This window comes from Mesorhizobium sp. LSJC280B00 (assembly GCF_000502835.1).
Lineage (GTDB): Bacteria > Pseudomonadota > Alphaproteobacteria > Rhizobiales > Rhizobiaceae > Mesorhizobium.
On the sequence record NZ_AYVL01000008.1, the window covers coordinates 339,821 to 397,491 of the forward strand.

General features: G+C 63.8%; 50 protein-coding genes (2 of these 50 running past the window's edge). 9 read left to right on the forward strand and 41 right to left on the reverse strand.

The genetic code is table 11. From position 1 onward, the window contains the following. Nucleotides 1–1,883: the 5' portion of a glucose/quinate/shikimate family membrane-bound PQQ-dependent dehydrogenase gene (locus X773_RS54000; protein WP_023676721.1), read on the reverse strand. The gene continues 430 nt to the left of window position 1, outside the view; the window shows 1,883 of its 2,313 coding nt (coding positions 1–1,883); the start codon lies at nt 1,881–1,883; the stop codon falls past the left edge of the window. Between the two features lie 251 nt (nt 1,884–2,134). On the opposite strand from X773_RS54000, the gene X773_RS54005 reads away from it, so the two are divergent. Beyond that, nucleotides 2,135–4,858, forward strand: a complete 2,724-nt coding sequence (locus X773_RS54005) for a UvrD-helicase domain-containing protein (protein ID WP_023676722.1) — start codon at nt 2,135–2,137, stop codon at nt 4,856–4,858. 9 nt (nt 4,859–4,867) lie between these two features. Here X773_RS54005 and X773_RS54010 read toward each other — a convergent pair whose 3' ends face one another. From X773_RS54010 to X773_RS54030, 5 genes are all read right to left on the reverse strand, one after another. Continuing rightward, the gene (locus X773_RS54010) at nt 4,868–5,917 is read right to left on the reverse strand and encodes an ABC transporter permease (RefSeq protein WP_023676723.1); all 1,050 of its coding nucleotides are present in this window, start codon (nt 5,915–5,917) and stop codon (nt 4,868–4,870) included. Further along, the gene (locus tag X773_RS54015) at nt 5,914–6,711 is read right to left on the reverse strand and encodes an ATP-binding cassette domain-containing protein (protein WP_023676724.1); all 798 of its coding nucleotides are present in this window, start codon (nt 6,709–6,711) and stop codon (nt 5,914–5,916) included. Before X773_RS54015 ends, X773_RS54010 begins: the two co-directional genes overlap by 4 nt. A gap of 86 nt (nt 6,712–6,797) precedes the next feature. Next, the gene (locus tag X773_RS54020; RefSeq protein WP_023676725.1) at nt 6,798–7,811 is read right to left on the reverse strand and encodes a substrate-binding domain-containing protein; all 1,014 of its coding nucleotides are present in this window, start codon (nt 7,809–7,811) and stop codon (nt 6,798–6,800) included. Nucleotides 7,812–7,976: 165 nt separating this feature from the next. Next, a complete protein-coding gene (locus tag X773_RS54025) occupies nt 7,977–8,885 on the reverse strand; it encodes a sugar phosphate isomerase/epimerase (RefSeq protein ID WP_036238445.1) in 909 nt (302 codons plus the stop codon). After that, nucleotides 8,882–9,916 (reverse strand): Gfo/Idh/MocA family oxidoreductase, encoded by a 1,035-nt coding sequence (locus X773_RS54030; protein WP_023676727.1) that lies wholly within the window; start codon nt 9,914–9,916, stop codon nt 8,882–8,884. The genes X773_RS54025 and X773_RS54030 overlap by 4 nt, the downstream gene beginning before the upstream one ends. Before the next feature lie 196 nt (nt 9,917–10,112). Here X773_RS54030 and X773_RS54035 point away from each other — a divergent pair, with 196 nt between their 5' ends. Beyond that, on the forward strand, nt 10,113–11,138 hold the full coding sequence (locus X773_RS54035; protein WP_023676728.1) for a LacI family DNA-binding transcriptional regulator: 1,026 nt from the start codon (nt 10,113–10,115) through the stop codon (nt 11,136–11,138). 10 nt (nt 11,139–11,148) lie between these two features. Here X773_RS54035 and X773_RS54040 read toward each other — a convergent pair whose 3' ends face one another. Genes X773_RS54040 through X773_RS54065 form a run of 6 tightly spaced genes read right to left on the reverse strand, consistent with a single transcriptional unit; the run spans nt 11,149 to nt 17,598 of the window. Further along, nucleotides 11,149–12,066, reverse strand: a complete 918-nt coding sequence (locus tag X773_RS54040; RefSeq protein WP_023676729.1) for a ribokinase — start codon at nt 12,064–12,066, stop codon at nt 11,149–11,151. Beyond that, complete coding sequence (locus X773_RS54045) at nt 12,063–12,938, reverse strand: MurR/RpiR family transcriptional regulator (RefSeq protein ID WP_023676730.1); 876 nt, start codon at nt 12,936–12,938, stop codon at nt 12,063–12,065. The genes X773_RS54040 and X773_RS54045 overlap by 4 nt, the downstream gene beginning before the upstream one ends. Then, nucleotides 12,935–13,912, reverse strand: coding sequence for an ABC transporter permease (locus X773_RS54050; protein ID WP_023676731.1), 978 nt, complete (start codon nt 13,910–13,912; stop codon nt 12,935–12,937). The genes X773_RS54045 and X773_RS54050 overlap by 4 nt, the downstream gene beginning before the upstream one ends. A gap of 16 nt (nt 13,913–13,928) precedes the next feature. Then, nucleotides 13,929–15,455 (reverse strand): sugar ABC transporter ATP-binding protein, encoded by a 1,527-nt coding sequence (locus tag X773_RS54055; protein WP_023676732.1) that lies wholly within the window; start codon nt 15,453–15,455, stop codon nt 13,929–13,931. 54 nt (nt 15,456–15,509) lie between these two features. Further along, the gene (locus X773_RS54060) at nt 15,510–16,568 is read right to left on the reverse strand and encodes a substrate-binding domain-containing protein (RefSeq protein WP_023676733.1); all 1,059 of its coding nucleotides are present in this window, start codon (nt 16,566–16,568) and stop codon (nt 15,510–15,512) included. A 40-nt stretch (nt 16,569–16,608) separates the two neighbouring features. Further along, a complete protein-coding gene (locus X773_RS54065; RefSeq protein WP_023676734.1) occupies nt 16,609–17,598 on the reverse strand; it encodes a sugar phosphate isomerase/epimerase family protein in 990 nt (329 codons plus the stop codon). 247 nt (nt 17,599–17,845) lie between these two features. On the opposite strand from X773_RS54065, the gene X773_RS54070 reads away from it, so the two are divergent. Continuing rightward, nucleotides 17,846–19,324 (forward strand): esterase-like activity of phytase family protein, encoded by a 1,479-nt coding sequence (locus tag X773_RS54070; RefSeq protein WP_023676736.1) that lies wholly within the window; start codon nt 17,846–17,848, stop codon nt 19,322–19,324. A gap of 146 nt (nt 19,325–19,470) precedes the next feature. Here the strand turns inward: X773_RS54070 and X773_RS54075 are convergent, their stop codons facing one another. Next, on the reverse strand, nt 19,471–20,259 hold the full coding sequence (locus X773_RS54075) for a L,D-transpeptidase (protein WP_023676737.1): 789 nt from the start codon (nt 20,257–20,259) through the stop codon (nt 19,471–19,473). Nucleotides 20,260–20,451: 192 nt separating this feature from the next. On the opposite strand from X773_RS54075, the gene X773_RS54080 reads away from it, so the two are divergent. Next, nucleotides 20,452–21,999 carry an MATE family efflux transporter gene (locus X773_RS54080; protein WP_023676738.1) on the forward strand — a complete coding sequence of 516 codons (1,548 nt, stop codon included), beginning with the start codon at nt 20,452–20,454 and terminating at the stop codon, nt 21,997–21,999. A 9-nt stretch (nt 22,000–22,008) separates the two neighbouring features. Here the strand turns inward: X773_RS54080 and X773_RS54085 are convergent, their stop codons facing one another. Beyond that, nucleotides 22,009–23,217, reverse strand: coding sequence for an MFS transporter (locus X773_RS54085; RefSeq protein ID WP_023676739.1), 1,209 nt, complete (start codon nt 23,215–23,217; stop codon nt 22,009–22,011). Between the two features lie 156 nt (nt 23,218–23,373). Between X773_RS54085 and X773_RS54090 the strand changes: the two genes are divergently transcribed. Continuing rightward, nucleotides 23,374–23,949, forward strand: a complete 576-nt coding sequence (locus X773_RS54090; protein ID WP_023676740.1) for a TMEM175 family protein — start codon at nt 23,374–23,376, stop codon at nt 23,947–23,949. A gap of 7 nt (nt 23,950–23,956) precedes the next feature. Here the strand turns inward: X773_RS54090 and X773_RS54095 are convergent, their stop codons facing one another. After that, nucleotides 23,957–24,238 (reverse strand): hypothetical protein, encoded by a 282-nt coding sequence (locus X773_RS54095; RefSeq protein ID WP_023676741.1) that lies wholly within the window; start codon nt 24,236–24,238, stop codon nt 23,957–23,959. A gap of 130 nt (nt 24,239–24,368) precedes the next feature. Here X773_RS54095 and X773_RS54100 point away from each other — a divergent pair, with 130 nt between their 5' ends. Next, nucleotides 24,369–25,241 carry an SDR family NAD(P)-dependent oxidoreductase gene (locus X773_RS54100; protein WP_023676742.1) on the forward strand — a complete coding sequence of 291 codons (873 nt, stop codon included), beginning with the start codon at nt 24,369–24,371 and terminating at the stop codon, nt 25,239–25,241. Nucleotides 25,242–25,310: 69 nt separating this feature from the next. On the opposite strand, the gene X773_RS54105 is transcribed toward X773_RS54100, so the two are convergent. From X773_RS54105 to X773_RS54115, 3 genes are all read right to left on the reverse strand, one after another. After that, nucleotides 25,311–25,742, reverse strand: coding sequence for a low affinity iron permease family protein (locus tag X773_RS54105; RefSeq protein ID WP_031211766.1), 432 nt, complete (start codon nt 25,740–25,742; stop codon nt 25,311–25,313). Between the two features lie 168 nt (nt 25,743–25,910). Then, nucleotides 25,911–26,552, reverse strand: coding sequence for a DapH/DapD/GlmU-related protein (locus X773_RS54110; RefSeq protein WP_023676744.1), 642 nt, complete (start codon nt 26,550–26,552; stop codon nt 25,911–25,913). A gap of 96 nt (nt 26,553–26,648) precedes the next feature. Continuing rightward, the gene (locus X773_RS54115) at nt 26,649–27,137 is read right to left on the reverse strand and encodes a CreA family protein (RefSeq protein WP_023676745.1); all 489 of its coding nucleotides are present in this window, start codon (nt 27,135–27,137) and stop codon (nt 26,649–26,651) included. Nucleotides 27,138–27,342: 205 nt separating this feature from the next. Between X773_RS54115 and X773_RS54120 the strand changes: the two genes are divergently transcribed. Both X773_RS54120 and X773_RS54125 read left to right on the forward strand, forming a co-directional pair. Further along, complete coding sequence (locus tag X773_RS54120; protein WP_023676746.1) at nt 27,343–27,921, forward strand: SCO family protein; 579 nt, start codon at nt 27,343–27,345, stop codon at nt 27,919–27,921. An 11-nt stretch (nt 27,922–27,932) separates the two neighbouring features. After that, complete coding sequence (locus tag X773_RS54125; RefSeq protein ID WP_023676747.1) at nt 27,933–28,805, forward strand: 50S ribosomal protein L11 methyltransferase; 873 nt, start codon at nt 27,933–27,935, stop codon at nt 28,803–28,805. Between the two features lie 39 nt (nt 28,806–28,844). Here the strand turns inward: X773_RS54125 and X773_RS0137915 are convergent, their stop codons facing one another. Further along, a complete protein-coding gene (locus X773_RS0137915) occupies nt 28,845–29,024 on the reverse strand; it encodes a hypothetical protein (protein WP_031211768.1) in 180 nt (59 codons plus the stop codon). Between the two features lie 200 nt (nt 29,025–29,224). On the opposite strand from X773_RS0137915, the gene X773_RS54130 reads away from it, so the two are divergent. Beyond that, entirely contained in the window at nt 29,225–31,069 is a 1,845-nt protein-coding gene (locus tag X773_RS54130; RefSeq protein WP_023676749.1) for an aminopeptidase P family protein, read from the forward strand. On the opposite strand, the gene X773_RS54135 is transcribed toward X773_RS54130, so the two are convergent. The 22 genes from X773_RS54135 to X773_RS54240 form a co-directional block, all read right to left on the reverse strand. Beyond that, nucleotides 31,059–31,949, reverse strand: a complete 891-nt coding sequence (locus tag X773_RS54135) for a LysR family transcriptional regulator (RefSeq protein WP_023676750.1) — start codon at nt 31,947–31,949, stop codon at nt 31,059–31,061. The genes X773_RS54130 and X773_RS54135 overlap by 11 nt on opposite strands. Nucleotides 31,950–32,265: 316 nt before the next feature. Continuing rightward, on the reverse strand, nt 32,266–32,562 hold the full coding sequence (locus X773_RS54140; RefSeq protein ID WP_023676751.1) for an AzlD family protein: 297 nt from the start codon (nt 32,560–32,562) through the stop codon (nt 32,266–32,268). After that, complete coding sequence (locus X773_RS54145) at nt 32,559–33,287, reverse strand: AzlC family ABC transporter permease (RefSeq protein ID WP_023676752.1); 729 nt, start codon at nt 33,285–33,287, stop codon at nt 32,559–32,561. Before X773_RS54145 ends, X773_RS54140 begins: the two co-directional genes overlap by 4 nt. A gap of 122 nt (nt 33,288–33,409) precedes the next feature. Further along, entirely contained in the window at nt 33,410–34,102 is a 693-nt protein-coding gene (locus tag X773_RS54150; RefSeq protein ID WP_023676753.1) for a TIGR02453 family protein, read from the reverse strand. After that, the gene (gene ligA / locus X773_RS54155; protein WP_023676754.1) at nt 34,102–36,309 is read right to left on the reverse strand and encodes an NAD-dependent DNA ligase LigA; all 2,208 of its coding nucleotides are present in this window, start codon (nt 36,307–36,309) and stop codon (nt 34,102–34,104) included. Before ligA ends, X773_RS54150 begins: the two co-directional genes overlap by 1 nt. Before the next feature lie 240 nt (nt 36,310–36,549). Further along, nucleotides 36,550–38,223: a DNA repair protein RecN gene (gene recN, locus X773_RS54160; protein ID WP_023676755.1), complete on the reverse strand. Its 1,674-nt coding sequence runs from the start codon at nt 38,221–38,223 to the stop codon at nt 36,550–36,552. A 13-nt stretch (nt 38,224–38,236) separates the two neighbouring features. Next, nucleotides 38,237–39,106, reverse strand: coding sequence for an outer membrane protein assembly factor BamD (locus X773_RS54165; RefSeq protein ID WP_023676756.1), 870 nt, complete (start codon nt 39,104–39,106; stop codon nt 38,237–38,239). Between the two features lie 204 nt (nt 39,107–39,310). After that, the gene (gene lpxC, locus X773_RS54170; RefSeq protein WP_023676757.1) at nt 39,311–40,258 is read right to left on the reverse strand and encodes a UDP-3-O-acyl-N-acetylglucosamine deacetylase; all 948 of its coding nucleotides are present in this window, start codon (nt 40,256–40,258) and stop codon (nt 39,311–39,313) included. A gap of 279 nt (nt 40,259–40,537) precedes the next feature. Then, entirely contained in the window at nt 40,538–42,208 is a 1,671-nt protein-coding gene (gene ftsZ, locus X773_RS54175; RefSeq protein ID WP_023676758.1) for a cell division protein FtsZ, read from the reverse strand. Between the two features lie 67 nt (nt 42,209–42,275). After that, nucleotides 42,276–43,583 (reverse strand): cell division protein FtsA, encoded by a 1,308-nt coding sequence (gene ftsA, locus X773_RS54180; RefSeq protein WP_023676759.1) that lies wholly within the window; start codon nt 43,581–43,583, stop codon nt 42,276–42,278. After that, nucleotides 43,580–44,521 (reverse strand): cell division protein FtsQ/DivIB, encoded by a 942-nt coding sequence (locus X773_RS54185; protein ID WP_023676760.1) that lies wholly within the window; start codon nt 44,519–44,521, stop codon nt 43,580–43,582. The genes ftsA and X773_RS54185 overlap by 4 nt, the downstream gene beginning before the upstream one ends. Beyond that, complete coding sequence (locus X773_RS54190; RefSeq protein WP_023676761.1) at nt 44,509–45,435, reverse strand: D-alanine--D-alanine ligase; 927 nt, start codon at nt 45,433–45,435, stop codon at nt 44,509–44,511. Before X773_RS54190 ends, X773_RS54185 begins: the two co-directional genes overlap by 13 nt. A gap of 317 nt (nt 45,436–45,752) precedes the next feature. After that, nucleotides 45,753–46,718 (reverse strand): UDP-N-acetylmuramate dehydrogenase, encoded by a 966-nt coding sequence (murB, locus tag X773_RS54195; RefSeq protein ID WP_031211769.1) that lies wholly within the window; start codon nt 46,716–46,718, stop codon nt 45,753–45,755. After that, the gene (murC, locus tag X773_RS54200) at nt 46,715–48,121 is read right to left on the reverse strand and encodes a UDP-N-acetylmuramate--L-alanine ligase (protein WP_023676763.1); all 1,407 of its coding nucleotides are present in this window, start codon (nt 48,119–48,121) and stop codon (nt 46,715–46,717) included. The genes murB and murC overlap by 4 nt, the downstream gene beginning before the upstream one ends. After that, on the reverse strand, nt 48,118–49,245 hold the full coding sequence (gene murG / locus X773_RS54205) for an undecaprenyldiphospho-muramoylpentapeptide beta-N-acetylglucosaminyltransferase (RefSeq protein WP_023676764.1): 1,128 nt from the start codon (nt 49,243–49,245) through the stop codon (nt 48,118–48,120). Before murG ends, murC begins: the two co-directional genes overlap by 4 nt. Nucleotide 49,246: 1 nt before the next feature. Further along, nucleotides 49,247–50,398 (reverse strand): putative lipid II flippase FtsW, encoded by a 1,152-nt coding sequence (ftsW, locus tag X773_RS54210; protein ID WP_023676765.1) that lies wholly within the window; start codon nt 50,396–50,398, stop codon nt 49,247–49,249. Then, on the reverse strand, nt 50,398–51,798 hold the full coding sequence (murD, locus tag X773_RS54215; RefSeq protein WP_023676766.1) for a UDP-N-acetylmuramoyl-L-alanine--D-glutamate ligase: 1,401 nt from the start codon (nt 51,796–51,798) through the stop codon (nt 50,398–50,400). The genes ftsW and murD overlap by 1 nt, the downstream gene beginning before the upstream one ends. 8 nt (nt 51,799–51,806) lie before the next feature. Continuing rightward, a complete protein-coding gene (gene mraY, locus X773_RS54220; RefSeq protein WP_023676767.1) occupies nt 51,807–52,889 on the reverse strand; it encodes a phospho-N-acetylmuramoyl-pentapeptide-transferase in 1,083 nt (360 codons plus the stop codon). A gap of 24 nt (nt 52,890–52,913) precedes the next feature. Next, a complete protein-coding gene (locus X773_RS54225; protein WP_023676768.1) occupies nt 52,914–54,347 on the reverse strand; it encodes a UDP-N-acetylmuramoylalanyl-D-glutamyl-2,6-diaminopimelate--D-alanyl-D-alanine ligase in 1,434 nt (477 codons plus the stop codon). Next, entirely contained in the window at nt 54,344–55,798 is a 1,455-nt protein-coding gene (locus tag X773_RS54230; protein ID WP_023676769.1) for a UDP-N-acetylmuramoyl-L-alanyl-D-glutamate--2,6-diaminopimelate ligase, read from the reverse strand. The genes X773_RS54225 and X773_RS54230 overlap by 4 nt, the downstream gene beginning before the upstream one ends. Nucleotides 55,799–55,852: 54 nt before the next feature. Then, the gene (locus X773_RS54235; protein ID WP_023676770.1) at nt 55,853–57,598 is read right to left on the reverse strand and encodes a penicillin-binding protein 2; all 1,746 of its coding nucleotides are present in this window, start codon (nt 57,596–57,598) and stop codon (nt 55,853–55,855) included. Continuing rightward, nucleotides 57,595–57,671, reverse strand: partial view of a hypothetical protein gene (locus tag X773_RS54240; RefSeq protein ID WP_023676771.1) — the end only. The gene runs 301 nt beyond the window's last position; the window shows 77 of its 378 coding nt (coding positions 302–378); its start codon lies off the right edge, out of view; its stop codon occupies nt 57,595–57,597. Before X773_RS54240 ends, X773_RS54235 begins: the two co-directional genes overlap by 4 nt.

The following is a 57,671-nucleotide window of genomic DNA, read 5'->3' on the forward strand; positions in this document are numbered from 1 at the left end:
GGCGCACCGTCATTGCGGTTCAGGCCCTGTTCGCTGCCCTTGGTGTCGCCGGGCGGCGGCACGTCGGCACGCGGCACCAGCTTGGAGACGAACGCCAGGTATGTCGGCATGCCGAACATCACCTGCCGGACCGGATCGACTGCCACGCCGCCCCAGTTGAAGGTGCCGAAATTGCCGGGGTAGATCAGCGAGCCCTGTAGCGACGGCGGCGTATAGCGGCCCTCATAGCGCAACTTCCGGAGCTCGATCCGGCAGGCCAGCTGGTCGAACATGGTAATGCCCCACATGTCGGCGCCGGTCAGCGGTTTCGGACTGAAGCTGAGATCCGAGACCGGCTGCGTCGGCGAGGTATGGTCGCCTTCGATCGCGCCGCCCGGCGCCGGCACTTCCTTGACCGGAACGATCGGCTCGCCGCTGCGCCGGTCGAGCACATAGAGGTCGCCCTGCTTGGTCGGCCCGACCAGCGCCGGCACCACGCCACTTTCCGTGGTGATGTCGACCAGCGTCGGCTGCGCCGGCACGTCCATGTCCCAGAGATCGTGGTGCACGGTCTGCCGCACCCAGCGCAATTGTCCGCTGTTGAGATCGAGCGCGGTGATCGAAGAGGAGAATTTCTCGTCATTGGCGCTGCGCCCGGCGCCGAGCTGGTCCGGCGTCTTGTTGCCGAGCGGCACATAAAGCAGCCCGAGCTTCTCGTCGACGCTCGCCGTCGACCACATGTTGGGTGAGTTGTTGGTGTAGGTCTGGTCCGGCGGCAGCGGCGTCGTCTGGTCCGGATTGCCGGAATCCCAATTCCACAACAGCGCGCCGGTGTCGGCATCGTAGGCACGGATGACCCCGGACGGCTCCTGCGTCGAATAATTGTCGTTGACCGCGCCGCCGACGATGATCTTGTTGGCGACGATCAGCGGCGCCGAGGTCGAATAATAATAGCCCGGCTTCGGATATGGCATGTTGGCGAGCAGGTTCAGCGTGCCGCCTTCGGCGAAAGTCGGGCAGACCTGGCCATTCGCCGCATCGAGCGCGATCAGCCGGGCGTCGGATGTCGGCAGGTAGATGCGTGTGGCGCAGGGCTGGCCAGCGGCGACCTTGGCATCGGCATAATAGGACACGCCGCGGCAGGTCTGGTGCTGGCGGTCCTTGTTGAGCTTGACCTGCGGATCGAAGCGCCATTTCTCCTTACCGCTCGCGGCATCGATGGCGATGGCGAAATTATGCGGCGTGCAGATGTAGAGCGTGTCGGCGATTTTTAGCGGCGTCACCTGATAGGTCGTCTCGCCGATGTCGTCGGGCCCTTTCACGTCGCCGGTGCGATAGGTCCAGGCCGGCTGCAGATTGGCAACGTTTTCGGCGGTGATCTGGTCGAGCGGCGAATAGCGCTGGCCATATTGCGTGCGACCGTAATAGTGCCATTCGCCAGCCGGCACGTTGCCGCCGAGATCGGCCGTCGGCGTCACCTTGTCGGTGTTGAGTTCACCCGCAATATCCTTTGGATCGGTCGTCATCGAATAGCCGGCGACCGCAAGCGAGGCCAGCACGGCGAGGATCAGCGGCGCGCGTCCGTCGGGACCGGCAAGCCCGCGCCGCGCCCATGGCGTCAACAGCCATAGCGCGACAAGCACGATGATGCCGCCGCGCGGGCCGAGCTCCCACCAGTCGAAGCCGGTTTCCCAGACCGCCCAGGCGAGCGTGCCGAGCACGATCGCCGCGTAGAGCCACAGCGCCGTGGATCTGCGCCTGTAGAGCAGCCAGGCCGCGACAAGGAAAGCTAGACCGACGATGACGTAGTACCAGCTGCCCCCCAGCGTCACGAGCCAGATGCCGCCGCCGCCAACCGCCAGGCCGATGAGGAAAAGGATCAGGGAGGTGATGACCACAGCCAAGACGGTGCTCCTTCGACTGGTGCGCTCCGCGACGCGTCCATGGGCAACCCCGCATTGCGTTCCTGCCCCCACGCAACTTTCTCCGGCCCGCTTCCCCTGTCAAGCAAGCTCGGCGTTTTACGGTGCCGGCCCATCGCAAGCCCGGCGTTTTGGTTAGCGGACCCATCCAGATTGTGAGTCTACCGACTGGACAGAGAACAAAACGGAGACACTTCTGGCCTTTCGCTGCCGAATCACTACATTCGGGGGAGATGTCCGGCTTTTCGGAAGACATGCCCTTTTTTGACGAACCGAACGCGCGGCCCGTGGCCCCGTCGGGCATTGCCGCGCGCGCCATGGCTGCCCGCAGCAACCAGAACAACGCGCCCGATTATCTCAACGGCCTCAACCCCGAGCAGCGGCTGGCGGTGGAAACCACCGAAGGCCCGGTGCTGGTGCTGGCCGGCGCCGGCACCGGCAAAACGCGCGTCCTGACCACCCGCATCGCCCACATCCTTGCCACCGGCAAGGCTTTCCCCTCGCAGATCCTCGCCGTCACCTTCACCAACAAGGCGGCGCGCGAGATGAAGCAGCGCATCGGCCTGTTGATCGGTGAAGGCAATGTCGAGGGCATGCCGTGGCTCGGCACCTTCCACTCGATCGGCGTCAAGCTGCTGCGCCGGCACGCCGAGCTGGCCGGGATCAAATCCGATTTCACCATCCTCGACACCGACGATGTGGTGCGCCTGATCAAGCAGCTCATCCAGGCCGAGGGCCTCGACGACAAGCGCTGGCCGGCCAAGCAGTTCGCCCAGATGATCGACGGCTGGAAGAACAAGGGGCTAGGCCCCACCGACATCCCCGAGGGCGATGCCCGTGCCTTCGCCAACGGCAAGGGCCGCGAGCTCTACAAGGCCTACCAGGAGCGGCTGAAAACGCTGAACGCTTGCGACTTCGGCGATCTCCTGTGCCACCCGATCCGCATCTTCCGCGCCAATCCGGACGTGCTGAAGGAATACCACAAGCGCTTCCGCTACATCCTCGTCGACGAATATCAGGACACCAACACCGCCCAGTACATGTGGCTGCGCCTGCTGGCCCAGCGGCCTCAATCCTCCCCCCTTGAGGGGGAGGTGCCCGCGAAGCGGGCGGAGGGGGTTGCCGCAGAAGGCACCGCTAGAGCGTCGAGCACTGCCGCCGGTAGGTCGAGCACTGCCGCACGGACCCCACCCGACCGGGCGTCGCCCGGCAACCCTCCCCTCAAGGGGGAGGGAAGCCCGCGCCTGTCCACCGTAAATATCTGCTGCGTCGGCGACGACGACCAGTCGATCTATGGCTGGCGCGGCGCCGAGGTCGACAACATCCTGCGCTTCGACAAGGATTTTCCCGGCGCCACCATCATCAGGCTGGAGCGCAACTACCGCTCGACCGCGCACATCCTCGGCACCGCCTCCCACCTCATCGCGCACAATCAGGGCCGTTTCGGCAAGACGCTGTTCACCGAAAAGATCGCCGAGGACGACGAGAAGGTGCATGTCCACGCCGCCTGGGATTCCGAGGAGGAGGCCCGCGCCGTCGGCGAGACCATCGAGGCCTATCAGCGCCAGAAGCACAATCTCAACGACATGGCGATCCTCGTCCGCGCGTCCTTCCAGATGCGCGAATTCGAGGACCGCTTCGTCACGCTCGGCCTCAATTACCGCGTCATCGGCGGCCCGCGCTTTTATGAGCGGCTCGAGATTCGCGATGCGCTGGCTTTCTTCCGCGTCGTCGCGCAAGGCGCCGACGACCTCGCCTTCGAGCGCATCGTCAACGTGCCGAAGCGCGGCCTTGGCGAGGCCACCATCCGCCAGATCCACGACACCGCACGGGCGCTGCGCATCCCGATGCTGGAGGCGGCGGCAAAACTTGCCGAAAGCGACGAGCTGAAGCCGAAGCCGCGCGCCGCGCTGCGCGAGGTCGCGGCCAATTTCGAGCGCTGGCAGAAGGCGCTGGAAACCACCCCGCACACCGAGCTCGCCGAGACCATTCTCGAGGAGAGCGGCTACACCGACATGTGGAAGAACGACCGCTCGGTCGAAGCACCCGGCCGGCTGGAGAACCTCAAGGAGTTGATCCGCTCCATGGAGGAGTACGAATCGCTGCGCTCCTTCCTCGAACACGTCGCACTCGTCATGGACGCCGAGCAGAATGCCGAGCTCGACGCGGTCAACATCATGACGCTGCATTCGGCCAAGGGCCTCGAATTCGAGACGGTTTTTCTCCCTGGCTGGGAGGAAGGGCTGTTCCCGCATCAGCGCGCGCTGGACGAGGGCGGCCGCTCAGGGCTGGAGGAGGAACGCCGCCTCGCCTATGTCGGCCTGACCCGCGCCAAGAAGAACCTGCACATCTGGTTCGTCTCCAACCGCCGCATCCACGGCCTCTGGCAATCGACCATCCCGTCGCGCTTCCTCGACGAACTGCCGGAAGCTCATGTCGAAGTTTCCGAGAGCGGCAACTCCTATGGCGGCTACGGCAATGCCTATGGCGGCGGCTCGTTCGCCTCCGGTCGCGGTGGCCAAGGGGCGGGCAGGCAGAACCCCTATGGAGCGTCGCGCTTCGACAACATTGGCGGCAACAACGGCGCCGAGAAATCCGGCGCTTTCTCCAGCACCTATGCGACGCCGGGCTGGCAGCGTGCTCAGGCCAACCGCACCGAAGCGACCGACCGCAATTGGGGCACGCGCTCCGGCCACCAGGTCGAGCGCATCGGCTATGGCGAAACCGACTCCGGCTACGGCGCCGGCCGCACCTCGGTCAAGGGCCGCACAATCGACGGCGAGCTGGTCGCCAAATCCGTCGCCGACACGCCGTCCCCCTTCAATATCGGCGACCGCGTCTTCCACCAGAAATTCGGCAACGGCAACATTTCCGCCATCGAAGGCAACAAGCTGACCATCGACTTCGACAAAGCCGGCCAAAAACGCGTACTGGACGGGTTTGTTACTGGGGTTTGAGGTCGCCCTTCACCGATACCGCGCCTGGTTCCACTTATGGCCGAGCAGCGACAGGATGATGATCAGGCCGTTGAAGAACTGGACGTAGAAGCCGCTCAGGCCTGCCGCGACGACGCCTGTCTGGATGAAGGAGACCGTGACCGCGCCGATCGCACCGCCGACGACGGTGCCGATGCCGCCCCAGGTCGGAGTGCCGCCGACGAACACCGATGCCAGCACCGGCAGCAGGTATCCGTCGCCCGCCGTCGGCCACCAGGTGAAGTTGATCATCACCGAAAACGTGCCGGCGATCGCAGCCCCGATGCCGACGAAGACGAACACTTTTACCCGCACGCGCTTGACGTCGATACCCATCTGCTGGGCGCTGTCGGGATTGTCGCCGACCACCTTGACCTGCGCGCCGAAGCGATGGCGGTTGTAGAGCAGCGCCGACAGCACGACGAAGCCGATGGCCCAGAAGATCTGCACCGGAATGCCGTAAAGCTGGCTGGAGAAGATCTTGTAGGCCCAGCTGTCGGCAAGGCCGGTCAGCGCCGTCGACCTGCCCTCGTTGATGATCTGGATCAGGCCGCGCAGCAGGAAATTCATGCCGAGCGTGGCGATCAGCGACGACAGCCCGCCATAGACGACCAGTGAGCCGACCAGGAAGCCGAGCAGCATGCCGGTTATCATTGCGGCGGCGATGCCGAGGAACGGGTCGTAGCCGGCCTGCACGACCAGCGCAAACACCCAGGAGGCAAAGCCCATCGTCGCCGGAAACGACAGGTCGATCTCGCCGCAAGTGACGACGAAGACCAGCGGCACCACCACGAACAGCGCCACCGGCAGCGTGGTCAGCACGGAACTGTAGAGATACCAGGTGGTGAACACGATCGGGTTGGCGATCATGAACACCGCCATCATGACGATGAACACGGCAAGCGTGCCGAGCGCGGCGCGGTTGTCGAGGATGAACCCGCGCAGCCAGTTGTCGGACGGGTGTCTCCACTCTTTCCCGGCGGTTTCGCCATGCGTGCCGCCGAGGGGGCTCTGCAGATCGGGTTCCATGGTCTTGCTCATCGTGCCGCCCTCCCCGCATCGCCCGCGTCGTGCAACCCCGGCAATCCGCTGGGGTGGGCGACGTCTTCCATGAAATTGATCAGATCCTCGGCCGATTTGACCTCGCTGCGGTCGGCGGTGAGCGCGACCTTGCCACGGTCCAGCACCACGAAGCGATCGGCGATATCGTAGACATGGTGGATGTTGTGGCCGATGAACAGGATCGAGCGCCCGCTCGCCCGCACCTGGCGCACGAAGTGGAAGACCTTGGCGGTCTCGGTCAGCGATAGCGCGGTCGTCGGTTCGTCGAGGACTATCAGCTCCGCCTTCTTATAGATGGCCCGCGCGATCGCCACGCCCTGGCGTTCGCCGCCCGAGAGCTGGCCGACGATCGACTGTGGCGTGAACACTTTCGAGGTGAAGCCGATCTCGCGCATCAGCCGGCTCGCCTCCGCGATCTCCTTGTTGACCTTCAGCCAGCCAAGCCAGCCGGTGAGCTCGCGGCCCATGAAGATATTGCGCACGATCGTCTGCTGCACGGCGAGCGCCCGGTCCTGGAACACGGTCTCGATGCCGGCGTCGCGCGAGCGCGCAGGGCTCCATCCGGTCACCGGCTTGCCGCGGACGAGAATCTCGCCGCTAGTCGGTTTGACCACGCCGGACAGGATCTTGATCAGCGTCGACTTGCCGGCGCCATTGTCGCCGATCAGGCCGACCACCTCGCCGCGATCGACGCTGAGATTGACCCCGCCCAGCGCATAGACCTGGCCATAGGACTTGCTGATGTCGCGCAGTTCGATGATGCGTTCGGCCATGGCGATCCTCGCTTGATTGTCGCGTGCCGGCCTTTTCGCCGGCGGTCCCGCCGGCCGGGCTCGATCCCGGCCGACGGCTTGGGAGGTCAGCGCAACGCCTGCTTGGCGAGCTCGGCGACGATCTCGTAATTCTGCGGCGTGACGAAGCCGGCGCCGGTGTCGACGTTCATCGGCGCAAGGCCGAGCACCACCTGCTGGCAGAGGCTGAGGATCGGCAGATAGCCTTGCAGGAACGGCTGCTGGTCGGCCGTCAGCTGCACCCAGCCGCCCTTGAAGCCCTCGACGATCTGCGGGCTGGTGTCGAAGCCGAAGTTGAAGATATCGCCCGGCTTCCTGCCCGCCGCCTGCATGTAAGTCGGGACGTTGCCCAGCATCTGCCCGCCGGGATAGCCAACCGCCTTGACGTCGGGATTGTTGAGCAGTGCCGCGGTGATCACCGGAAGGGCCAGATTTGGGTCGGAAGCCCATTCGCCGCTTGGCGGCGAGGAGAGCTGTATGACCTCGACGCCCGCTTCCTTGAGGGCAGCGACAGTGCCGCGCTCGCGCGCCCCGCGGCTCTCGTTCTCGAACGGGCCGATCATGATTGCCTTATCGCCGGCCTTGAGCCCGGCCAGCTTGACCGCCTCGGCGCCAAGCGCGCGGCCCTGCTGCTCCTGCTGGGCACCGACATAGCCGCCGCCGAACGCCGCCGTGACCGTCGGCACCGGCACGTTCTGGTACATCATCTTGATGCCGTCCTTGTGCGCCTGTTCGGCCAGCGGCATGATCGCGGCGTCGCCGGGGTGGCCCATCATGGCGATGCCTTGGGGCTTGACCGCGACAGCCTCGCGCAATTGCTGCACCATCTTCTCGACATCCCACTGGGAAAAGATGTAGTCGACCTTCGGCCCGAGATCGGCCGCCGCCTGCTTCGCGCCATTATAGACGATCGTGCCGAAGGCATCGCCCTCGGCACCGCCGACGAAGAAACGGATATGGACATCCTTGCACCACTGGGCATCGAGCGCCTGCGCCGGCAAGGTCGAGAGTGCGGCGGCGAGCGCCATCGCGGCCGCCGCGACGGTCGAGCGCAGAACTGTCCTTCTCATCGTAATGCTCATGCACTTATCCTCCCTTTGTTCCCTCGCTAGCCGAGGGGTTTTGACGATCGCTTCGGCATTGCGCCGCAATCTTTCGCTGGCCGGCACCTCCCGCCGGCTTGTCCTGTTTTTATGCATGTCGTTATCGCAAAACCGCTGGGCACTTTTGCGCGACATGCATTAGCCTCACACCGGGTTCGGCAGGTAGCTCGCGCCTCCCCGGCATTGTTGGAGATAATCCAGTGCCCGCGCCTGGCCGGTGATCTCGAGATCGCCGCGATAGACCGGGTCGTGCCAGCCCTCAATGTCGATGGCGCCCTTGTAGCCGGCCAGCCGCAGCTCGCTGATCACCCGCGTCCAGTCGCTATCGCCGAAGCCAGGGGTGCGCATCTGAACGAACGGCAGGCGGCCGAACACGCCATGTTCGCGGATCACGTCCCAGCGCACCGTCGCGTCCTTGCCGTGGACGTGGAAGATACGCGGCGCCCATTTGCGGATCTGCGGGATCGGATCGATCAGATAGACCAGCTGGTGGCAGGGCTCCCACTCCAGGCCGAGATTGTCGTCCGGCAATTCGTTGAACATCAGCTCCCAGGCGTCCGGATTGTGGGCGATGTTCCAGTCGCCGCTGGCCCAGTTGCCGTCCATGGCGCAGTTCTCGAAGGCGATGCGCACGCCCTTGTCGGCGGCCCGCTTTGCCAGCTTCCCCCAGACCTCGCGGAAGCGCGGCAGGCTGTCGGGCAGCGGCTTGCCGCGGATGCGGCCGGTAAAGCCGCTGACCACATTGGTGCCGAACAGACGCGCGTTGTCGATGATCGTTTCCCACGCCTCGAGCACGCCGCGATCGATCTCGCCGCTCTCCAGCGGATTGCCGAACACGCCGATCGACGAGACGATGACATCGGCATCGCCGATCGCCTCGCGGATCTCGCCCGCCAGCCGCGGAATGTCCTTGCCGCCCAGCGTCTGCCAGAAGAACGGCTGGATGCTCTCGAAGCCGAGCGGCAGAATCTGCCTGACATAGGCGGCCGGGTCGTCCAGATTGGCCCGCACCATTGTGCCGATCCTGATGTCGAGCAGCGGGTTTGGCATCATGATCCTTCCTGTGCAGCGATGGCGACCCGGCGCCCGGTTTCGGCGCTCTCGATCGCAGCGAAAACCATGGCCAGGCTTTTGATGTTGTCGGCGCCGCGCGTCTCCGGCGCGGTGCCGGTCTCGACGGCGCGGACGAAATCCTGGATGATGCCGAGATGGCCGCCGACGCGATCTGCCGGGTCGAGCGGCGGCACGGCTATCGATTCGGTGCGGTCGAACAGGCCTTCACGGACCGGCCGCACGACTTCCGCCTTCAACCCGTCCGCGCCGTCCCAGACAATGCTGCCGCGCTCGGCGACGATCCGCCATGTACTGTCCCAGCTGGTACGGAAGCCGGCCGCGCACCAGCTGCCGGCATAGGTGAACAGCTTGCCGCCGCCGAGGTCGAAGCTTGCGGCTGCCGACGACCCTTGCCGATACCAGGAATTGGCCGGCTCCCACTCGTGGCAATAGACGCCGGCCGGTTCGCCGGCCACCATGTAGCGGGCCGCATCGAATGTGTGGATCGCCATATCGAGCAGCAGCACATGGCGCATCTCTTCGCGAAAACCGCCGAAATGCGGCGCAACGAAGAAATCGGCGTGGATGCTGGTTGGCGCACCAATGGCGCCGGAATCGAGAAAGCGCCGGATGCGCCTGACATTGGCGACATAGCGGCGGTTCTGCACGACGGCATGGATGCGGCCGGCGCTGCGGGCCGCCTCGACAATGGCACGCGCATTGTCCGGGCTGTCGGCCAGCGGCTTTTCGGTCAAGAGATGGCAATGGTGGGCAAAGGCGGAAAGCGCGACCTCGCGGCGGGCGGCGGGAACCACGACGTCGAATACCGCGTCGGGCCTGGTCTGGTCGAGCACGGCGTCGAGGTCGGTTCCGATGACGGCGCCGGAAAGCTCGTATTCGCGCGCCCTCGCCCGCGCCCTTTCGGCGTCGATATCGACCAGGCCGACAATGGCGAGCCCGTCGATCTGCTTGGCTGCATCGAGCCAGGCCTTGCTCATCGCGCCGCAGCCGACCAGGACCACATTGATCATCCAGTACTCCTCCCTCTCGGCCCCTCCAGACCGATCGTCACGGCGTTCACGGCAGGGCCGTGAATGTTTTTCCGTAAACGTTTACGAGAACACACCCGATGGCGTAGAATGTCAATCGGCCGGCTGTGAAAAATCGTGGCGTCGGCTTGGCCCGGAGAGCAGCCGGTGCTAGCCAAGCAAGGGGGAGAACTGTCCTTTGGCGTCCAGTATTCACGACCTTGCACGTCACCTGAATATTTCGATCGGCACGGTGTCGCGCGCGCTCAACGGCCGCGCCGACGTCAATGCCGATACACGCCAGCGCGTGCTCGATGCGGCCAAGAAGCTGAATTATTCACCGAACCAGTCCGGCCGCAGCCTGCGGCGCGGCGCCACCCATTCGATCGCCTTCATGCTGCAGCCTCATCCGGGCGACCAGGAATATGGCGAGCCGTTCTTCATTCCGTTCCTGACCGGGTTGCAGGCCAAGCTCGCCGAAAGCGGCCTCGACCTGATCGTAGTGATGGGCGCGCCGGGCGACTATCAGCAGGAGCGCCTGCGCCGTGTCGTCGAGACGCGGCGGGCCGATGCGGTGGTGCTGGCCTGGACGCGGCGCGAGGACGAGCGCATCGACTATCTGACCCAGGCCGGTTTCCCGTTCGCAACGCTCGGCCGCAGCCGCTCCGGCGGCGATTCCTATCCCTCGCTCGACCTCGATTTCGAAAAAGCCGGGGCTGACGCGGTCGATCGTCTCGTCGCGCGCGGTCACCGCCGCATCGCCGCCATCCGCCCGTCGCTCGACCTCAATTTCGGCTATCTGTTCCTCGCCGGCTATCGCAAGGCGTTGCGGCGGCACGGCATCGAGTTCGACCCCGAACTGATCGCCGACGGCTTCATCAACGAGGCCGGCGGCTACGCCGTGACGCCGAAGGTCATGCGCTCCAAGGACCCGCCGACGGCCATCATCTTCAACAATGACGCGATGGCGCTTGGCGGCTGCAAGGCTTTGGCCGAGGCGGGCATCAGGCCCGGCCACGACGTCGCGGTGATCGTCATCGTCGACACGCCGCTTTGCCGCTATTTTTCGCCGGCGCTGACCGGCTTCCGACCGGCGCTGGAGCCGATGGGCGAGCGGTTGGCCGAAATGCTGCTGGCATCGATCCCGGCTTACGCCGGCGCCGAAGGCGCACGCATCATCCGTGAAGTCTGGCCGCTGGAACTGATCGCGCGCGACAGCGATTGAATCGCGGCGGTCACTGAGCAGGCTCAGATTGAACAAGACCCCCGCGCTCGCGCTCCGGCGTTGCGACCAGCGAGGCAGCGGCGGCATTGGCGGCGGCAAGTGCCGCCTCGACGGGCTCTCCACGCGCAAGCCACGCCGCAAAGGCGCCGACGAATTCATCACCGGCACCGTGGGTGCTGACCACCTCCACCGGCATCGCCAGCAAGGCGAATGCCTGGCCGTCGCGGTCGCAATAGGCAACGCCCTCGCCGCCGGCCGTGACGATTGCAGCCGGATAGAAACCGACGAGCATGCCGGCCGCCTTCGCAGCACCCTCGAGCGTGTCGACGACCGAAACGCCGGCCAGGAACTCCGCCTCGATGGCGTTGACGATGACGATGTCGGTCAGCGCGATCAGTTCGGCTGTCAGCTTTCGCGCCGGCGCCGCATTGAGAACGACGCGGCCGCCATGCGCCTTCACCGCTCGCGCCGCGGCAATGTTGGCAGCTTCCGGCACCTCGTTCTGCAGCAGCAGCACCGCCGTTTGCGCGATCAGCTCGGCCGCCTCAGTAATGTCCTTTTCGCCGAGAGTGAGATTGCTCCCCGAGACGATCACCGCGCCATAGTCTCCGCTGTCGTCGAAAATCGCTACGCTCATCCCCGAGCCGGCGCCCGAAGCCACTCCCACGAAGCGCTGGTCGACGCCGTTGCGATCGAGATTGTCGAGAAGCGCGCGGCCGAAATCATCGTCGCCGACAGCTCCGATCATCGCCGCACGCACGCCGGCCCGCGCTGCCGACACCGCCTGGTTGCCGCCCTTGCCGCCGCATTTCGGATGCCAGGCATGGCCGGTGACGGTTTCGCCCTTGCGTGGGCGATCGGGGGCTTCGACCATGATATCGTAATGCAGGCTGCCGAATACGGTCACCAGCGGCGGGGAAGCCGTCATGTGCCCTTGTCTTTCCGTTTCGACGTCACCGCGGACATGGTGCGGCCGAGATTGCGCTCCGCCGCCTGGTAGTCGCGTTGCGCGACCGCGACGAACAGCGCGTCGAGAATGTTGAGCTGGGCAATGCGCGCCGCTGCGTTCTCACCCATCAACGGCGAGCCTTGGGCGGTCGAGCAAAGCACGATGTCGGCGACGGCTGCCAATGGCGAGTTGTCATAGTTGGTGATGGCCAGCGTGCGCGCGCCGCTTTTGCGCGCAAGTTGGATGGCGTCGATGACGGCGCTGGTATTGCCGGAATGCGAAAAGCCGACGGCGATGTCGTCGGCGCCGAGCAGCGAGGCCGACATCAACATCATGTGCGAATCGTCGTAGACAGAGGTGCGGATGCCGATGCGCAGGAATTTATGCGAGACGTCGCGTGCGATCTGCGCCGAGCCGCCGACGCCGTAGAAATCGCGATTCCTGGCGCGGTAAAGCAGATCGGCGGCACGGTCGAAATCGTCCATGTCGAGGATGGCGAGCGTCTCCTCCAGCGCCTGGATGGAGGTGCGGAACACCTTCTGCACGATCTCGGCCGAACTGTCGTCCACCGACAGCTCCTGATGCATCTCGGCGGTCGGCAGGCGGCTGTATTCATAGACCGCCGTGCGAAAGTCGCGATAGCCGGAAAAACCCAGCTTCTTGGCGATCTTGACCACCATCGCCTCCGAGACACCGGCCTCCTCGGCGATCTGCTTGAGCGGTATGGTCTCGTCGAAGCCGCGCCGTCCGAAGACCGTTTCAACCACCTTCGCCTCGAGCGGCGTCAGATGCGGCATCATCATGCGAATGCGCGGTCCTACTGCTTTCAGGTCCAGCCCGGTCAAGGTCATCCACGTCCCCTCGTCACGCGATCGATAAGCATCGCGGCGAGGATTATAAGGCCAGTTGCCAGGAGCTGATAGAAGGACTGCACGTTCATCAGCGTCAGGCCGTTGCGCATGCTGCCAAGGATGACGGCACCCAGAATGGTGCCGACGACGCTGCCCTTGCCGCCCATCAGCGAGGCGCCGCCGATCGCCGCCGCTGCTATGGCGTCGAGCTCCCAGAGATTGCCCAGAATGGGTTCGGCCGCACCCAGCCGGCCGATCAGGATCTGCGCTGCAAGAGCTGCCAGCAGGCCCGAGATCATATAGGCGGCGATCTTGGTGCGGGCGATCGGCACGCCGGCTATGTAGGCCGCCTCCTCATTGCCGCCGACGGCGAGCAGATATTCGCCGAACGGCGTCTTCTTGAGGATGATCCAGGCAATCAGCGCGACCACCGCCACGATGATGACCGCCAACGGCAATCCGAACAGCGAGCCGTTGAAGATGGCACGAAAGCCGGCAGGCAGGCCGAGCACCGGATTGCCGCCGGTATAGATCAGCGCCAGCGCCCGGTAGGTGCTGAGCGTTCCCAGCGTCACGATGAAGGGCTGCAGCCCGACATAGGCAACCAGCACGCCGTTGAGCAGGCCGCAGACGAGGCCGACGGCGAAGCCAGCGGCGATGGCCAGCGGGAACGGCACGCCGGCAACCAGCATAGAGGCCGAGATGACCGCCGAAAGGGCTGCCGTCGGTCCGACGGACAGGTCGATGCCGCCCGAGATGATTACCAGCGTCATGCCCAACGCCAGGCAGGCGTTGATGCTCGACTGCTGCAGGATGTTGATCAGGTTGCGCTCGGCAAAGAAGCCGGGGACCAGCGCCCCGAAGACGACCAGGATCACCACCAGGCCGATCAGCGTGCCGGCGTCGCGCACGGAAAACCGGTGCAGGAAATCTGCCCTTGGGCGCGCTGCTGTGTGTTGGGTTATATCGGTCATCCGCTGGTCCTGTCCGTTATGCACCGGCCCGATGGCCTTGCGCCTTGCCGGTCTCAATCTCCGTTTGGGGTATGGCGTGCGCGGCGATCGCGTGTTCGCTGAGACTTGCGCGGCCCAGTTCGGCGGCGACCGTGCCGTCGCGCATGACCAGCACGCGGTCGGCGAGCCGGATCACCTCGGGGAGTTCTGACGACACGACGATTACCGAATGGCCTTCGGCGGCGAGTTCCTCGATCAGGTGGTAGATCTCCGCCTTGGCGCCGACATCGATGCCGCGCGTCGGCTCGTCGAACAGAAGGATCCGTGTTCCCGCCGCCAGCCAGCGGCCGATGATCGCTTTCTGCTGGTTGCCGCCGCTGAACAGGCGGATCGGCCGGTCGAGCAGGAACGGCCTGAGATTGACCCGCTTCATCTTCTCGGCCGCGACCCGTTTCAGCCTTTTGTGATCGATGACGCCGCGCGGCGCGAACACGCCCATCGAGGCCAGCGCCATGTTGCTGGAGATCGACCGCAACGGCACGATGCCTTCGCGCTTGCGCTCCTCCGGCACCAGGGCGATGCCGGCCGCGATCGCGTCGCGCGGACTGGAAAGCTTTACCGCCTTGCCGTCGATCTCCATCGTGCCTGATGAGGTCCGGTCGGCGCCGGCCAGCAGCCGCAGCAGCTCGGTGCGGCCCGAGCCGACCAGGCCGGCAACGCCCAGCACCTCGCCGCGATGCAGGTCGAACGAAACGTCACGGACCTTGGTTGCCGAGGCGAGGCCACGCACGCTCAGCCTGATCTCGGGGGAAGCATGCGAGCGGTGTTGTTCCTGGGCAAGCTCGCGGCCGACCATCATCGAAACGACGGCCTTTTCCGACACCTGCGCGAGATCGACGGTTTCGACCACAACGCCGTCGCGCATGACAGTGGCGCGCTCGCAGATGCCGAACACCTCGTCCAGCTTGTGCGAGACATAAACGACGGCGACACCGTCGCGTGCCAGACCGGCAATGACTTCCGCCAGCCGTTCGAACTCGCTCGGCGTGAGGCTCGACGTCGGCTCGTCCATCGCCACGATCCTGGCGCGGTCGAGCAGCGCCCGGGCGATCTCGACGATCTGCCGCTGCGCCACCTTCAGCGAGCCAAGCGGGGCTGCCGGATCGATGGTCGGGTCGATGGCGGCGAGGGCTTCCGCAGCGCGGCGTTCCTGCTCGCGCCGTGCGACGAAGACGCCGCCGCGCGTCAACGGATGGCCGAGAAACATGTTCTGGGCGACGCTGAGGCGTGGCACCTGCTGTAATTCCTGATGGATCATCGCCACGCCGGCGGCGCGGGCCGCGACCGGGGTGTTCAGCGTCACCGGTTTGCCGTCAATAAGCACGCTTCCCGCCGTCGGCCGGTAGACGCCTGACAGGATGCGCAGCAGCGTCGACTTGCCGGCGCCGTTTTCACCGAGCAGCCCATGGATTTCGCCGGCGCCGACCGAAAAGGACACATCGCTCAGCGCCCGCACGGCCGGAAACTCTTTGGAAATGCCTTCGAATTGCAGCCGCGCTGACATTGCTTCAGTTCTCCCGGCAAGAGTGCCGAAAGGCCGGCACCCGCCGCCCCAGCTCTATTGGCCCGCTGCCGCGTCCTCGAGCAGCGCCTTGCGCACGGCATCGCCGGCGCCGGAGTAACGGTCGGCATTGTCCTTGGTGATCAGCGCCTGCGGCGTGGCAACGACGCGCGGCAGCTTCTGCCCGGCCACCAGCCGCAGCGCCGATTCCAGCGCCACCTCGCCGGTCAGCACCGGGAACGAATCGACGGTGCCGGTCAGCTCGCCGGCGCGGATCGAGGCGTAGGCGTCGGAAATCCCGTCGGTGCCGAACACGGCGACCTTGTCCTTTAGGCCGGCGGCCTTGACCGCTTCGACGATGCCCAGCGCCATGCCGTCATTGTTGGCATAGAAGCCGATCAGATCGGGGTGCTGCTGCAGGATGTTGGTGGCCGCGTCGTAGGAGGTCTGACGATCCCAGTTGCCGGGGACGCTGGCCACGACCTCGAACTTGCCGGCTTCGGTGATGGTGGTCTTGAAACCGTCGGTGCGCTGGACGGCGGCGTAGACGCCGGCCTGGCCTTCGACGATGGCGACCTTGCCGCCGTCCGGCCGGTTCTTGATGAACCATTTGGCGACGCGCACGCCGTTGTCGCGCTGGACATTGCCGACATAGTGCTCGGCCTGCGGGATGACCGCGTCGTTGACGTTGACCACCGGCACATTGGCTGCCTTGGCCTGTTCCACGATCGGCTGCAGGTTGGAGTCGGTCTGCGGCGAAACGAGCAGCACGTTGTAGCCTTGCGTGACCAGGCCTTCGGCGATGGTGAGCTGGCCGAGCTGGTCGCCCTCGCTCTGCGCCGCCTGGTAGACCACGGGCACGCCGGTGCGGTCGCCGAACGACTTGTAGCCCTCTCCCAGCGAGCGCCAGTATTCATTGGTCAGCGTCTTGGAGACCGCACCCGCCTTGGTACCCTCGGGCAGCTTGGGGAAGGCCCCGAACTTGGCCTCGAGCTGCGACCAGTCGATGCGATCCTTCTCGGTGTCGGAATTGAGCGGCGCGAGGTCTGCGGAAAACACCGAGCCGATGGACAGCGCCATCAGGCCAGCGGTAGCGGTGGCAAGCAGAAATTTCATGGTCCTTCCTCCCTTGTTGAACGGAATATGCGGCCGGGCCTCAGCTGTCCGGGCCGAGCATGGCTTCCTGGATAATGGCTTGCGACGCGATCGCGTCCTGACGGTCGACGGCGGCTAACATGCGGTTGTCCCCGTCCAGCCGATCGACGACGCGCAGCATGCGCTTGACAGTCGCGATGTTGACTTCGCATTCGTGGACCGGGTCGAGCCCGGTCATATCGGGAAACGTGTCGAAGTAGATGGCGCCGGCGTAGCCGTTGCGGCGGATCTGGCGCAGCAGCTCGATCGTCTGCAGCGTATGCACGGCCCCGACCATCAAGCCGTCGTCGCGCTTGGCATAGCCATCGTTGAGGTGCACGCCGAGCAGCTTGCTGTGCCGTGCCACGAGCGCAGCGGCGAAAGCCGGCTGCTCGTCGGCGTAGAGCACATGGGCGAAATCGAGCGTCACGCCGAGATTGGGCAGGCCGATCTCGCGGATTGCCAGCAACGTCGTCGCCGCATCGGGCATCAGGCTGTAGGAGCGCGGCTCGTTGGGTTTGTATTCAAGGCTGATCTGGCAATCGGGGTCATGCGCCGCAACTTCACGAATTCCATCTATTTCGTGTTGCCAGAGCGTCGCATAATCGGCCTGGAAAGCATAATCGAAGCCATCCTGCCCGAGCCACAGCGTCATCAGGCTGGCGCCAGCCTCGCGCGCGGCGTCGATCCCGGCCTTGGTCATGTCGATGGCCTCGCGGCGAACGGCCGGATCCGGATTGGTGAAGGCGCCGAGCTTGAAGGCCGGGTTGGAGTAGTAGCGCATGGCGAAACCATTGATGGAAAGCCCGAGATCGCGGAGTTTGCGCGCCATTTCCGCAGGCTTTTCATCGACATGGTCGGGAAAGTTGAGGTCGAGATCGGTCAACTCCGCAACCTTCGCCGCACGTGCCGCCATTTGCAGCATGGACGGTTTGCCGACAAGATCGGGCCACTCGGCCTGTGGCCGCGAGGCAAAGGAATTGAGGCGGGTGGCGAAACGACAGACTGTCATCGGTGGCCTTTCATCGTCATAACTTCACATAAGAACGATAATTTGTAAAGTTGTTAATTGCACTCTCGGCGGCGACGGATTCGCATGTCCAGGCCAGTTGCGACCACAAGGGTCAAAGCAAGCGCGGCACTGTCACGCAAGTATCATGTTCGCGTCCTAGATCGCTTCTCCGAAGGCTTTCGCGGCATCCTCGATGCGACGCGGCGCTTTTTCGGGCCCCGGCAGCTTTGTCTCAAAGAGGATATCCATGAAAAACCTGCACCGAACCGCGTCCCTCGCTGTCGCGCTGGCGATGTTCACCGCCTTGACTCCGGCCCTGGCAGAAAACTCCGCGACCGTCGGCGGCGTCAGCTTCGTCAACAAGGGCCTGGTCGGCGTCGGCCGCATCCCGGCCAGCCAGAAGGACAAGTTCGGCGAGACGTTTGGCTCCGGCTCAGGCATGTCGATCGATGCTGCCGGCTGGACGCATGGCGCCGACGGCTACAAGGGCTCGTTGTGGCTGTTGCCGGATCGCGGCTACAATGTCGTCGGTACTACCGACTACCGGCCGCGCCTCAATACGATTGCCATCGAGTTCGCTCCGATCACGCCGGGTGCAGTGCCAGCCGCCGGCCAGGAACAGTCGGGCCTCAGGGCGACGCTTGCCGACACCATGCTTTTGACCGACGACAAGGGCGCCGACGCAACCGGGCTCGATCCGCTCAACGGCGTGCGTGCCGCGACCGACGACATGCCGATCCTGCCCGAAGCCAACGGCAAGCTCGCGCTCGATAACGAAGCGATCGCACGGCTGCCCGACGGCACGATGTTCATCTCGGACGAATACGGTCCGAACATCTACCGCTTCTCCGCCGATGGGCGTCTGATGTCGGCAACGCAGCCGCCGGCGGCGCTTGTCCCGATGCGTCACGGGACGCCAAACTTTGCTTCCAACAATCCGGGACCTGGCGCGGCAGACCCAGATCCGAAGGATCCCGAAACCGGCCGTCAGAACAACCAGGGCCTCGAAGGCATGGCGCTGACGCCGGACGGGAAGTTCCTGATTGCCGTGCTGCAGTCGGCCCCAAGGCAGGATGGCGGCGATTCCGCCTCGACGCGCCAGAACACGCGCGTGCTGGTCTACGATGCCTCGGATCCCGGCCAGCTCAAGCTCGCGCATGAATATGTCGTGCCGCTGCCGGTGTTCACCGATGCCAAGGGCAAAACCAAGATCGCCGCGCAGAGTGAAATCGTGGCGCTGTCGGACAAGACCTTCCTGATGCTGGCGCGCGACAGCGGCAACGGCCAGGGGCTGAAGGGCGACACCTCGCTCCATCGCGAGATCAGCGTCGTCGATGTGTCGGCGGCAACCGACATCGCCGGCACAGAGTTCGACAAGGACAAGCCGCTGGCGCCCAAGGGTGAGCTCGATCCATCGGTGACGCCGGCCAAGCTGACGCCGTTCATCGACATCAACGACAAGAGCGAGCTCGGCCGCTTCGGGTTGCACAATGGCGCGCCCAACGACCGCAACAACCTTTCGGAGAAATGGGAGGCGATGTCGGTGGTGAGCGTCCTCGATCCAAAGCTGCCCGACGACTATTTCCTGTTCGTCGCCAATGACAATGACTTCCTCACGCAGGACGGCTTCCAGGTCGGCGCGGCCTACAAGGCCGAGGATGGCGCCGATGTCGACACCATGTTCCTGGTCTATCAGGTCACGCTCCCAGGCCTCACCGGGAAGTAGCGGCAGCCATACAGGCGGAGGCGCCGAACGCGTCCGCCTGAGCTGGCGCGATTGAACGGTCGTGCCCCTTCAGTTGCGGCTCGCCCGCGAAAAGACGGTGTCCTAAGCATCGCAAAACCTGCGACTGACGATCCAGTCGAAGGCACTTACCTCAACATCTCCGCGTCCCTTGGCACGCCTGCATCGATCGGCTCGGCCGTCCTGTTTGACACGGCGGCGATCTTCCCGGCGGCCGACAGGTTCGGGCGCACGAAGACCGGCACGACGCCATCGACGCGGCTGTAGAGGTCGATAATGTCCTGATTCATGAAGCGCACACAGCCGGAGGAAGCGTTCTTCCCGATGGAATCCCACTCCGGCGTGCCGTGCAGCCTGTACATCGTGTCCTTGCCGTCACGGAAGAGATACAGCGCGCGGGCACCAAGCGGGCTCTGCGGGCCGGGCGGCATGCCGTCCTTGTATTTCGCCAGTTCCGGCCGGCGTTGGATCATTTCCGGCGGCGGCGTCCAGACCGGCCACTTCTTTCTCGCCTGAACCACGGCGCTGCCGGTCCATCCGAAACCGGCCTTGCCGAGGCTGACGCCATAGCGAATTGCCTTGCCGCCGTCGCGCACCAGATAGAGGAAGTGCTCGGAAGTATCGACGACGATCGTGCCGGGTTTTTCTCCAGTCGGGTCGGCCACGATTTGACGCACGAATTTCGGATCGACCTTGGCTACCGGAATTGCCGGCAGTTGATAGCCCTCGTCGATGCGCGCGGCATACATGCTTGCGGCATCGCCGAGAGCCGGATCGCTTGGTGCCGCGGGCACCGGCGGCGCCGCCACGTCCGTCGTGGTGCACGACGAAAGAGCCACGGAGGCCGCGCCCAGAGCGGATGCACCAAGAAAGGCGCGCCGGTTCAGGCGCTCAAAAAACAACGGAATATCGGACATGAGCCCCCCGGCTTACCGATGAGATCCAGGAAAATGCGGCCCCACGCGTGCGGGATCAATATACGATTCCGAAAGGTTTGAGAAATGCTTAGATCAAGGCACGCCAGGCGGAATTTACAGCGCCGCATCGACCTCTCCCGTTAAATCGGCAATCATTGCGGACTCAGACAAGCCTTCGCCGAGTTGCCTGCCATGGACGACAACATGCCCCCGCGCCGGCAGACCGGCGACCTCACCAGTGGGCCTATCCCGCGCACCCTTTTGCTGTTTGCCCTGCCGGTGCTCGGCTCCAATGTGCTGCAGTCGCTCAACGGCTCGATAAATGCCGTGTGGGTCGGCCGTTTCCTCGGTGAAGCGGCGCTGACCGCCACGTCCAATGCCAACCTCGTGCTGTTTCTCATCCTCGGCACCGTCTTCGGCATCGGCATGGCGGCGACCATCCTGGTCGCACAATCCGTCGGCGCTCGTGACCTGCCCGAAGCCCGGCGCANCGGCATCGGCATGGCGGCGACCATCCTGGTCGCACAATCCGTCGGCGCTCGTGACCTGCCCGAAGCCCGGCGCATCGTCGGAACCAGCGCCACCTTCTTCTTCCTCGTCTCGGTGGTGTTCGCGGTCTGCGGCTGGATCTGGGTCGATGCGATCCTCGATGCGCTCGGCACGCCGGCCGATGCGTTGCCGCTGGCGCGCTCCTATCTGCGCATCATCTTCCTCGCCGTGCCGATGATGAACCTGCTGTCCTTCGTCATGACGGTGCTACGCGGCGCCGGCGATTCGCGCACGCCTTTCCTGTTCATGGCGCTGGCCGTCGTGCTCGACGTCGTTTTGAACCCGTTGCTCATCCTCGGCATCGGCCCGTTCCCCGAACTCGGCATCGCCGGCTCGGCCGCGTCGACGCTGATCGGCCAGACGGTAAGCGTGGTTGCCATCCTGATCGTGCTTTATGCGCGCAAGCACCCGCTGCGGCTGGCCGGCGCCAATCTCGTTCTGCTGCGGCCGGACCCGGCGCTGCTGCGCATTGTCGTCTTCAAGGGCGTGCCGATGGGCCTGCAGATGATCGTCGTTTCGGCCGCGGCGCTGACGGTGATGGGCATGGTCAACTCGTACGGCTCGCAGGTCGCGGCTGCCTACGGCATAGCCGCACAGCTCTGGACCTATATCCAGATGCCGGCGCTCGCCATCGGCGCCGCGGTGTCGTCCATGGCGGCGCAAAATGTCGGCGCCGGGCGCTGGGACCGGATTGGACGCATCGCCGCCTCCGGCGTCGGCTTCAACCTTGTGCTCACCGGCATGCTCGTCGCGCTGCTGTTCGTATTCGATCGCGCGGTGCTCAGCCTCTTCCTTGGCAGCGACAGTGCAGCAATCGAGATCGCCACTCACATCAACAAGATCGCGTCGTGGTCCTTCATCCTGTTCGGCATCACCATCGTGCTCTTCGCCACCGTGCGTGCCACCGGCGCGGTGATGCCGCCGCTGATCATCCTGGTGATCTCGGTGCTGCTGGTGCGCACCAGCTTCGCCTATTTCTTCCGAAGCGTGATCGGCGAGGAAGCTCTGTGGTGGAGCTTTCCGGCTGGCTCTATAACCTCGCTCGTGCTGGCCGCGGCCTATTATCGCTTCGGCCGCTGGCGCAGCCTGCACATGATCGAGAGCCGGCCGGCTGCCGGCGAACCGCCGGATACCGGCCTCGGCGTACCGCGCCAGCGCGCGCATCTTTCGCCCGAGACACCGAACGGCTGAAAGGTCGGCTCAGCGCGCGTATTTCGCGCCAAACCCGAGAGCGACCAGGGAAAAGACGACAATCATGCCGGCAAAGGCCAGGCTTGCCACGGTCGCACCTGCCACCGTCGACAGAACGCCGATGCCGATGACCGGCAGCGCGTTGCCGCAAAAACAGCAGATGAAGAAGGCCGAGACGACTTCGGCGCGCCGGTCCGCCGGCGCGATCTCGTTCACCACTTGCAAGCCGCCGCGATAGCCGAGCGCTGCCGCCCCGCCGCACAAGGCGGTCCCGGCAATCATTATGGCCATCGAGGCGAAGACCTGCGCCGCAACGACCAGTGCGACGGTTGGGATCATCAGCGCAAGTGCCGCGAACATCGCGGCTCGGCTCGAAAGACGTGCCGTCGCTACAATGGTGGCGGCCGTCACGATTGCCAATTCAAAGAACAGAGCGCCGGCTTCGGCATGGTTGGTTACCTGCAGTTGCTGCGCCAAAATGCTCGGTGCGAGTGCTGCATAAAAGCCGACCAGCGCCATTGCGCCAAAGCCGGTCACCGCCGGCGCAACGAAACTTGCGCGGATGTCATCGGGCACGGAAAGCCGCGGTCGCATCGAAACGTCAGCCAGTTTCCCCGGCCGCGAAACGGTTTCCCGCGTGCGCCAGACCAGCAGGGTTACAGTCGCGAGCATCGCCAGGTAGACGACGAATGTCAGCCTGAGCGGCCAGGGCGCGTATTCGGCGAGCAACCCGGCCCCCAGCGCACCGAGGCCGAGGCCGAGAAAATTGGTGCTGGTGGCAATCGTCGCCGCCTGTGACTTGTCGTCGGTCGGGAGCAATTCGGCGAGCCAGGCGGTGCCGGTGCCCGCGCCAACGCCGATTCCCAGTCCGCTCAGAATTCGGGCGATATCGAGCCAGGCGACATTTTCGGCGAAGAGGAAAACCACCGCGCTGACGACGGCCACCGCCATCCCGGCCAATGCCATTGGACGGCGCCCGATGACATCGGACACACGCCCTAACATCAGAAGCGCTGCCAGATTGCCGATGACATAGACGGCGTAGACCAGCGTCAAAGTGATCTGCGAGAAGCCGAAGAGCTGCTTGTAGATGATGTAAAGCGGCGTCAGCGCCGTGCTGCCGGCGAAAAGAGCCGCAATCATGGCGGCCACGGCGGCCGCTGCAGCGCGGCCGCCGAGTTCGTGATCGCGCGTCATGACTTGAGCGTGAGCTGTCATTTTTTCGACCTTTTGCTGTTCGGGATCTGACATCCTAACGCCTTTTTCGCGTCAGCCGTTCCCCCTCCCCGGCTTGCTCCTGACAAGTTTGGCAGCTTTGCCGATGGCGCTGAGCGAGATCCTCTTTTAACTTCAGCGGATTGTCAGGGGAGATTCATGGGCAAGGGACGAGTCGAGGCATTCACCGATGGCGTGGTCGCCATCATCATCACCATCATGGTGCTGGAATTGAAGGTGCCGCATGGCGAGGATTTTTCCGCGCTGGCACCACTCTGGCCGATCTTCCTCAGCTATGTGCTGTCCTTCATCAATGTCGGCATCTACTGGAACAATTTGCACAACATGTTCCATACCGTGCAGCGGGTCGACGGCCGCGTGCTGTGGGCGAACCTCAACCTGCTGTTCTGGCTATCGCTGATGCCGGCGACGACAGCCTTCATGGGTGAGAACCATTTCGCGCCGGTGCCGGTTGCCGTCTATGGCGTCGACCTGGCGCTCTGCGCCATCGGCTTTAACATCCTCACCATGGCCCTGCATCGACTGCACGGCAATGAGACTCTCTTCGCCAGGGCGTTGGGCAATGACCTCAAGGGAAAGATCTCGCTGGTCCTCTATCTTTCCGCCATCGCGCTGACCTTCGTCAATCACTGGATCGGTGTCTCGATCTATGTCCTGGTGGCGATGATCTGGTTCGTGCCGGACAGGCGCTTCGAGCGGCTGATCGAGAAATAGGCCCCTTCTAGCCTCGCATTGCTTTCAGCTTTTCCGCTACCGAAGCGGCAAGGTCGGCGTAGCGCTCCTCCAGCCGCTCGGCCGCCTTGATCACTGAAAAATCATGGCCGAATTTTTCCAGCGCCATGCGCAGCTTTTCGACGAATTCGGCCTGTTTTTCGAGCGCCGAAAACAGCGTCATAACTTGCGCTTCGCTGATGTCGGGATTGGCGAGCATTTGTGGCACCTCGCGGCTCATCTGGTCGCCGGTGGCGGTCTGTTCTTTCAGGATCTCGATCCAGTCGGTCAATCGTCAGGTCTCCTTTTTCGATATCAGCATGCGCAGCGCCCGCCGATGCGGTCAACCCGAAGATGCCGGTACCGGCTTGCGCGAGCCTCTTTCCGCGCTAAGTTCGCCGCGGCCAGAACAGGAGAAAATCATGACCACCGACGCCGAGATCCAGACCGCCCTGCCCGCACTTGCCTCCGGCAATGTCGCCGTCATCACCGGCGCGGCCAGCGGCATCGGCCTTGCCGCGGCCAAACGGCTGGCGGCGATGGGCATGAACATCGTGTTGGTCGATATTGGCGGCGCACGCCTCGATGAGGCCCGACGCGCCGTCGCCGCCATCGCCGGCGACAGCGCCGTACTTGCCGTCGCCACCGATGTCTCGAAGGCCGACGAACTCGACCGGCTGGCCGAAAGGACATTCGGCGCCTTCGGCGACGTATCGCTGCTGATGAACAATGCCGGCGTCGGCAACAATCCCGGCAAGCCGTGGGAGAACCGCGACGCCTGGAAACGGCTGCTGGATATCAATTTCTGGGGCGTCGTCCATGGCGTCGAGGCCTTTGCGCCGCGCATGCTGGCGGCGGGAAAGCCGGGCCTGATCGTCAACACCGGCTCCAAGCAAGGCATCACCACGCCGCCCGGCAACCTCGCCTACAACGTTTCCAAGGCGGGCGTGAAGACCTATACCGAAGGCCTGGCGCACGCGCTGCGCAACGAGCCGGGCGCCAGTGTCGCGGCGCATCTGCTTATCCCCGGGTTCACTTTTACCGGCCTGACCGAAGGTGCGACCGAAAAGCCGGCCGGCGCCTGGACCGGCGAGCAGGTCATCGACTTCATGCTGGCCTCGCTACTGCGTGGCGATTTCTACATCCTGTGTCCCGATAACGAGGCGACCCGGTCCATGGACGAAAAGCGCATGGGCTGGGCGATTGGCGACCTCATCGAGAACCGCCCTGCCCTGTCGCGCTGGCACCCGGACTACAAAGATGCTTTCGCGGCATTCATGACACGCACCGCATGATCCCGAACCGAAGATCACCGTAGCAAAGAATCGGATCCGATCTTCGCAGGTATGCGCCGGACCTTTATATCACGCCGCTGCGTGCTTCTTCGTGTTCCGCTTCTTCGCCATGGCTTTCTCGGCTGCCAACTCGGCAAGCTTCTGATCATGCCGCTTCGCTGCCTGTTCGCATTTCTTGCGGATCTCTTCGACCTCGGTCTCAGTCAGGTGTTCGATACCGATGAAGGTGTTCTGGGCTGTGCTGACCCGGATCAATTCGTCGAGCTTCGCCTGGATCGCAGCGCCATCGCGGTTCTGGGTGTTCTGGATGAGAAACACCATCAGGAAGGTGACGACCGTCGTGCCGGTGTTGATGACGAGCTGCCAGGTGTCCGAAAAGCCGAACATCGGCCCGCTTGCCGCCCAGACGACGATGATCAGGAAACAGACGGCAAACGTCGGCGGCAGGCCGGCAAAATGGGCGACGTTGTTGGCGATCCTGGTGAAAAGCTTCTCAATCATTCAAACTCCCTCAACAGCCGGGCGACGAACCCGGACGGAAGCCGAGTTCATTGTGTCTGCAGAAACAGTTGGCAGCCGCTCCTGGTTCCCTCGCGGCGGAAGGTCGCGGGTACATTGTTGGAGGAGCAGATCGCGCAGGCCGTCGGACCGCTTGCAGATAGCCCGAACTCAGGCGGCGTCGTTTTCCCAGCGGTCGAGGAAAGCCTCGATGGGCAAGGCCTGCATGTCGGGGACTGCCCTGGCCAGTTTCTCGAGCGGCCAGTCCCACCAGGCAAGCCGTTCGATCCGGGCCGCAGTTTCCGCGCTGAAGCGCTGCCGCACTGGCCTGGCCGGAACGCCGGCGACGATTGCATAGGCCGGCACGTGGCACGTCACCACCGCGTTGGCACCGACGATCGCGCCGTTGCCGATCACTACGCCAGGCATGATCACGGCGCCATGGCCGATCCAGACATCATGGCCGATGCTGACGGCTTTCGCCCGCCGCCGGTCGCGGAACGCCTGATCTACACCCAGCCAGCGGAAATACTCGTTGGGCCGATAGCTGATCTTGTGCTGCGTCAGCCGCTCGACCGGATGCTCCAGCGCATTGATGCGGCTGTTGGCGGCGATCGAGCAGAATTTGCCGATCGTCGTATAGATCGCCTCGGCGTGGCGCTCGAAGTAGGAAAAGTCGCCGACCGTCACCTCGCGGAGGATGACCCGCTCGCCGATCGACGCGTAGCGTCCAAGCTTGCACGCCTTCAGCTCCGCCGTCGGATGGATGCGCGGCTCGGGATCTTTCAGGACAAGGTGTTCGGGACGGTCCATGCGCGCGCTTTACGCCCGCGCGCATAGTCTCGCAAGCCGAGTGCAGCGCCGCGCATCCGTTTGGACGCGCCAAGGACCCTGTAGCACCTTAAGTCTCTATTTCGGCTTGCCGCTGGTCCACACCACGTTCTGGCCGTAGAGCGGCACGGTGGTGACCGACATTTTTGCCGAGCCATCCTGCACCTGGCGTGAATGCGACAGGTAGATCAGGGTCTCGTTGGCCTTGTCGTAGATGCGGTTCACCACCTGCTTTTTCCAGATCAGGCTGATGCCTTGCTTGAACACCTCCTCGCCGGCCTCGCTCATGTCGATGTCGCCAATGGTGATCGGCCCGGTCTGGCGGCAGGAGATCGAGGAATCGGACGGGTCCTCGAACCAGTTGCCTTTCTGCAGGCGGTCGATCACGCCACGGTCGAAATAGGAGACGTGGCAGGTCACGCCCTCGACCTTCGGATCCTTGATCGCCTCGACGATGATATCGTTGCCGAGCCAATCGACGCCGACCTTGCCGACTTCCTCGGCGGCGGCCGCGCCGGCGCCAATGACAAGGCATGCGGCTAACGCGCCGCCAATCAGTTTTCGCAAAGAGGCCTCCTGCGGTTCGAATTTTGCCGACCTCAGGTGGGACGAACGGCAGCGCTTTGCAAGCAGATCGCCTCCCAGAGGATTGCCGGTTGCGGCAACGCGACATCTTTGCGTCGGCACGACCGAACCGCTAAGAGTGTTCGCCAAGCCAGGGCCTTCACGGCGCCAACCCGGCGCCCGATGGAATAACGACGGACTTTCACTGATGATGCGTTCAATTCTGGTCGGTATTCTCGTCCTGATGGCCGCCGGAATCGGCTGGCTCACCTTCGACTGGTACCGCGGACATTATGGCGGCGAGCCGTTCGGAGCACCGTTCACGCTGGTCGACCAGAAGGGCGCGCCGGTCACCGAAGCCGCGTTTCGCGGCCACCCCAGCGTCGTCTTCTTCGGCTTCACGCACTGTCCGGAAGTCTGCCCGACCACGCTTTTCGAGTTGGCCGGCTGGCTGAAGACGATGGGCGACGACGGCAAGAACCTGCGTGCCTATTTCGTTACGGTCGACCCGGAGCGCGATACGCCCGAAATCATGAACACCTATGTCAGCAATTTCTCCGATCGCATCCTCGGCATATCAGGCGATCCCGAAAAGGTCCACGCCATGGCCAAGTCCTTCGGCATCTACTGGAAGAAAGTCGACACGAGCGACGGCGACTACACGATGGACCACACTGCTTCGGTGCTGCTGCTCAACGCCAAGGGCGATTTCGCCGGCACCATTGCTTATGGCGAAAGCCCGGATGCCGCCATCGCCAAGCTCAAACGGCTGGCGGCGGAAGGTTGACATATCCGGTAATGACGCAGACGCGTTTGTATTTCACCGCGGGCAAGATCGAGGCTGATCGCATCTTCGCGGCGCTCGGTGCGGCATTCGACGATGAGGGCCTGCCGATTGCGGTGCTCGAGGTCGACGAGGACAGCGACATCCACGAAGTATCGCTCTATGCCGACGACGACGTCGATGCGGTCGAGGCGCGGCTTAGGGACATCCTTGCCGGACTGTCGCTGTCGAAACCGATAGCGCGCGAAGCGCTGCCCGACATCGACTGGGTGGCGCGCTCGCTGGAGGGATTGAAGCCGGTGCGGGCCGGGCGCTTCTTCGTCCATGGCGCGCATGACCGCAGGAAGCGCCACAGCGGCGAGCTCGCCATCGAGATCGAGGCCGGCCTTGCCTTCGGTACCGGCCATCACGGCACCACCGCCGGCTGCCTCGAAATGCTGGAGCAGGTCATACAGCGCGAGCATCCGCGCAACGCGCTCGACCTTGGCACCGGCAGCGCGGTGCTCGCCATCGCAGCGGCCAGGCTCGCGCATATACCGGTGCTGGCGACCGACATCGACCCGGTCGCCGTCAAGGTGGCCGCCGCCAATGCGCGGCTGAACCAGGTCAAGGGGCTCATTGAAACGGTGGCGGCGCCCGGTTTTCATCATCCGATCTTTGCCGCGCGTGCGCCCTTCGACCTGATCGTCGCCAACATATTGGCGCGGCCGCTGATGCGTCTGGCGCCGCAAATGGCCGGACATATCGCGCTCGGTGGCTCGATCGTTTTGTCGGGCATCCTCGAGCGCCAGCGCGATGCGGTAATCGCGGCCTATGTCGGCCAGAAATTCCGGCACGTCCGCACCTTGCACCGCGGGGGCTGGGTGACGATTCACCTCAAGCGCTGAGGCGCAGCGCCTTCAACGCAAGCCGGAATCAACTCGGACCTAGCGCGAGTTCGCCGCTTTCTTCAGCTGTTCGCGATCGTAGCCGTGAGCTTTCAGCGTTTCGTCGTCAAAGCCAAGCAGAACGCCGCTCACATACCGGCTCGCTTCGCGCTGGCGAGCTTCGATCAGCGCTTTCACAGCGTTTCTGAAAAATCCGCGTCTAGGTGAAATCGTGGACATGACGGTCTCCTTTGCAGGGCAACAGGACTTTTCCTCCACATTAAGAAGGTAAGCTCTGCTGACGCTTTTTGAAATCGTCGATTCTGCATGGCGTCCATGCGCAAAGAGACACGCAGCAACCGGGAATGATCGGTCCGAAAATCGATTCCGATTTTCGAGGTCATGCGCTACGGTCGCGCCAGCATTCGAGGAGAGCCGACATGTTCCAGACCTTCGATTCCGCCGGCGATCCGGCCGTTGGCAAGCCGCGCGTGGCAATGCTGCGCCAATGGTTGGCGGCCAACGGGCTGGATGGCTTCATTGTGCCCCGTGCCGACGAGCACCAGGGCGAATATGTCGCCGATCGCTCGGCACGGCTGAAATGGCTGACCGGCTTCAGCGGCTCGGCCGGAGTCGCCATTGTGCTTGGCGAGCGCGCCGTCATGTTTGTCGACGGGCGCTACACGCTGCAGGTGCGCCAGGAGGTCGATCTCGACATCTTTTCGATCGAGAGCCTTGTCGACAACCCGCCGGCCAACTGGATCAAGGACAATCTCGGCAAGGGCGTGCGATTGGGCTTCGATCCGTGGCTGCATACGATCAGCGACGTCAAGGCGCTGAAAGCCTCGGCCGAGAAATCCGGCGCGATACTGGTGCCGCTCGAAGAGAATCCGATCGACGCGATCTGGCAGGACCATCCCGGGCCGCCACTGGCACCGGTCGAGATCCACCCGATCGGCTTTGCCGGCGAACTGGCCAAGGACAAGCTGGTGCGGCTGGCAGCGGCCATCGAGAAGGACGGCGCCACCCATGCCGTGCTGACCGACCCCTCCTCCATTGCCTGGGCGTTCGACATCCGTGGCGGCGACGTACCGCACACACCGCTGGCGCTCGGCTTTGCCGTGCTGGCCGCCGACGGCTCGCATCTGCTTTTCATGGACCAGCGCAAGTTTTCGCGCACCGTCGCGGCCTACCTGACGCAGCTCGCCGAATTGCACGACCCAGGTGAATTCGAAACGGCAATCGTCACCCAGGCCAAGAGCGGTGCAAAAATCGCGCTGGACCCGGTTCTAGCGGCGGACAAGCTCAGGATGCTGGTCGAGGATAATGGCGGCACCGTCATTGCCGTGCCCGATCCGGCCCGCATTCCACGCGCAACAAAGAACAAAGCTGAGATCGCCGGCGCACGCGCCGCACATCGCCGCGACGGCGCCGCGGTCGCCAAGCTGCTGTGCTGGCTCGACCGCCAGAAGCCCGGCACGCTCGACGAAATCGCCGTTGTCACCAGGCTTGAGGAGACGCGCCGTCAGACCGGCGAAGAAACGCAGATGCCGCTGCGCGACGTATCGTTCGATACCATCTCCGGCGCTGGTCCTAACGGCGCTATCATGCACTACCGCGTCTCCCGCGCCACCAATCGCAAGCTGGGGGATGGCGAGCTGTTCCTGCTCGATTCCGGCGGGCAGTACCAGGACGGCACCACCGACATTACCCGCACGGTTCCGATTGGCGCGCCAACCGAGGAGATGCGCGAGCGCTTCACGCTGGTGCTGAAAGGCATGATCGGCATCTCCATGCTGCGCTTCCCCCAGGGCACGCGCGGCTCCGAAATCGATGCAGTGGCGCGCCTGGCGCTATGGAGACACGGCTGCGATTTCGCCCATGGCACCGGGCACGGTGTCGGCTCCTATCTTGCCGTGCATGAGGGCCCGCAGCGTATCGCCAAGACCGGTACCGAAAAGCTGCTGGCCGGCATGATCGTCTCCAACGAGCCCGGCTATTACAAGGAAGGTTCCTACGGCATCCGCATCGAGAACTTGATTCTGGTGACACCGGCCGAGGCAATCGAGGGCGGCGACATCGCCATGCACGGCTTCGAGACACTGACGCTGGCGCCGATCGACAAGCGGCTGGTCCGATCGGACCTTTTAACCCGCGACGAGTTGCATTGGCTTGACGAATACCATGCGCGCGTACTGGCCGAGATCGGACCGATGCTCGACGGCGAAACGCTGGCCTGGCTGGAAAAGGCAACCGCGCCGCTGCCGCACGACTTCAAGCAATAGCCGCGGCGGCAACGCCGGTTGACAGGCATTGCTCCGCAAGCAGTCCCTGCAAAGCGGTGACGTTGGGAGAACCGGCTCCCTTGCGCCAGAACAACACCGTGACGGCGTTGTCTTCGTCAGAGGGCAGTTCGTGCAGCTTTAGCCAGCGGCTTTCCGGGAAACCCGAAAGCACGCTTTTCGGCATCAGCGCTATGCCCATGCCAGCCACCACGCAACCAAGGATGGCATGGTATGAACCAAGCTCGATGGTTTTCTCGGCCATGAACCCTCGGCGCGCATACCATTGTTCCAGCCGCTTGCGGTGCGGACAGCCGTGCTCGAAGGCTATCATGGTTTTGGGCATGTCCAGGTGGTCTTCGACCGAAACGCGCGATGCCGCCGAGACAATGACCAGCTGCTCGTGAAACGCGGGCAGCTTTTCGAATGGGGCGTCGGCGATCGGCTCGGCGGCGAACGCTGCATCGAGCTCACCGGCAAGCATGGCGGTCGCGAGAACCTGCGGATTGCCGGTGCGCAACTGGATTTCCACTTCGGGATGCCGTGCATGGTATTCGGCGAGCAGACTTGGAAGCCGTGCCGCAGCGGTGCTCTCCATGGCACCTAGGCGAAGAGTGCCGCGCGGGCGTGGATCGAGCATCGCCGTTCGCGCCTCCTCCGCAAGCGCCAGCAGCCGATCCGCATAGCCGACCAATCTGTGACCGGCCGGCGATACGTGCAGGCGCTTGCCCTCCCGGATAAACAGCTGCACGCCGAGATCCTCCTCGAGCTGCCGGATGCGTGTGGTCACGTTCGACTGCACGCGAAACAGTTTTTCCGCCGCCCTGGTGATTCCACCCTCGCGCACCACCGTGCGGAAGATGCGCAGATCGGCCAAATCCATACATCTCTCCTGGAGAACATAACGATCTTAATTATTCATTTTAACTGATTATGCCTTTCCCGTAAATCGCCGGTGTAGCTGCCGATCAACACGGCAAACCAGGGGAGATGGAAATGTCGCGTAAGCCCTTCGGCATCCAGCCGACCGATCTAAGCGCATTGACGCCGAAGCAGCGCGAAGCCCTCTATAGTGACGCCGTGCGTCGCGCCCACCAGGAGAGATCGGAGGCGATCCGGCTGAGCCTGTCGCGGGTCGGCGCGGCAATAGTCGCTGCGGTAAAACGCATGTGTGCTCTCGCCGCCAAGGCAAAAGTCGATCAGCCGACGAGCTGCCGCGCGAGGATCAGCACGGCAGCACCCGCCAGGAACATCGCCATCAGGCCGCCGCGCAGTGAGACCAAGCCGGCAACGATCAAGGCTGCCCATTCCGCCGGCCCGGCGCTGAGCGCCGCCGGCGCCACCAGCGTGGTCAGCACCGCCGCCGGCACGGCGCTGAGCCCGGCTTCGACGCGCGGGTGGATTTGATCGAAACGCGAGATCACCAGATGACCGCCGATGCGGGTCAGATAGGTCGCGATCGAAGCGGCGATGATGATCCACAAGGTCGTGCTCATCGCCGTACCTCCACGCCGCTGTGGCGGGGCGGCAGGATGACGGCGAGCAGCACGCCGGCCAGCGCACCTATGGAGACATGCCAGGGCGAGCCGACCGTTTTGTATGCAATGATGGAGGCGGCAGCGCTGGCGATGACCACCGGCAGCCACAGCGGCCGCTTGCGGAAGCTCATGACCAGGCCGAGAAAATAGATCGGCAGCAGGAAATCGATGCCCAACGCATGGGTGTCGGGAATAAGCTTGCCGAACATCGCGCCGAGCGCGCTTTCGATGGTCCAGAACACATAGACCGGCAGCCCAAGCCCCATATACCAGGTGAACCCGACGGTCTCGCCGGCCTCCGCCTTGCGCTCGGCCACCGCGAACTGCGGATCGGTAAGCACGAAGTAGCCTATCGCCTGCTGGATCAGCGGCCAATGCGCGATGCGCCGGCCGATGCCAGCCGAATAGAGCACATGGCGAAAATTCACCGCGAAGATCGACAGCACGATCAGCCACGGCGCGACATGCTGGCCGAACAGCTCGATGCCGACCATCTGGCTGGCGCCGCCGAACACCGTTGCGCTCATCAGGAACGCTTCGAGCACGGAAAACCCGTTGTCAACTGCGAGCGCACCGAACAGCAATGCAAACGGCGCCGACGCCACCACGACGGGCATGCTGAGCCGCACGCCGTCCCAGAAATCGCTTTTCGCTCCGTTTTCGGAGATTGCTTCCGCCGACATCGATCGCTCCTTGGGAACGGCCGTATGTAGAGAGAGCGGCCCGGCTTGTCACACCAATTTGCTTGAGGCAAACGATCAGCGGAAATGATGGCTGAAGCGTCGCGGCAAGCTCGCTTCCGAGCCTAGCGCGGCGAAGCCTTGCCATCGATCGCCCTGCCCCAGTCGAGCAGCGGTTTTGCCCGCATGACGAAGTCGACGAGTTCGTCGACCAATCCAGCTCCGTAGATATCCGCCGGCTCGATTGCGTGCCGGACGGCAAAATGCCGGTTGCGGATCGCGGCAGCGAGATCGGGCTCGGCGATATGCTCGAAGCCGCGCGGCGTGCGCTTCATGCAGCCGTCCGGGTCGAGCTCGAGGCCGTTCTTCTTCAGCGCCGCGACGAGGCTGCGGAATTCAGCGGGCCGCTTCGCGATCGCGTTGCGCAGCGCCAGCAATAGCTCCGGTCCGGGCTGCCACCAGGCAATGGCGGCAAAGCATCGCTCGAGCCCGATATGGACGTAAAAAACGCCCTGTTCCATCTTGGTGCCGTCGGGCGAAAGGATCGCCGACAAATGCCGGTTATAAGGCCGTTTGTCCTTGGCGAAACGCACATCGCGATTAATCCGGAACAGCGACTTCTTGCGGTCGCCGCGCAGGCCGAGCCCCAATGCCATGAAGCGCTCGGAGAGCGTCTCGACCAGATCGCCGAAGGGACCGCGCAGGTCGCGTTCGAAAAGGTCGCGGTTTTCCAAAAACCACTCCCGGCTCTGATGAAAATCCAGCGCCTTGAGGAAGGGAATGGCCTTTTGCCCAAAACCGTTGAACGCAGCCGCCATCACCCGCCCTTGCCGATCCGCTGCAGCCAGGTGTCCTCGTCGATCACCTCGATGCCGAATTTGGTCGCATCCTTCAGCTTGGAACCGGCGCCTGGCCCTGCCACCAGGAGATCGGTCTTCGCAGAAACCGAGCCGGCGACCTTCGCGCCGAGGCGTTCGGCCATCGCCTTGGCCTCCGGGCGCGTCATCTTTTCCAGCGTGCCTGTAAACACGATTGTCTTGCCGGCGACCGCACTGTCGGCTGAGACGTTCACAATGTACGGCTTCGGATGGACCTGTGTGAGCAGCGCTTCAAGCACGGCGTCGTTGCGTTCATTGCCGAAGAAATCGCGAAGAGCGCCTATCACGGTATCGCCGATGCCGTTGATCGAAGGAAAAACGGTGTGTGGATCGGCTGCCGCTGCCGTCTCCTTGCCAATGCGGATCAACTCCTCGATCGTCGAGAAGGTTCGGGCAAGCACAGCGGCCGTCGTTTCGCCGATATGACGAATGCCCAGCGCGAAGATGAAGCGATCAAGTTCCGGTTCGCGGCGAGCGTCGATGGCACCGAAGAGCTTGTCGAGGCCGTCATAGTTGCGTTCCTCGATGCTGCGTACATTCTTGCGCGTTTTGCCCGATGCGGCCTCGCGCTGCCTGGCCTGCTCCTCCCGTCGCTCCGCCAGCGCCTTGGTGACGGCGGGACGGCGGTCCCGGAGGGTGAAGATATCGGCGGCTGTCTTGACCAACCCGGCATTGAAAAACAGGTCAATGTTTTCAGCGCCCAGGCCTTCGATATCCATGGCGCCGCGCGACACAAAGTGGCGCAATCCTTCCACGGCCTGCGCAGGGCAGATCAGTTCGCCGGTGCAACGTCGGCGGGAATCTTCCTTGCCGGTCTTCTCGTTGATCTCGCGCCTTGCCGGCGAGCCGCAGATCGGACAGTTGTGCGGGAATTCGTAGGGCACGGCATCTGGCGGACGCTTGTCGGCTACGACGCTGACGATCTGCGGAATGACGTCCCCTGCCCGCTGGATGACCACCGTGTCGCCGATACGCACATCATAGCCGTCGCGGATCGGCTGGCCGTTGCTGTCCAGACCCTTGATGTAGTCTTCGTTGTGAAGCGTGACATTTTCGACCACGACGCCGCCGACCGTGACGGGCGCAAGCCGGGCAACGGGCGCCAGCGTACCGGTACGGCCCACCTGAATGTCGATCCTGAGCACGGTTGTCATCGCCTGTTCGGCTGGAAATTTGTGGGCAATGGCCCAGCGTGGTTCGCCGGTGACAAAGCCCCATCTGCGCTGCAACTCCAATTGGTCGACCTTGTAGACGACGCCGTCGATGTCGTAGCCGAGCGATGAGCGCTGGGTCTCGATTAGGTGATAGTGCGCGACCAGTTCCTCGACCGATCTTGCCCGGACCATCAGCGGGCTGACCTTGAATCCCCACTCCGCGAATTTTTGCACGGAATCGTATTGGGTCGGAGCTGGATCCTTTGAAGTATAGCCCCAGGCGTAGGCAAAGAATTTGAGGTTGCGGCTGGCGGTAACGGACGGGTCCTTCTGGCGCAGCGATCCAGCCGCCGTGTTACGCGGATTGACGTAATCCTGGCCACCTATCGCCGCCGAACGCTGCTTCAGCGCCTCGAATTCCGCGTAGGTCATATAGACCTCACCGCGTATTTCGATGACCTCGGGCCAGTCCGATCCCTTCAAGGTCTTGGGAATATCGGCGATGGTCTTGAGATTGGCGGTGATATCCTCGCCGACGACGCCGTCGCCGCGCGTTGCTCCCTGCACGAACACACCGCCTTCATATCGCAGGGAAGCCGATAGCCCGTCGATCTTCGGCTCCGCCGTGAAGGCGATGTTCAGATCCTTGTCGCGGTCAAAGAATCGCCGGCCCCGTTCTATGAAGTCCGCGACGTCCTGGTCGGTATAGGCCTTGGCAAGGCTGAGCATCGGCACCGCGTGGCGCACCTTGGCAAAACCTTCCGCCGGCGGCGCGCCGACCCTGCGTGAGGGCGAATCCTCGCGCACAAGATGCGGGAACCGCTGCTCGATGGCGAGGTTGCGCCGCGTCAGCGCGTCATATTCCGCGTCCGTGATTATCGGCGCGTCCTCGCCATGGTAGCGCCGGTCGTGCTCGGCGATCTCCTGCGCCAACCGCTTCAACTCGCTTGCCGCCTCGCTTTCGCTGAGCGAATCGACTGGTTTTTCGTCCATGCACTGCTCCCTCCACGGTGGCGCGACACAATAGAACAGGATTCTCTCATGAGGGAGAGACCAGACACGGAAAATCATTCCTGAACAGCAGGATGGAGCCATACCCTGACTCAGGTCGCGAGCGCCGAAAACGAACTCGCCTGGAGCAATTCCAGGAAAAGTGTGAAACGGTTTTCCGTCCGGAATTGCGCAAACAAAGAGGTAGAGCGGTTCGGCGTTTCCGTGAAACGATAAACCGCTCTAGGCTGCAGCGGTGTTCTCCCGCAGCAGCCGCTCGGCCGCCGCGCGCGCCTCGTCGGTGATGGTGGCGCCGGCGAGCATGCGTGCGATCTCTTCCTGCCGCGCCGCCCGGTCCATCTCGGCGATGCCGGTCGAGACCCGGTCGGCCCCGCCTGATTTGGAGATCAGGAAATGAGTCGCCGCGCGCGCCGCCACTTGCGGTGCATGCGTGACCGAAAGCACCTGCACGCGGTTTGCCAGCCGCGCCAGCCGCTGGCCGATGGCGTCGGCAACCGCACCGCCGACGCCGGTGTCAATCTCATCAAAGACCAAGGTCGGCGCCGAGCCCCGGTCAGCGAGTGCTACCTTCAACGCCAGCAGGAAGCGCGAAAGCTCGCCGCCGGAAGCGACCTTCATCATCGGGCCGGGCCTGGTGCCGGGATTGGTGCGCACCCAGAACTCGACCTGATCGATGCCTTCTTCCATGCGGCTCTCGGCATCGCTTGCGATCTCGACGATGAACTCGGCCCGTTCGAGCTTCAGCGCCGGCAGTTCGGTCATCACCGCCTTGGTCAGCCCGACGGCCGCCGCATGGCGAAGCGACGACAGCTGGGCCGCCGTAATGTCATAGGCCTGGCGCGCCGCCGCAGCCTGTTTCTCCAGCGCATGCAAGCGCTCTTCGCCGGCGTCGAGATCGGCAAGGTCGGCAGCCATGGTGTCACGCAATTGTGCCAGGTCGTCGACGGCGACGCTGTGCTTGCGCGAGGCGGCACGCAGCGAAAACAGCCGCTCCTCAGCCTTCTCCAGCCGCTGCGGATCATATTCGGTGGCGCGAAGTGCTGCTTCCACGCCCGACTGCGCCGCGTCGAGCGAAAGCATCGCCTCGTCGAGCGATTTGACGACATCCTCGAGCAGCCCGGGCGCTTCGGTCACCTTGCGCTGCAGCCGCCTGAGCAGGCTGGCCAGTTGCGGCAAGGGCGAGGACGGCCCCGAGAGCACATCCTGGGCGTCGTGGATTTCCGAGGCGATCTTTTCCGCTCGCATCATCGCGGCGCGCAGTTCGGCCAGCTCCGTCTCTTCGCCCGGCTGCGGATCGAGCCTGGTCAATTCGGCGACCGCTGCACGCAGATAATCGGCCTCGCGGGCAGCTGCCTCGACTTTGGCCCGGTGCCGTGAAAATTCCTGCTCGCAGGTACGCCAATGCCGCCACGCCTCGCCGGTTGCCCGAGCAGCGCCGAGATGGCCACCGAAACTGTCGAGCAACTCGCGATGGGCGCCGGGATCGACCAAAGCGCGCTCGTCATGCTGGCCGTGGATCTCGACCAGCGCACGGCCGATGTCGCGCATCAGCGTCACGCTGGACGGCTGGTCGTTGACGAAAACGCGCGTGCGGCCGTCAGCCGTCTGGACGCGGCGCAGGATGATGTCGCCGTTGTCCTCGATGGCATTCTCGGCAAGCAGCATGCGAGCCGCGTGGTTGCGCGGCACGTCGAACACGGCGATGATCTGGCCTTGTGCCGCGCCATGCCGCACCAACGAGGCGTCGCCGCGGGCGCCAAGCGCCAGCGACAAGGCGTCGAGCAGGATGGACTTTCCGGCGCCGGTTTCGCCGGTCAGCACCGAAAGGCCGGACGAGAAGTCGATGTCCAGCTTCTCGATCAGAACGATATCGCGGATCGACAGCCTGGAGAGCATGGTAACGCGCCGCTCAGGCGCCGGTGATCAGCTTCCCGGCCTTGGAGATCCACGATCCGGCATTCTCGCGCGGCTCGAGCCCACCACTCTGCAGGAGCTTGTAGGAGTCCTTGTACCACTGGCTGTCGGGATAGTTGGTGCCGAGCACGGCCGCAGCGGTCTGCGCTTCCGACGTCAGCCCCATCGCATAGTAGCTCTCGGTCAGACGCGCCAGCGCCTCCTCGACATGACGTGTGTTCGAATAGTTCTCCACCACGTTGCGGAACCGTTTGACGGCCGCGATGTATTCGCGGCGCTCGAGATAATAGCGGCCGATCTGCATCTCTTTGCCGGCGAGCTGATCGTTGGCGAAGCGGATCTTCTCCTTGGCGTCGTCGGCATATTCGGACGTGGGCCAGCGCGTCACGAGGTCCTGCATCGTCTGCACGGTAAGACGCGCTTCCTTCTGGTCCTGGGTGACGTCCTTGATCTGGCGGTAGTAGCTCAGCCCGATAATATACTGGGCATAGGCCGCATCGTCGGTCGACGGGTACAGGGTCAGGTAGCGCTTGGCCGAACCGATCGCCTCGTCGTAATTGCCCTGACGGTAGTCGGCAAAGGCACCCATCACCATCGATTTGCGGGCGAATTCGGAATAGGGATGCTGGCGGTCGACAGCATCGAATTTGCGGCTTGCCTCCTGCAGTCGCCCGGCATTCAGATTGGCGAGACCCTGATTGTAGAGCACGTCGGCCGGCTCGGTCTGATCGACATAGGTCGACAGATCGACGTCCTTCTCGGACGACATGCAGGCCGACAGAAACAGCGATGGAACGACCACCGAAAGCGCCAGGAAAACAGCCCGCCGCAGCGCCTTCGATTGACCAACTCGCTTGAAAAACATGTTTGGATTCCGCCCTTTCGGCGTCATTTCAGTCGACGGCAGCAGCCATAAACCATAATTGCCTTGCCCGGCAACGCTATCCCCGGCCAATCGCACATTTTTGTGGCGGTTTGGCGCCACCTGGAAAGCTGTGTAATTTGGCCGGCCGGTGATGCATCCATGCAACACAGCTGATCGCGATAAGAGCCGCAAAAACGTTAAGAATCAGATCATCCAGGGCGCATAGAGGGGTGCGTTGACGGCGCTCATCTCGGCGGTACGCCCGCGCTCGCGGCGCGTCGTCTCAACGATCTCGAAAGCCGAACGGTCGGACAAGAGACGGCGCAGCGCTGCTGCGTTCAGCCTGTGGCCGCCACGATAGGAGCGGAAGCAGCCGATGAACCGGGCACCGGCGAGCGCCAGGTCGCCCATCGCATCCATCGTCTTGTGGCGCGCGAACTCGTTGGGATAGCGCAGGCCTCCCATGTTGATCACGCGGTTGTCGTCGCCGATCACCAGGGAGTTTTCCAAAGACGAGCCGAGCGCATAGCCTGCCGCCCACAGCCGCTCGACGTCCTTCATGAAACCGAAAGTGCGGGCCCGCGCGACGTCGCGGCGGAAAATGTCAGCGTTCATGTCGGATGCAAAAAGCTGGCGCCCGATCGCCGGGCTTTCGAAATCGATCTCGATCTCGAAGCGCGTGCCGTCATAGGGCCTGAACTCCGCCCAGCAGGCGCCGTTCTCGATGCGAACCGGCTTGACCACCCTGATGTAGCGACGCTTGACCGGCAGCGTTTCGATGCCTGCCTGGTCAATGGCCTCGACGAACATCACTGCGCTGCCGTCGAGGATAGGCACCTCATGGCCGTCGATTTCGATGACGAGATTGTCGATTCCAAGCCCGAAAAGCGTCGCCATCAGATGCTCGACCGTGGCAATGTGCTCGCCATGCGGATCGCCAAGCATGGTGCAGAGATCGGTGGCGCCGACCTCGGAGACGAGCGCGCGAAATTCGTGGCTTCCGCTTGCATTCGAGAGCTGGAAGACGACACCCGTATCGGCATCCGCCGGCAGGAAATGGACGGTGACCGGATTGCCACTGTGAACGCCGATGCCAGTCAGCGTCGCGCGCGATTTAAGTGTCGTCTGATAGTCGTGCAAAACAATCCCCATAGCCCACGCTGCCTAGGTCCGCTTCATCTGCCCTGAGGGCGCGGCTCTTGATTGATCGGCAGGCAGGGCCACTTCCCCGAGACTCCCAGCAAACCGACTTTGGTCGGTGGCGAAGATAATGGTCCCGCGGGGAGTCTCCAAATCACGGTTTCTTACTCTTTGTAACTGCGGTCCAGCGCGGGATTGCCCCATAAGTCCTTGTTTTACAATCACTTTTAAAGTTAACAGGCGAACAGTTTCCTGCTCGCCTGTTAATAACTGTTACGAACCGTTAACAGATCAATTGGCCTGTCGGCGCAGGAAGGCGGGAATCTCCAACTGATCGTCTTCCTGGACAGCCCGGCTCTGCGGCGTCAGTCGGCCCTGCTCGTCCAGCTGGCCGCGGCGCGGCGCGTAAAGCTGCGGATCCTGGCTGGCAAGGCGGCGCACTTCCGCCGGCGCCTGGCGCAGTTTCGGTTCGCGAGGCTGCGCCGGCTGCAGCCTTGCAGGCTCCTCTTCGCGGCGGGTCAAGCCGTTGGTCAGGCGCTTGAGCAAGCCCATCGGGCCGCTGTTTTCGTGGTCGGCCGGGCGCGCCTTGGCTTCCACTTCGGCCTTCACCTGCGGCGGGAAATCCTCGACCCGCGGCATGCGCTGGGGTGCTGCGGCAACCGGCTGCGGCATTTCACGATGCGGAGCAGGCTGCATCGCTTGCTGAACCGCTGGCTGCATCATCGGCTGCGGCTGAGCCGGAGGCGCCTGGAAGATCTTGCTCTGCGGACGGAAGTCTTCCGCATGCGCGACCGGTGCCGGGCGGGCCTGCGCCATCGCTGCCGCATTCGCCTCGGCGAGCTGAATGGCCTCGGCGACCGGATCGGCAGCACGTGGTTCATAGATCGGCTGCTGGACAGGCGCCGGGCGCATTTCCGTGACCTGAGCCGCCGGGCGGCTGACCGGCTTCGGCGGAGCCGTGCGGATGGCGATCGGCGCGGCAGCGATTTCGGCCGCCGATTTGTCGATGCCGGTGGCGACCACCGACACGCGGATAACGCCTTCGAGTTCCTCGTCGAAAGTGGCGCCCAGAATGATATTGGCATCCTGGTCGACCTCTTCGCGAATGCGGGTTGCCGCCTCATCGACTTCGAACAGGGTCAGGTCGCGGCCGCCGGTGATCGAGATCAGCAGGCCCTTGGCGCCCTTCATCGAGGTCTCGTCGAGCAGCGGGTTGGCGATGGCGGCTTCCGCCGCGGCCATTGCACGGCCCTCGCCCGAAGCCTCGCCAGTCCCCATCATCGCCTTGCCCATTTCGCGCATGACCGAGCGGACGTCGGCGAAGTCGAGATTGATCAGGCCTTCCTTGACCATCAGGTCGGTAATGCAGGCAACGCCCGAATAGAGCACCTGGTCGGCCATGGCGAAGGCATCGGCGAAGGTCGTCTTGTCATTGGCCAGCCGGAACAGGTTCTGGTTGGGAATGACGATCAGGGTATCGACGCATTTCTGCAGTTCCTCGATACCCATGTCGGCCGTCTTCATGCGGCGCTGGCCTTCGAAGTGGAACGGCTTGGTGACGACGCCGACGGTAAGGATACCCTTTTCGCGGGCAGCGCGGGCAACGACGGGAGCCGCCCCGGTGCCGGTGCCGCCGCCCATGCCGGCAGTGACGAAGCACATATGCGTGTTGGAGAGATGATCGATGATCTCGTCGATGCACTCTTCCGCCGCCGCGCGCCCGACTTCAGGCTGCGATCCGGCGCCGAGACCCTCGGTGACATGCGCGCCGAGCTGGATCAGCCGCTCGGCCTTCGACATCGTCAGTGCCTGTGCGTCGGTGTTGGCCACCACGAACTCGACGCCGCGCAAGCCGGCGGTGATCATGTTGTTGACGGCATTGCCGCCGCCGCCGCCGACACCGAACACGGTGATGCGCGGCTTGAGCTCGGTGATGTCCGGCTTCTGCAGATTGATGGTCATTGTCTTCGTCCTTTGCCTTTCCCGCCGCTTCGCCGCCGCGGCCGCCTATGGGGCTGTCCCCGTCAAATTAAAAACTGTCTCTCAACCACTGACTCATTCGATGCAGTTTTCCGCCTGTTCCGGTCATCCGAAGACCGGAAATTCCCTTCGCCGGGCGGCTCTCGAAGCTCGCCATCTGCGGGTAGATCAGAAGCCCGACGGGCGTCGAAAAAGCCGGCCCCTTGGCCGCCTCGGGCAGGCCTGCCACGCCAAGCGGGCGTCCGATGCGCACATTGCGGCCGAGAATGCGGCGTGCTGCTTCGGGCAGGCCGGCAAGCTGGCTGGCACCGCCGGTCAGCACCACACGCTTGCCGACGGCGTTGCCGTAGCCGGATTTGTTCAGCCGGTCGCGCAACAATTCCAGCGTCTCGTCGATGCGGGCGCGGATGATGCGCGTCATCACCGAGCGCGGGATCTGCAACGGCACCTCGCCGTCCTCGCCGATCGGATGGATGGAAACCAGGTCGCGGTCGTCGGCACTGCCAGGCAGCGCCGAGCCATGCATCACTTTCAGCCTTTCGGCGGCATCGAGCGAGGTCGACAGGCCCTTGGCCATATCCAGCGTGACGTGGTTGCCGCCGATCGCGATGGCATCGCCATGGACGAACTTGCCTTCCGAAAACACCGAGATCGTCGTCGTGCCGCCGCCCATGTCGATGCAGGCCGCGCCCATTTCGAGCTCGTCGTCGACCAGCGCAGCAAGCCCACTGGCATAGGGCGTCGCCACCATGCGTTCGACCGACAGATGCGAGCGGTTGATGCAGAGCTCCAGATTGCGCAAGGGCGCTGCGTCGCCTGTCAGCACGTGCATGTCGACGCCAAGCTGGTCGCCAACCATGCCGCGCGGATCGCGCACACCGCGCTCGGCATCCAGCGAAAAGGCTACGGGAAGCGAATGGATCACCTCGCGCTCGGCCCGCAACGCCTGCTTGGCGCCGGCGGCAAGCACGCGCTTGATGTCGGCCTCGTCGGCCTCATGGCCGCCGAGATTGATGGTGGCCGAAAAAGCCTCGCTCTTCAGCCGGCCGGCAGTCATGTTGACGATCAGCGAATCGACCGTCAGTCCCGCCATGCGTTCGGCGGCGTCGACGGCAAGACGGATGGCGTGCTCGGCACGGTCGAGATCGATGACGACGCCCGATTTCACGCCTTGCGATTTCTGGTGGCCGATGCCGATCACCTGGACGCGATGCGAGCGTCCGCGCAGCAGCTTGCCATCGTCGCGCGGCTTGAGTTTGGCCACCACGCAGCAGACCTTGCTGGAGCCGACATCCAGCACCGTCAGGATGCCGGACCGGCGCGACGAGGCATCGCTATTGCCGCCAAGCCAGCTCATATCTTCGTCTCCGGCTTGCGCTTCAGCATCTTGGGCTTTTCGTCGAGCGCGGCTTGGCGCTGTGTCGCCGCTTCCGGCGTCAACTGGACGACCAGACGATCGGAAAGGCGCATGTCGACGGCGGCGATGTCGCGCGTCAAAAGCCCGTTCTCGTGATCCATCCTGACCAGGTCGGCAATCGCCTGATCCTCACCGTCTTCGGGAAGCTTGATCGTGATGCCGTTTTCAAGCTTGAGGTCCCAGCGCCGTTCGCCGATGCGGATATAGCCCTTGATCCGCGCGGCGAGCTCCGGATAATTCTTGATCTTGGCTAGGAAATCCGGCGCTTTGGCCGGTGCGCCGGTGCCGATGATCAGCGGCAGCAATATCTGTTTGCCGCCGGAGAATGGCGCAATGACGGTGCCGGATTTCTCGATGACCGAAAGCGCGCTGCCTTGCTGCCACAGCGCGAACGGCTCGCGCTCCTCGACGCGCACTTCCAGCGTATGCGGGTAGACCTTGCGCACTGCCGCGGCTTCGACCCAGGGTAGCGTGGTGATGCGTTCGCGCGCGGCTTCGGCATCGAAGCCGATCAGCGAGGTCCAGCCGTCGAGTTCCAGCCTGTCGAGAATATCGATCTCGGACGTTTCGCGGTTGCCGACGACCTTGACCTGGTCGACGGCAAAGCCGGTGCGGGCGGTGACACTCTGGACGATGGCGTCGGAATATCCGCCGAGATAGGCGCCATAGGCACTGCTCGAAACAAGCAGTGCCGCCGACAGCATGGCAGCGCAATAGGGCGGCGCTTCGAAGTCGCCTTCGCCGAGGCGCGCCAGCACGCGCACCGGCCGGCGGAGCAGGCGCGGCAGCACGAAATGGTCGAACGACAACGGCATGCCGAACAGCGCCGGCCCGGCCGCGCCCTTCCCGTTGCCCTGTCCCCACTTCAACGCAGACACGAAGCGTCCTCCACCATCCAACTCAACAAATCGCCGAACGAGTGTCCCGCTTGCGCGGCGATTTCCGGCACCAAAGACGTCGGCGTCATGCCCGGCTGGGTGTTGACCTCGAGCCAGACAATTTCGCCGTTTTCGGAGTGACGATCGTCATAACGGAAGTCCGACCGGGAAACGCCCCGACAGCCGATAGCTTGATGAGCCTTGAGTGCCAGTGTCTGTATTTTTTGGTAAATATTCGGTGAAAGTTTTGCCGGGCATTCGTGTTTTGATCCTCCCGCGACGTATTTTGAATCATAGTCGTAAAAGGAATGGCCGGTCGGGATGATCTCGCAGACACCGAGCGCCACATCGCCCATCACCGCGCACGTCAATTCCCGCCCGTGCACATAACGCTCGACCATCACCGCGTCGCCATATCTCCACTCGGACGAGCCGATGATCTGCGGCGGATGCGACTGGCCTTCATGCACGATGACGACGCCGAAGCTCGATCCTTCGTTGACCGGCTTGACTACATAGGGCGGCTTCATCGGGTGCTTGTTCTGGATGGCGAAGCGATTGGCCACCTTCGATTCCGCCACCGGAACGCCGGCCGCCTTGGCGACCTTCTTGGCCTGTTCCTTGTTCATCGCAAGCGCCGAGGCAAGCACGCCGGAATGGGTGTACGGAATGGCGAGGTACTCGAGGATGCCCTGGATGGTGCCGTCCTCGCCGAAGGGGCCGTGCAGCGCATTGAAGACGACGTCAGGCTTGAGCTCGGCGAGCACCGAGCCGATGTCACGCGAGACGTCGACGCGGGTGACCTGGTAGCCCTCCCCCTCCAGCGTATCGGCGCAGGCTTTGCCCGACGACAGGGATACGGGCCGCTCGGACGAGAATCCCCCCAGAAGGACGGCCACGTGCTTGCTTGTCATTCCCCGTCATTTCCTCTCACAGCAGGCCTGCACCATCATGCATGGCCCGAAAAGCATCGCGCGCACTCAAATGCGCCCGAGCAACTTCGCTCCCGTGTTTCCGCAACATTGAGTCCGAGTCTCCCGGCAGGTTGCCCCCCCCCAGACGGAAACGCGAGTAACGCGTCGAAACGACTCAAATCAGGAAACGCTTCAGGGCAGAGAATCAGAGAGTTGATTCGCTGGCAAGTGCTTACGATTCCGATGGATTCACTTTCCGCAAAAACGGCAGCAAAATGTGAATTCATGACTCCGAAAGGCAACGGCGGTCAGCTTGCCTAAAGCAACTGCCCGAGAAATTCCTGGACGGCATGGCCCGGCCGAAAATTACCGATGCGCTTGATCTCCCACTGCAGCCGGATACCTGATCTTTCGAGCACGCGCGCACGCACCGTCTCACCGAGATATTCAAGCTCGTAGCCCGTGGCGGTTCCGGTGTTGATCATGAAGTTGCAATGCATCGGCGACATCTGCGCCCCACCAACCATCAGGCCGCGGCAGCCGGCCTTGTCGATCTCCTTCCAGGCCGAGGTGCCCTCAGGATTCTTGAAGGTAGAGCCACCGGTCTTTTCGCGGATCGGCTGCACGGTCTCGCGATGGTTCTGGACAGCATCCATCGCGGCCTTGATCGCCGCCTTGTCCTCAGGAATGCCTTCGAGCAGCGCCGACGTGAAGATCAGCCCGGACGGCGCCGCTGAATGGCGATAGGCATAGCCCATATCGGCATTGCTCAGCGTATGAACATTGCCCTTGCGGTCGAGTGCCCGCACCTCGACCACGCGCTCGCGCGTCTCGACGCCATTGGCGCCGGCGTTCATCCTCAGCGCTCCGCCAATGGCGCCGGGAATGCCGTGGTAGAAATGAAAGCCACCGATGCCTGCCTCGTAGGCAACGGCCGCAAGGCGCTTGTCGGGTGTCGCGGCGCCCGCCTTGATCGTGGTCGGCGCAATCACTTCGGTCTCGCCAAAGCCTTTGGCCGAAAGCCGGATGACAAAGCCCGCAATGCCGCCGTCACGGACAAGCAGGTTCGAGCCGACGCCGACGATGGTCAGCGGAATTTCCTCCGGCACCGCCTTCAGGAACGTGGCAAGATCGTCCTCGTCGGCCGGCTGGAACAATGCGTCCGCAAGCCCGCCGGCTCGAAACCAGGTGATCTTGTCCATCTCGGCATTGGGCGTGATGCGGCCGCGCAGTCCGGCAAGCCGGTCGCCAAGCTTCTCGATCAACGCCTGGCCGCGCATCATGAGATGGTCCCGCCGAGTTCCTTGGGCAGCGCATAGGCCCATTGGGTGATGTTGCCGGCGCCGAGGAAGACGACGAAATCGCCCGGCTTCGCCACCTCGCGCACGATCGGCGCAATCGCCGCCGGACCTTCGATGTAGCGTGCGTCGCGATGGCCGCCGGAGCGGATGCGCGACACCAGTGTGTCGGACGTGACGCCGTCGATCGGTTCCTCGCCGGCCGCATAGACGGGCGCCACCATTACCGTATCGGCGTCGTTGAAGCAGACGGAAAACTCGTCGAACAGATCGCGCAGCCGGGTGAAGCGATGCGGTTGGGTAACGGCGATGATGCGACCCTTGGTAGCGCTGCGCGCAGCCTTCAGTACCGCCGTGATCTCGACCGGATGATGACCGTAATCGTCGAACACATCGACACCGTTCCACGAACCGGTATGGGTGAAGCGCCGCTTGACGCCCGCGAAAGATGACAGGCCCTTCTTGATTGCCTCAGCCGAAAGGCCGAGCTCATGCGCGACGGCAATCGCCGCCGTCGCATTGGAGACATTGTGGCGCCCGGGCATGGGCAGCCGCAGGCCTGATATCGTTATCTGGCCGTGCGTCTTGCGGTCGCGGATCACCACGTCGAATTCCGAGGTCGGGCCGTCCATGCGGTGATTGGTGAAGCGCACGTCGGCCTGCGCATTTTCGCCATAGGTGATGACGCGCCGGTCCTCGATGCGGGCGACCAGCGCCTGCACCTCGGGATGGTCGGTGCACATCACACCAAAGCCGTAGAACGGCACATTCTCGACGAACTGACGAAACGCTTCGCGCACTTTGTCGAAGGAGCCGTAATGGTCGAGGTGCTCGGGGTCGATATTGGTGACGACGGCAATCTCGGCCGGCAGCTTGAGGAAGGTGCCGTCGCTCTCGTCGGCCTCGACCACCATCCATTCGCCGTCTCCCATGCGGGCATTGGTGCCATAGGCATTGATGATGCCGCCATTGATTACCGTCGGGTCGAGCCCGCCGGCTTCGAGTAGCGTCGCCACCATCGAAGTCGTCGTCGTCTTGCCATGCGTGCCGCCGATCGCCACTGCTTGGCGGAAACGCATCAGCTCTGCCAGCATTTCGGCGCGCCGCACGATCGGCAGCAACTTCTCTCTCGCCGCCTTCAGCTCCGGATTGGATTTCTTGATTGCGGTGGAGACGACGACCACTTCGGCCTCGCCGAGGTTCTCGGCCTGATGGCCGACGAAGCATTCGATGCCCTTGTCGCGCAGCCGCTGCACATTGGCGCTTTCGGCCTGGTCGGACCCTTGCACCTTGTAGCCGAGATTGTGCAGCACCTCGGCGATGCCGCTCATGCCGATGCCGCCAATGCCGATGAAATGCACGAGGCCGATCGTCTGCGGCATCTTCATGCGTGCGTCTCCTTCCTGAATTCCGAAACGGTTTTCCTGGACGCAATAGCCTCTGTCAGATCGGCGAGCAACCGCGCGGCATCCGGTTTTCCGGACGATTTCGCCGCCGCGGCCATTGTCGCCGCTTTGCCTGGATCATCCATCAGCCCGCCGACAAGCACGGCGATCCGCTCCGCCGAAAGCGTGGATTGCGGATGCACCTCGGCGCCGCCCGCTGCCGCAAGGGCCGCCGCATTCGCCGCCTGGTCGTGGTCGAGCGCGTGCGGATAAGGCACCAGCAGCGCCGGCCGGCCGATCACCGCGATTTCCGATACGGTCGATGCGCCGGAGCGCGACATCACTAGATGCGCCGCCGCCAGCCGCGCCGCCATGTCGGTGAAGAAGGGCGACACCTCGGCCTCGATGTCAAGCGTGGCATAGGCCGCTTTCACCCGCGGCACATCGTCGGCGCGCGCCTGCTGGGTGATCGCCAGCCGCCTGCGCTGTGCATCGGAAAGCCGCGCGATCGCCGCCGGCACCGCATCGGAAAAGAACTGCGCGCCTTGGCTGCCGCCAAACACCAGAAATCGGAACGGCTCTTCACCGGCCGATGCGGCATAAGGCGTCTTCGCCGCTTCCAGCACTTGCGGCCTGACCGGATTGCCGGTGGTCACCGTCTTGACGCCTGTAGCACTTGTGTCTTCCGGTAGGAAACCACCGGCAATAGCGTCGACGCGGCCGGCGAGCGCCCGGTTGGCACGGCCCATCACCGCGTTCTGCTCGTGGATCAGCGTCGGCACCTTGCGCCGGGTCGCGGCATAGAGCGGCGGCAGCGTCGGATAGCCGCCGAAGCCGACCACGATGGCGGGCTTGACGCTGGCGATGACGGCCGATGCCTGCCGCACCCCGCGCCAGATTTTCCAAAATGCGGCGAGCACGGCAAAAGGATTTTTCGACCCCATCGTCGCCGACTGGATCGGATGGATGGCGGCCGCCGGGAACTGCCCGGCAAAGCGCTCGGCGCGTTCGTCCGTCGCCAGGTGCACCGCCCAGCCGCGCCCGGTCAGTTCGTGCGCCAGTGCCTCGGCCGGGAACAGATGTCCGCCCGTTCCGCCCGCCGCCAGAAGGATGACCCCCTTGGCCATCTCACTCCGCCGGCATCGCACGCGGCGACGGCATGAAGCCCAGCTGCTTGCGCTTTTCCGGGCGCTTGCGCGTCAGCGCCAGCACCATGCCCATCGAGATGGCGATCGCGATCTGCGAGGAACCGCCGTAGGAAATGAACGGCAGCGTCATGCCCTTGGCGGGCATCAGCTGCAGATTGACGGCCATGTTGATGACCGACTGCAGGCCGAAGACCGTGACCAGGCCGCCAACCGCATAGCGTGTGAAATCGTCCTGCTCCTTGAGTGCCGTGTTGAGGCCGCGCAGCACGATGAACCCGAAGATGGACATGATGAAGAAGCACATGATCAGCCCGAATTCCTCGCCGGCGACCGAGAAGACGAAGTCGGCATGGCTGTCGGGGATGACCCGTTTGACGGTGCCCTCGCCCGGCCCGACGCCGAACCAGCCGCCATTGATCAGCGCCTCGCGGCCCATGTCGACCTGGAACGTGTCGCCCTCGCCGGTCATGAAGCGGTCGATACGGCCGGCAACGTGCGGGAACACTGCATAGGCGGCGAACACGCCGCCGACGCCTGCAGCACCCAGCGCGACGATCCACAGCCACGGCAATCCGGCCATGAAGAACATCACCCCCCAGGTGCCGAGCACCAGCATGGTCTGCCCAAGGTCAGGCTGCGCCACCAGCAGCGAGATGACCAGTGCAAGCAGCAACATGGCGAACAAATTGCCCGGAATGTCGGGCTGGCGCTTGTGCTCGGCGAACAGCCAGGCGCAGATGATGACGAAGGCCGGTTTCAGGAACTCGGACGGCTGGATCGACAGGCCGGCTAGCGACACCCAGCGCCGCGCGCCCTTCACCTCGACGCCGATATAGAGCACCGCCACCATCAGAAACAGCATGATGCACAACATGACCAGCGCCATGCGCCGGATCTGCCTGGATTCAAGGAACGAGACGGCCAGCATTACCCCAAGCGCCGGAATGGTGAAGATAATCTGGCGTGTCGCGAAGTGGAAACTGTCGAGCCCGATGCGCTCGGCCACCGCCGGGCTTGCGGCGAAGGACAAAACGATGCCGAGCCCCATCAGCGACAGGAACGCCGCCAGGAACCAGCGATCGATCGTCCACCACCAGGTCGCCACAGGGCTTTTGTCGAGACGGCTTTGCATTATCGTGTCCCTCCGATGGGCTTCACGCCATCAATGGCGGTTGCGGCTTGCCTGAACGCCTCGCCGCGGACTTCGAAATTCTTGAACTGGTCGAAACTGGCGCAGGCCGGCGACAGCAGCACCACTGCCTCGCCGCTACTATCCCTGGCCGCATCGCGGGCGGCGTGTTCGACTGCCGCCGCCAACGTGCCTGATATCTCGTAGCGCACCGCTTCGCCCAGCGTCGCCGAAAAGGCCGGTGCGGCTTCGCCGATCAGATAGGCCTTGGCGATGCGCGGGAAGAAGCCGCGTAACGGCTCGATGCCGCCCTCTTTCGGCAGGCCGCCGGCAATCCAGTAGATACGCGCAAAGCTCGACAGCGCCGGTGCAGCGGCATCGGCATTGGTCGCCTTGGAATCGTTGACGAACAGCACATGCCCTTTGCGGCCGACCTGCTCCATGCGGTGCGCCAGCCCAGGGAAACTCTCCAGTCCGGATTGGATCTCGCCGAGCTCGAGCCCGACCTTGAGGCAGGCGGCGGCGGCGGCCAGCGCGTTCTGCGCATTGTGCTGGCCGCGCAACGAGCCGATGCCTTCGAGGAAGGCGACACGGCTGTAGCGGCCGTGCACGGCTTCCATTAAGTTGGTGCCGTCAGCGAAATAACCGTCGGTCAGCGGCAGGCGCTTGGAGATGCGGATGACCTGGCGGCCGGCCCGCTCCAGCCGATCGGCGATCTGGGCGCACCAGGAATCGTCGACACCGATGATTGCCGTCTCGCTGCCGGCCACCAGCCGCTCCTTGATCGAGGCGTAGTGTTGCATCGTGCCATGGCGGTCGAGATGGTCCGGCGTCAGGTTGAGCAGGACACCGGCCGTCGGATTGATCGAAGGGGCAAGATCGATCTGGTAGGAAGAGCACTCAACCACATAGTGCCGTTCAGGCTGCGGCGGATCGAGCGTCATCACCGCGCGGCCGATATTGCCGCCCATCTGCGTGTCGCGCCCAGCCGATTTTAGGATGTGCGCCGTCAGTGCCGTGGTCGTCGACTTGCCGTTGGTGCCGGTAATGGCAATGAAAGGTGCTGCCGGTGCCAGCAGCATCCGCTCGCGGCAGAAAAGCTCGATGTCGCCGATGATCTCCACGCCTGAGCCCCGCGCCAGCTCGACGGTCCAGTGCGGCTTGGGATGCGTCAGAGGCACGCCGGGCGACAGCACGAAGGCAGAAAACCTCGCCCAGTCCGCACCGCGCAGGTCCGCTGTCGTGATGCCGACCGCGCCGGCTTTGGCGACGCTGTCGGGATTGTCGTCCCAGGCCAGCACATCCGCGCCGCCCTCGATCAGCGCGCGCGCCGTGGCAATCCCCGAGCCACCGAGCCCGAAGAGCGAAACGCGCTTGCCTGAAAAGGATGCGGCGGGGATCAAGCGGCCTCCTATCTGAGCTTCAGGGTCGACAGGCCGACCAGCGCCAGGATGACGGCGATGATCCAGAAGCGGATCACCACCTGGCTTTCGGTCCAGCCGAGCTTTTCGAAATGATGGTGGATCGGCGCCATCAGGAAGACGCGCTTGCCGGTCATCTTGAAGTAGCCGACCTGGATGATGACCGAGAATATCTCGACGACGAACAGGCCGCCGACGATGACCAGCACGATCTCGTGCTTTGTCGCCACCGCGACCGTGCCGATCAGCCCACCCAGCGCCAGCGAGCCGGTGTCGCCCATGAAGATCGCAGCCGGCGGCGCATTGAACCAGAGGAAACCGAGACCGGCGCCGATCACCGCTCCAAGGACCACCGCAAGTTCACCGGTGCCGGGCACGAAATGGATCTGCAGATATTCGGCGAACACCGCGTTGCCGGAGAGATAGGCGATGACGCCGAAGGATGCGGCTGCGATCATGATCGGCACGATCGCCAGCCCGTCGAGACCGTCGGTCAGGTTCACCGCATTGCCGGCGCCGACGATGACGAAGCACGAGAACGGGATGAAGAACCAGCCGAGATTGACGAGAAACTCCTTGGCGAAAGGGAATGTCAACGATGACGAGAACGGCGCCTGGCCGTTATGCATGATCACCCAGGCGGCGATGCCGGCGATGACGAATTCGAGCCCCAGCCGCGCCTTGCCGGAAAAGCCGAGATGCGATTGCTTGGTTACTTTGAGATAATCGTCGTAAAAGCCGATCGAGCCGAATCCCAGCGTCACCAGCAGGACCACCCAGACGTAGATGCTCGACAGGTTCGCCCACAGCAGGGACGAACCGACGATGCCGGACAGGATCATCAGTCCGCCCATTGTCGGCGTTCCCGCCTTCTTGAAATGCGTCTGCGGCCCGTCGGCACGGATCGGCTGGCCCTTGCCTTGCCGCAGCCGCAGCGAATTGATGATGGTCGGTCCGAAGATGAACACGATCAGCGCCGCTGTGATCAGCGCTCCGCCGGTGCGGAAGGTTATGTAGCGGAAGACGTTGAAGACCGAGATCTTGTCCGCAAATTCGACGAGCAGTGTTAGCATGCGCTTGCGTCCCCCGGACCGATCCTAGGTCTGTCTGCTGGTTGTGGCTTCCGCCGGAAACTTGCCGAGCAACGCCTCGACCAGCTTTGAAAAGCCTATGCCCTTCGACGATTTGATCATAACCACGTCGCCGGGCTTCAATTCCGATAGAAGAACCGGTTTCAGATCTTCCGCACCGGCGCGGTACTCCGTCCTGATCTCGCCGGGCAAAACGTCGGCCAGCGCCCGCATCTCCGGGCCGCCGAGAAAGACCGTGCGCGTGTCGGTGCCGACGATCAGACCGGCAAGCGCGGCATGCAATTTCGCCGAATGGCTGCCGAGCTCGAGCATATCGCCGAGCACGGCAATGCGCCTGCCTTCGCCCGACACCGGCGTCGTGTTGAGCAGTGCCATTGCAGCGCTCATCGACGCCGGATTGGCGTTGTAGCTCTCGTCGATCAGCGTGATCGGCCCGTTGGGGTGACGCAACACATAGCGCTTGCCGCGTCCGCGTTCGGGCGAAAGATCGGCCAGCGCCTGCGCAACTCTGGTGACGTCGGCGCCGACCAGATGCGCGGCACCAAGCACCGCGAGCACGTTCTGCACCATATGGCGGCCCGGCGCGCCGATCCTGGCGACAATCTCGTGCCCGCCAATCTTGGCGGTGATGACCGAGTGATCGGCATTGAGCTCGCATTTGATCAGTTTGAAGGTCGCCCGGGCATTCTCGCCGAACCCGTAGACATGCTCGACGCCGGCCTCTTTGGCCATCTTCTCCAGCAGCTTCCAGCGCGCATCGTCGCGGTTGAGAAGGGCGGCGCCACCGGGCTCCAGTCCCTCGAAAACCTCTGCCTTGGCCTTGGCGATCTCGTCCAGGTTGCGAAAGAAGCCGAGGTGAGCCGCCGCGATCAACGTTACGATGGCGACATGCGGCCGGACCATCTTGACCAGCGGCCGGATCTCGTCCGGATGGTTCATGCCGATCTCGAAGACGGCATAGTCGAAACCCTGCGGCATGCGCGCCAGCGTCAGCGGCACCCCCCAGTGATTGTTGAACGACTGGGCCGATGCATGCACCGTACCGACCGCGGAGAGAGCGTGGCGCAGTGCTTCCTTGGTGGTGGTCTTGCCCGCCGACCCGGTCACGGCAATCACCCTGGCCTTTGAGCGTGCGCGCGCGGCAACGCCGAGCTTTTCCAGAGCGACAAGCACGTCCTCCACGACGATCATCGGTGCCGTCAGCCGCCCCAGCGACGGCAGCTTGCCCTCGGCGACGATCAGCACGCCGGCACCCGCCTTGATGGCGGCGGTGACGAAATCATGGCCGTCCATAGCCTCGCCCTTGATGGCGAAGAAAGCGTCTCCCGGCTGCAGGCTGCGGCTGTCGATGGAAATGCCGGCGATGCCTTCAGGCATCGGACCGAGCGGCCGGCCATCCATGGCGGCAACCAGCGCCTCGGAGGTCCACAGATAGCTCACGCCGCTTGCTCCCGCAGCGCCGAGCGAACTTCCTCATGATCGGAAAAATGCAGCGTCTCGGTGCCGATGGTCTGGCCTTCCTCATGGCCCTTGCCGGCCACGATCAGCGTGTCGCCAGCGTGAAGCATCCCGACCGCCTCGTGAATGGCCTTGCGCCGGTCGCCGATCTCGATCGCGCCAGGTGCCGCCGCGAGGATTGCGGCGCGGATCGTCTCGGGGACTTCCGAGCGGGGATTGTCGTCGGTGACGATGACGATGTCGGCCAGCCTTGTGGCGATTTCGCCCATGATCGGCCGTTTGCCCCGGTCGCGGTCGCCGCCGCAGCCGAATACGACGATGACGCGGCCGGTGGTAAAGGGGCGCACCGAAGCCAGCACGTTTTCCAGCGCATCCGGCTTGTGCGCGTAGTCGACATAGACCGGTGCGCCGTTAGCGGCCGTCCCGACAAGGTCGAGCCGTCCCGGCGCGCCCTTCAATTTCTCCAGCGCCATCAACGCCTTGGCAACAGATGTTCCAGTCGAAATGGCGAGGCCGGCCGACACCAGCGCATTTGCAATCTGGAAGTCGCCGGCCAGCGGCAAGTCGACTTCATGGAGAACGCCGTCCGCTTCGACTTCGGCGCGCTGGCGGTGGCGCTCGTGCTCGACCCGCTTCAGCCGCAGGAAATCGCCGTGGCGGCCGACGGTCAGCACATTCAGTCCCCCTGCCCGCGCCGCCTTGATCGTCGGCTCCGACCACGGGTCGTCGGCAAAGATGACCGCCGGCGCGCCCTTCGGCAGCAGCGCGTCGAACAGACGCAATTTGGCGCGATGATAGTCCTCGACCGTCGGATGATAGTCCATATGGTCGCGGCCGAGATTGGTGAAGCCGCCGGCCGCAAGCTTGACGCCGTCGAGCCGGCGCTGGTCGAGGCCATGGCTGGACGCTTCCATCGAGGCGTGGGTGACGCCGGCCTCCGCCAGCTCCTTGAGCAGCCTGTGCAGTGCCACCGGATCCGGCGTGGTCAGCGAGCCATATTCGTTGCGGCCCGGCGCCACCACGCCGGTCGTGCCGATCGAGGCGGCGGCGAAACCCGCCTGCTCCCATATCTGCCGGGTGAATGCGGCGACCGAGGTCTTGCCGCTGGTTCCGGTCACCGCGACCATGGTTTGCGGTTGCATGCCGAAAAAACGTGCAGCACTCAGCGCCAGCGCAAGGCGCGGATCGTCTACGACAAGAACCGGGACTGGCAGCCCGGCGACGGCACTGCCCTTGCCGACCACGATCGCTGCAGCGCCTCGGCTCGCGGCATCGGCGGCGTAGGCTGCGCCATCCGCCTTGGAGCCGGTGAGCGCGAAAAAGACGACGCCCCGTGTTACCTGGCGGGAATCCGACGAAATCCCTGTAACCTCCATGTCGAAGGAAGCTGTCCCCTCGACAGGCAGGATACCGGCTAGATTTTTCAGCTTCATCGAACCCCGTTCATCGCAACAAAATAGCGCGCAGTTGCCGGCGCGCCCCAAGAATCACTGATAGGAAACCAGCGTTGCACCATTTTCATGGCTGAAATCTGGCTTCACGCCAAGCATGGAAGCCGCACGTCGGATGATGTTTGCAGCCATGATGCCCGCGTTCGAGGCGGCCGTAGCACCCATGCCGGGCTTTTCCGGCTTCGGTTCGTCGGCGATCGTAAGCACTATGTATTGCGGATCGTCCATCGGGAAAGCCGCAACGAAGGCGTTGAAATTCTTTTCCTTCGAGTAACGGCCGTTGACAACCTTCTCCGCCGTTCCCGTCTTGCCGCCCACCCGGTATCCTGGCACCCGTGCATTGCGGCCGGATCCCTTTTCGGCATTGAGTGCATAGAGATAGCGCATGCCCTCGACCGTCTTGTCGCTGACCACTTTCTTGGCCACCGCCATCGCCTGCTCCTGCGTGCGCGGCAGGAAGGTCGGATCCATCAGATAGCCGCCATTCATCAGCGCGGCGCAGCCGACCGCTGTCTGCAGCGGCGTCGTCGACACACCGTGGCCGAAGGCGATGGTGATCGAATTGACCTGCTTCCAGACCTTGGGCTCGGTCGGCCGAGCGACTTCCGGCAGTTCGGTCTGCATCTTCTCGAGGATTCCCAGGCGATGCAGGAATTCGCGGTGTCCGTCGATGCCAACCGCTTCGGCTTCCTTGGCAGAGCCGATATTGGAGGAGTAGATGAACACTTCCGGCACCGACAATACCCGGCCCTTGCCATGGAAATCATGGATGGTTTGATGGCCGATCCTGATCGGGCGCGACGCGTCGAAACGGCTTTGCAGCGTTATCTTGCCGGAATCGAGCGCCATGGCGGTGGTGAAGCTCTTGAAGGTCGACCCCATTTCATAGAGGCCGGCCGACATACGGTTGAGCCGGTCCTTGTCCTGCGCGTTATAGGGGTTGTTCGGATCGAAATCCGGAACCGACGCCATCGCCAGCACCTCGCCGGTCTTGACGTTGAGCACAACGGCGCCCGCCGCGATGGCGTGGTACTTTTCCATGCCGGTGGCGACCTCGTCGCGCACGATATGCTGGACGCGCAGGTCGATCGAGAGCTGCACCGGCTTCAAATCCTTGGCCACCGCCAGACCCGACGCCTGAAGGTCGCTCAAGCCTTGTTCGTCGATGTATTTCTCTATGCCGGAGATGCCCTGATTGTCGATGTTGGTGAGGCCGACAATGTAGGACGAGGTTTCGCCGGCCGGATAGAACCGGCGCTTTTCGGTGCGAAAGCCGAATCCGGGGATGCCGAGTTGCATGATGTCGGCCTGCTGCTTCGGCGTCAGTTGCCGCTGCAGCCAGACGAAGCCGGCGCCGCTCTTCAGCTTGTTATATGTCTGCTCGTAGTCGATCTCGGGAAGCACCGTCGACAGCTTTTCGATCGCCTCGTCGGCATCGACGATGCGGCGCGGTTCGGCAAACAGCGACGCGGTCTTGATGTCGGTCGCCAGCACTTCGCCGTTACGGTCGACGATGTCGGGTCGCGATGCCGTCACCCGGCTCTGCGGCCCGCCCGACAGGTCGGGATTCTGGAAACCAAGATAGACCAGCCGCCCGGCAATGGTAGAATAGATGCCGAAGAACACCGCCATCGTCATGACGATGCGGGTCCTGCCCTTGCCACCGGTCGCCTTGCGGCCACCTTCTACCACGATCGATCCGCCCGCGCCGGGCTTCGAACCGCGCTTCAGCAGCCTGCCAATCTTTGGAAATCTGGCGGCGATTGGAAATCCGGTGATCATTGGACGATGCCTCCGGTCACCACGGGATCCTTGCCGCCGATATCGGCCATGCCGCCCAGCCGCTGCGATGAAA

Bases quoted from the DNA above. Each gene is read 5' to 3' on its own strand.
- X773_RS54005 (WP_023676722.1), top strand. From the start codon at position 2,135: ATGTCCGGCTTTTCGGAAGACATGCCCTTTTTTGACGAACCGAACGCG.
- X773_RS54010 (WP_023676723.1), bottom strand. From the start codon at position 5,917: ATGAGCAAGACCATGGAACCCGATCTGCAGAGCCCCCTCGGCGGCACG.
- X773_RS54015 (WP_023676724.1), bottom strand. From the start codon at position 6,711: ATGGCCGAACGCATCATCGAACTGCGCGACATCAGCAAGTCCTATGGC.
- X773_RS54020 (WP_023676725.1), bottom strand. From the start codon at position 7,811: ATGAGCATTACGATGAGAAGGACAGTTCTGCGCTCGACCGTCGCGGCG.
- X773_RS54025 (WP_036238445.1), bottom strand. From the start codon at position 8,885: ATGATGCCAAACCCGCTGCTCGACATCAGGATCGGCACAATGGTGCGG.
- X773_RS54030 (WP_023676727.1), bottom strand. From the start codon at position 9,916: ATGATCAATGTGGTCCTGGTCGGCTGCGGCGCGATGAGCAAGGCCTGG.
- X773_RS54040 (WP_023676729.1), bottom strand. From the start codon at position 12,066: ATGACGGCTTCCCCGCCGCTGGTGACCGTATTCGGCAGCCTGCATTAC.
- X773_RS54045 (WP_023676730.1), bottom strand. From the start codon at position 12,938: ATGACCTTGACCGGGCTGGACCTGAAAGCAGTAGGACCGCGCATTCGC.
- X773_RS54050 (WP_023676731.1), bottom strand. From the start codon at position 13,912: ATGACCGATATAACCCAACACACAGCAGCGCGCCCAAGGGCAGATTTC.
- X773_RS54055 (WP_023676732.1), bottom strand. From the start codon at position 15,455: ATGTCAGCGCGGCTGCAATTCGAAGGCATTTCCAAAGAGTTTCCGGCC.
- X773_RS54060 (WP_023676733.1), bottom strand. From the start codon at position 16,568: ATGAAATTTCTGCTTGCCACCGCTACCGCTGGCCTGATGGCGCTGTCC.
- X773_RS54065 (WP_023676734.1), bottom strand. From the start codon at position 17,598: ATGACAGTCTGTCGTTTCGCCACCCGCCTCAATTCCTTTGCCTCGCGG.
- X773_RS54070 (WP_023676736.1), top strand. From the start codon at position 17,846: ATGAAAAACCTGCACCGAACCGCGTCCCTCGCTGTCGCGCTGGCGATG.
- X773_RS54075 (WP_023676737.1), bottom strand. From the start codon at position 20,259: ATGTCCGATATTCCGTTGTTTTTTGAGCGCCTGAACCGGCGCGCCTTT.
- X773_RS54085 (WP_023676739.1), bottom strand. From the start codon at position 23,217: ATGACAGCTCACGCTCAAGTCATGACGCGCGATCACGAACTCGGCGGC.
- X773_RS54090 (WP_023676740.1), top strand. From the start codon at position 23,374: ATGGGCAAGGGACGAGTCGAGGCATTCACCGATGGCGTGGTCGCCATC.
- X773_RS54100 (WP_023676742.1), top strand. From the start codon at position 24,369: ATGACCACCGACGCCGAGATCCAGACCGCCCTGCCCGCACTTGCCTCC.
- X773_RS54105 (WP_031211766.1), bottom strand. From the start codon at position 25,742: ATGATTGAGAAGCTTTTCACCAGGATCGCCAACAACGTCGCCCATTTT.
- X773_RS54110 (WP_023676744.1), bottom strand. From the start codon at position 26,552: ATGGACCGTCCCGAACACCTTGTCCTGAAAGATCCCGAGCCGCGCATC.
- X773_RS54120 (WP_023676746.1), top strand. From the start codon at position 27,343: ATGATGCGTTCAATTCTGGTCGGTATTCTCGTCCTGATGGCCGCCGGA.
- X773_RS54125 (WP_023676747.1), top strand. From the start codon at position 27,933: ATGACGCAGACGCGTTTGTATTTCACCGCGGGCAAGATCGAGGCTGAT.
- X773_RS0137915 (WP_031211768.1), bottom strand. From the start codon at position 29,024: ATGTCCACGATTTCACCTAGACGCGGATTTTTCAGAAACGCTGTGAAA.
- X773_RS54130 (WP_023676749.1), top strand. From the start codon at position 29,225: ATGTTCCAGACCTTCGATTCCGCCGGCGATCCGGCCGTTGGCAAGCCG.
- X773_RS54135 (WP_023676750.1), bottom strand. From the start codon at position 31,949: ATGGATTTGGCCGATCTGCGCATCTTCCGCACGGTGGTGCGCGAGGGT.
- X773_RS54140 (WP_023676751.1), bottom strand. From the start codon at position 32,562: ATGAGCACGACCTTGTGGATCATCATCGCCGCTTCGATCGCGACCTAT.
- X773_RS54145 (WP_023676752.1), bottom strand. From the start codon at position 33,287: ATGTCGGCGGAAGCAATCTCCGAAAACGGAGCGAAAAGCGATTTCTGG.
- X773_RS54150 (WP_023676753.1), bottom strand. From the start codon at position 34,102: ATGGCGGCTGCGTTCAACGGTTTTGGGCAAAAGGCCATTCCCTTCCTC.
- ligA (WP_023676754.1), bottom strand. From the start codon at position 36,309: ATGGACGAAAAACCAGTCGATTCGCTCAGCGAAAGCGAGGCGGCAAGC.
- recN (WP_023676755.1), bottom strand. From the start codon at position 38,223: ATGCTCTCCAGGCTGTCGATCCGCGATATCGTTCTGATCGAGAAGCTG.
- X773_RS54165 (WP_023676756.1), bottom strand. From the start codon at position 39,106: ATGTTTTTCAAGCGAGTTGGTCAATCGAAGGCGCTGCGGCGGGCTGTT.
- lpxC (WP_023676757.1), bottom strand. From the start codon at position 40,258: ATGGGGATTGTTTTGCACGACTATCAGACGACACTTAAATCGCGCGCG.
- ftsZ (WP_023676758.1), bottom strand. From the start codon at position 42,208: ATGACCATCAATCTGCAGAAGCCGGACATCACCGAGCTCAAGCCGCGC.
- ftsA (WP_023676759.1), bottom strand. From the start codon at position 43,583: ATGAGCTGGCTTGGCGGCAATAGCGATGCCTCGTCGCGCCGGTCCGGC.
- X773_RS54190 (WP_023676761.1), bottom strand. From the start codon at position 45,435: ATGACAAGCAAGCACGTGGCCGTCCTTCTGGGGGGATTCTCGTCCGAG.
- murB (WP_031211769.1), bottom strand. From the start codon at position 46,718: ATGATGCGCGGCCAGGCGTTGATCGAGAAGCTTGGCGACCGGCTTGCC.
- murC (WP_023676763.1), bottom strand. From the start codon at position 48,121: ATGAAGATGCCGCAGACGATCGGCCTCGTGCATTTCATCGGCATTGGC.
- murG (WP_023676764.1), bottom strand. From the start codon at position 49,245: ATGGCCAAGGGGGTCATCCTTCTGGCGGCGGGCGGAACGGGCGGACAT.
- ftsW (WP_023676765.1), bottom strand. From the start codon at position 50,398: ATGCAAAGCCGTCTCGACAAAAGCCCTGTGGCGACCTGGTGGTGGACG.
- mraY (WP_023676767.1), bottom strand. From the start codon at position 52,889: ATGCTAACACTGCTCGTCGAATTTGCGGACAAGATCTCGGTCTTCAAC.
- X773_RS54230 (WP_023676769.1), bottom strand. From the start codon at position 55,798: ATGAAGCTGAAAAATCTAGCCGGTATCCTGCCTGTCGAGGGGACAGCT.
- X773_RS54235 (WP_023676770.1), bottom strand. From the start codon at position 57,598: ATGATCACCGGATTTCCAATCGCCGCCAGATTTCCAAAGATTGGCAGG.